At 59.4% G+C, this 41,045-nt stretch carries 41 protein-coding genes and 1 tRNA gene; 16 read left to right on the top strand and 26 right to left on the bottom strand.

Features of this window, described 5'->3' with window-relative positions; all coding sequences use genetic code 11:
* The 8 genes from LC354_RS12615 to LC354_RS12650 form a co-directional block, all read right to left on the bottom strand.
* A partial coding sequence (locus LC354_RS12615; RefSeq protein WP_223421634.1) for a transposase occupies positions 1–410 on the bottom strand: 410 nt, incomplete at its 3' end.
* An 899-nt stretch (positions 411–1,309) separates the two neighbouring features.
* Complete coding sequence (locus LC354_RS12620) at positions 1,310–2,389, bottom strand: LacI family DNA-binding transcriptional regulator (protein ID WP_223424316.1); 1,080 nt, start codon at positions 2,387–2,389, stop codon at positions 1,310–1,312.
* A gap of 57 nt (positions 2,390–2,446) precedes the next feature.
* Positions 2,447–3,934: a glucosylglycerol-phosphate synthase gene (gene ggpS, locus LC354_RS12625; RefSeq protein WP_223424318.1), complete on the bottom strand. Its 1,488-nt coding sequence runs from the start codon at positions 3,932–3,934 to the stop codon at positions 2,447–2,449.
* An 11-nt stretch (positions 3,935–3,945) separates the two neighbouring features.
* Positions 3,946–4,722: an HAD-IIB family hydrolase gene (locus tag LC354_RS12630; RefSeq protein ID WP_223424320.1), complete on the bottom strand. Its 777-nt coding sequence runs from the start codon at positions 4,720–4,722 to the stop codon at positions 3,946–3,948.
* On the bottom strand, positions 4,719–5,861 hold the full coding sequence (locus tag LC354_RS12635) for an NAD(P)H-dependent glycerol-3-phosphate dehydrogenase (protein WP_223424321.1): 1,143 nt from the start codon (positions 5,859–5,861) through the stop codon (positions 4,719–4,721). Before LC354_RS12635 ends, LC354_RS12630 begins: the two co-directional genes overlap by 4 nt.
* A gap of 617 nt (positions 5,862–6,478) precedes the next feature.
* Positions 6,479–8,287, bottom strand: a complete 1,809-nt coding sequence (locus tag LC354_RS12640) for an ABC-F family ATP-binding cassette domain-containing protein (protein ID WP_223424323.1) — start codon at positions 8,285–8,287, stop codon at positions 6,479–6,481.
* 106 nt (positions 8,288–8,393) lie between these two features.
* Entirely contained in the window at positions 8,394–9,122 is a 729-nt protein-coding gene (locus LC354_RS12645; RefSeq protein ID WP_223424325.1) for a GNAT family N-acetyltransferase, read from the bottom strand.
* A 69-nt stretch (positions 9,123–9,191) separates the two neighbouring features.
* Entirely contained in the window at positions 9,192–9,635 is a 444-nt protein-coding gene (locus tag LC354_RS12650; protein WP_223424327.1) for an outer membrane protein assembly factor BamE, read from the bottom strand.
* Positions 9,636–9,739: 104 nt separating this feature from the next.
* On the opposite strand from LC354_RS12650, the gene LC354_RS12655 reads away from it, so the two are divergent.
* The 8 genes from LC354_RS12655 (at position 9,740) to LC354_RS12690 (ending at position 15,592) form a co-directional block, all read left to right on the top strand.
* Positions 9,740–10,294 carry a YceD family protein gene (locus tag LC354_RS12655; protein ID WP_223424329.1) on the top strand — a complete coding sequence of 185 codons (555 nt, stop codon included), beginning with the start codon at positions 9,740–9,742 and terminating at the stop codon, positions 10,292–10,294.
* A 216-nt stretch (positions 10,295–10,510) separates the two neighbouring features.
* The gene (gene rpmF / locus LC354_RS12660; protein ID WP_223424331.1) at positions 10,511–10,717 is read left to right on the top strand and encodes a 50S ribosomal protein L32; all 207 of its coding nucleotides are present in this window, start codon (positions 10,511–10,513) and stop codon (positions 10,715–10,717) included.
* Between the two features lie 35 nt (positions 10,718–10,752).
* On the top strand, positions 10,753–11,844 hold the full coding sequence (gene plsX, locus LC354_RS12665) for a phosphate acyltransferase PlsX (protein ID WP_223424333.1): 1,092 nt from the start codon (positions 10,753–10,755) through the stop codon (positions 11,842–11,844).
* Complete coding sequence (locus LC354_RS12670; protein WP_223424335.1) at positions 11,841–12,812, top strand: beta-ketoacyl-ACP synthase III; 972 nt, start codon at positions 11,841–11,843, stop codon at positions 12,810–12,812. Before plsX ends, LC354_RS12670 begins: the two co-directional genes overlap by 4 nt.
* Before the next feature lie 117 nt (positions 12,813–12,929).
* Entirely contained in the window at positions 12,930–13,232 is a 303-nt protein-coding gene (gene ihfA, locus LC354_RS12675; RefSeq protein WP_223424337.1) for an integration host factor subunit alpha, read from the top strand.
* A 4-nt stretch (positions 13,233–13,236) separates the two neighbouring features.
* Positions 13,237–14,298: a MerR family transcriptional regulator gene (locus LC354_RS12680; protein ID WP_223424339.1), complete on the top strand. Its 1,062-nt coding sequence runs from the start codon at positions 13,237–13,239 to the stop codon at positions 14,296–14,298.
* Positions 14,299–14,365: 67 nt separating this feature from the next.
* A tRNA-Pro gene (locus LC354_RS12685) sits at positions 14,366–14,442 on the top strand.
* Positions 14,443–14,515: 73 nt separating this feature from the next.
* On the top strand, positions 14,516–15,592 hold the full coding sequence (locus LC354_RS12690) for a 2'-deoxycytidine 5'-triphosphate deaminase (protein ID WP_223424341.1): 1,077 nt from the start codon (positions 14,516–14,518) through the stop codon (positions 15,590–15,592).
* Between the two features lie 46 nt (positions 15,593–15,638).
* Here the strand turns inward: LC354_RS12690 and LC354_RS12695 are convergent, their stop codons facing one another.
* The 8 genes from LC354_RS12695 to LC354_RS12730 all read right to left on the bottom strand — a co-directional run bounded on the left by LC354_RS12695 (position 15,639) and on the right by LC354_RS12730 (position 23,826).
* Positions 15,639–16,865: a hypothetical protein gene (locus LC354_RS12695; RefSeq protein ID WP_223424343.1), complete on the bottom strand. Its 1,227-nt coding sequence runs from the start codon at positions 16,863–16,865 to the stop codon at positions 15,639–15,641.
* Between the two features lie 95 nt (positions 16,866–16,960).
* Positions 16,961–17,221 carry a hypothetical protein gene (locus LC354_RS12700; RefSeq protein WP_223424345.1) on the bottom strand — a complete coding sequence of 87 codons (261 nt, stop codon included), beginning with the start codon at positions 17,219–17,221 and terminating at the stop codon, positions 16,961–16,963.
* Between the two features lie 70 nt (positions 17,222–17,291).
* The gene (scpB, locus tag LC354_RS12705) at positions 17,292–17,894 is read right to left on the bottom strand and encodes an SMC-Scp complex subunit ScpB (protein ID WP_263289398.1); all 603 of its coding nucleotides are present in this window, start codon (positions 17,892–17,894) and stop codon (positions 17,292–17,294) included.
* Positions 17,895–17,928: 34 nt separating this feature from the next.
* On the bottom strand, positions 17,929–18,735 hold the full coding sequence (locus tag LC354_RS12710; RefSeq protein WP_223424350.1) for a segregation and condensation protein A: 807 nt from the start codon (positions 18,733–18,735) through the stop codon (positions 17,929–17,931).
* 21 nt (positions 18,736–18,756) lie between these two features.
* The gene (gene nagZ / locus LC354_RS12715) at positions 18,757–19,746 is read right to left on the bottom strand and encodes a beta-N-acetylhexosaminidase (protein ID WP_223424352.1); all 990 of its coding nucleotides are present in this window, start codon (positions 19,744–19,746) and stop codon (positions 18,757–18,759) included.
* Positions 19,743–20,771 carry an SPOR domain-containing protein gene (locus LC354_RS12720; RefSeq protein ID WP_223424354.1) on the bottom strand — a complete coding sequence of 343 codons (1,029 nt, stop codon included), beginning with the start codon at positions 20,769–20,771 and terminating at the stop codon, positions 19,743–19,745. Before LC354_RS12720 ends, nagZ begins: the two co-directional genes overlap by 4 nt.
* 79 nt (positions 20,772–20,850) lie before the next feature.
* Positions 20,851–22,593 carry an arginine--tRNA ligase gene (gene argS / locus LC354_RS12725; RefSeq protein ID WP_223424356.1) on the bottom strand — a complete coding sequence of 581 codons (1,743 nt, stop codon included), beginning with the start codon at positions 22,591–22,593 and terminating at the stop codon, positions 20,851–20,853.
* 93 nt (positions 22,594–22,686) lie between these two features.
* On the bottom strand, positions 22,687–23,826 hold the full coding sequence (locus tag LC354_RS12730; protein ID WP_223424358.1) for a deoxyguanosinetriphosphate triphosphohydrolase: 1,140 nt from the start codon (positions 23,824–23,826) through the stop codon (positions 22,687–22,689).
* Positions 23,827–23,913: 87 nt separating this feature from the next.
* Here LC354_RS12730 and LC354_RS12735 point away from each other — a divergent pair, with 87 nt between their 5' ends.
* The gene (locus LC354_RS12735; RefSeq protein ID WP_223424360.1) at positions 23,914–24,237 is read left to right on the top strand and encodes a HesB/IscA family protein; all 324 of its coding nucleotides are present in this window, start codon (positions 23,914–23,916) and stop codon (positions 24,235–24,237) included.
* A 16-nt stretch (positions 24,238–24,253) separates the two neighbouring features.
* Here LC354_RS12735 and LC354_RS12740 read toward each other — a convergent pair whose 3' ends face one another.
* Positions 24,254–25,306 carry a DUF6902 family protein gene (locus LC354_RS12740; protein ID WP_223424362.1) on the bottom strand — a complete coding sequence of 351 codons (1,053 nt, stop codon included), beginning with the start codon at positions 25,304–25,306 and terminating at the stop codon, positions 24,254–24,256.
* Positions 25,307–25,350: 44 nt separating this feature from the next.
* Positions 25,351–25,629, bottom strand: coding sequence for a DUF6749 family protein (locus LC354_RS12745; protein WP_223424364.1), 279 nt, complete (start codon positions 25,627–25,629; stop codon positions 25,351–25,353).
* A 350-nt stretch (positions 25,630–25,979) separates the two neighbouring features.
* Here LC354_RS12745 and xth point away from each other — a divergent pair, with 350 nt between their 5' ends.
* Positions 25,980–26,762, top strand: coding sequence for an exodeoxyribonuclease III (gene xth, locus LC354_RS12750; RefSeq protein WP_223424366.1), 783 nt, complete (start codon positions 25,980–25,982; stop codon positions 26,760–26,762).
* A 59-nt stretch (positions 26,763–26,821) separates the two neighbouring features.
* Here xth and LC354_RS12755 read toward each other — a convergent pair whose 3' ends face one another.
* The 4 genes from LC354_RS12755 to LC354_RS12770 all read right to left on the bottom strand — a co-directional run bounded on the left by LC354_RS12755 (position 26,822) and on the right by LC354_RS12770 (position 29,936).
* The gene (locus tag LC354_RS12755) at positions 26,822–27,406 is read right to left on the bottom strand and encodes an HNH endonuclease (RefSeq protein WP_223424394.1); all 585 of its coding nucleotides are present in this window, start codon (positions 27,404–27,406) and stop codon (positions 26,822–26,824) included.
* Between the two features lie 543 nt (positions 27,407–27,949).
* A complete protein-coding gene (locus LC354_RS12760) occupies positions 27,950–28,615 on the bottom strand; it encodes an alpha/beta hydrolase (RefSeq protein WP_223424368.1) in 666 nt (221 codons plus the stop codon).
* Positions 28,612–29,244 (bottom strand): DNA-3-methyladenine glycosylase family protein, encoded by a 633-nt coding sequence (locus LC354_RS12765; RefSeq protein ID WP_223424370.1) that lies wholly within the window; start codon positions 29,242–29,244, stop codon positions 28,612–28,614. The genes LC354_RS12760 and LC354_RS12765 overlap by 4 nt, the downstream gene beginning before the upstream one ends.
* Positions 29,241–29,936, bottom strand: a complete 696-nt coding sequence (locus LC354_RS12770; RefSeq protein WP_223424372.1) for a precorrin-6A/cobalt-precorrin-6A reductase — start codon at positions 29,934–29,936, stop codon at positions 29,241–29,243. Before LC354_RS12770 ends, LC354_RS12765 begins: the two co-directional genes overlap by 4 nt.
* 113 nt (positions 29,937–30,049) lie before the next feature.
* Here LC354_RS12770 and LC354_RS12775 point away from each other — a divergent pair, with 113 nt between their 5' ends.
* A complete protein-coding gene (locus LC354_RS12775; protein ID WP_223424375.1) occupies positions 30,050–31,273 on the top strand; it encodes an MFS transporter in 1,224 nt (407 codons plus the stop codon).
* Here the strand turns inward: LC354_RS12775 and LC354_RS12780 are convergent.
* The 3 genes from LC354_RS12780 to cysS all read right to left on the bottom strand — a co-directional run bounded on the left by LC354_RS12780 (position 31,270) and on the right by cysS (position 35,195).
* The gene (locus LC354_RS12780) at positions 31,270–32,028 is read right to left on the bottom strand and encodes a squalene/phytoene synthase family protein (RefSeq protein ID WP_223424378.1); all 759 of its coding nucleotides are present in this window, start codon (positions 32,026–32,028) and stop codon (positions 31,270–31,272) included. The genes LC354_RS12775 and LC354_RS12780 overlap by 4 nt on opposite strands.
* Positions 32,029–32,062: 34 nt before the next feature.
* Positions 32,063–33,673, bottom strand: coding sequence for a citramalate synthase (cimA, locus tag LC354_RS12785; RefSeq protein WP_223424380.1), 1,611 nt, complete (start codon positions 33,671–33,673; stop codon positions 32,063–32,065).
* Between the two features lie 73 nt (positions 33,674–33,746).
* Complete coding sequence (gene cysS / locus LC354_RS12790) at positions 33,747–35,195, bottom strand: cysteine--tRNA ligase (protein WP_223424382.1); 1,449 nt, start codon at positions 35,193–35,195, stop codon at positions 33,747–33,749.
* A gap of 198 nt (positions 35,196–35,393) precedes the next feature.
* Between cysS and LC354_RS12795 the strand changes: the two genes are divergently transcribed.
* From LC354_RS12795 to LC354_RS12805, 3 genes are all read left to right on the top strand, one after another.
* The gene (locus LC354_RS12795) at positions 35,394–35,750 is read left to right on the top strand and encodes an MmcQ/YjbR family DNA-binding protein (RefSeq protein ID WP_223424383.1); all 357 of its coding nucleotides are present in this window, start codon (positions 35,394–35,396) and stop codon (positions 35,748–35,750) included.
* 272 nt (positions 35,751–36,022) lie between these two features.
* The gene (locus LC354_RS12800; protein ID WP_223424385.1) at positions 36,023–37,195 is read left to right on the top strand and encodes a pyridoxal phosphate-dependent aminotransferase; all 1,173 of its coding nucleotides are present in this window, start codon (positions 36,023–36,025) and stop codon (positions 37,193–37,195) included.
* A gap of 356 nt (positions 37,196–37,551) precedes the next feature.
* Positions 37,552–39,093, top strand: a complete 1,542-nt coding sequence (locus tag LC354_RS12805; protein ID WP_223424387.1) for a trimethylamine methyltransferase family protein — start codon at positions 37,552–37,554, stop codon at positions 39,091–39,093.
* A gap of 221 nt (positions 39,094–39,314) precedes the next feature.
* Here LC354_RS12805 and LC354_RS12810 read toward each other — a convergent pair whose 3' ends face one another.
* Positions 39,315–39,563 carry an EF-hand domain-containing protein gene (locus tag LC354_RS12810; RefSeq protein WP_223424389.1) on the bottom strand — a complete coding sequence of 83 codons (249 nt, stop codon included), beginning with the start codon at positions 39,561–39,563 and terminating at the stop codon, positions 39,315–39,317.
* Between the two features lie 224 nt (positions 39,564–39,787).
* On the opposite strand from LC354_RS12810, the gene LC354_RS12815 reads away from it, so the two are divergent.
* Positions 39,788–40,249, top strand: a complete 462-nt coding sequence (locus LC354_RS12815) for an RNA polymerase sigma factor (RefSeq protein WP_223424392.1) — start codon at positions 39,788–39,790, stop codon at positions 40,247–40,249.
* Between the two features lie 386 nt (positions 40,250–40,635).
* Positions 40,636–41,045, top strand: a 410-nt coding sequence (locus tag LC354_RS12820) for a transposase (protein ID WP_223421634.1), incomplete at its 3' end; no start/stop codon positions are given.

The following is a 41,045-nucleotide window of genomic DNA, read 5'->3' on the forward strand; positions in this document are numbered from 1 at the left end:
TCAGACAGAGCCGCCCGGTTCTCTGCGGTCGCCAGTCCCTCGGTCTCGAACCGGCCCATCTGCGACGTGGATGCGGCATGCGCATCGACGGCACGGCCACCGACAACCTGGCGCATCACGGGATCGAGCGCGAGACGGTCGGCGTCATTGACGTCCCCGTATCCTGCCAACCGGCCGTAGACCGATTGCCGAAACAGCCCGTCGAGCCGGTGGATCGTGTTCTTGCCACGGCGATTATCGCACAGGGCAGCAGACGCCAGATTGGACAGACCGAGCGCGTCATCAAGCTCGCGCATCACCAGAAGGCCGCCATCCGAACTGAGCTGAGCGCCCCGGAATTCCAGCCGCACGCGAGGGTCAAAATCCACACGATCTGCCCGCTGCAAGCCCGCACCCTCTGGGTGATCCATGAAACACATCCTCCGCAGCAACCAACGCCATGATATATATAGAAAATATCACGTTCAAGACAGCGAAATCAGAGAGCTACTTGGGGAATGCGGGTGGAAAGTAAACTTTGCTGACGAATATTGTCGGCGTGGCGCCGGTCCGATTGTTCATTACGATCCAAAGTTACAAGAAATCTGGAGTTAATAAAAAAGTAAGTTGAAGTTTCGTTTTTGTTCAAATCGTCGGACGCCAAAAGCGATTCAAACACGGTCTGATAATACTTTTAAACACTATCCCTGTCCGGATGATGCACGATGTAATCACTATGTTTTTACCTTACAAATTTAGAGGATCGAACGTCGGCTTGTCGTGGTCACTTTTGAGTATCCTATGATATACCCATGTCAAAACTTGCGTTCGATCCTGCCTCGGAAGGCTCTTCTCAAAAAAACCCAAACCCGAAATTGATGTTTCCAGACCTCTCGTTGTGCTTTGAAAGTAAATGTTGCCCAAAAGAATCCGGTAGCTGTTCCATACTTTAACAGGAGTTCTTGAGCGAAGTGGGTACCCGGCAACGCCGGATCAACGCTGTCTCTGTAGCGTTTCGGATTAACTTTGTCCGCCACCGTTACTTACGGCCCGTTGAAGGCTTTCAGCTTTCATCCCCTCCCGTTCAAAGGGAGCATCAAAATGATCGGCAATCTCATCGGTCGAAAACACCCGAGGAGAACCATCAGAAACATTTCTGACTTCCAAGGCCCGCAGCGTCCGAAGCACCTCATCGGACTTGGCATGAGCGCTCTTCTTGTCCTTTGCGTTCTTTTCTGGTTCCGTCCATGTTGTCCATCCTCGGCCCATCACGCCTACGCACATTGCTAGCCAACAGAGAGGCCAGGCGTTGCGAACGGCAGCGTTTGGATCAAGACAGCATCGCCCGTCCGGAAACTGGTGCATACTCTGACGGGGCTGCGGAAGGCAGTTCCTGGGTGACCAAAGCCTGATCGAGAACAAAACCCGACTCCAACAAGCGAACGTCCGGCGCAGTATCGGGCGTGCCAATGTGTTGCGTCAGCCGTTTCGCCGCTTCGCGTCCCAGCGCAGCGGCCGGAGTGGTCAAGGTAGCGAAACGATCGACGCAGGCTGCGGGTTCAAGCCAGCATAATCCGTCATCATAGGACACATATGTCATGTCCCTGAGCGCGTTCGACTTCAGGTGCATCAAGCCTGCGGCTACGCCCACAGCTATTAGCGAACATCCCACAATTAGTGCTGTCGGAGGCGCCCTCATCTGCGACAACGTTTCGACGACTCGCATTCCGAACGGCAGCGTGCGTGTCCCATTCTGCACCCAGCCCGGCGCCCCTTCGAGCCCCGACGCGCGCATGGCGTTCGAATAGGCGGCGACTTGAGATTGCGTCATAACGCTGTCTCTCGGCCCCGTAATCAGCGCAATCCGGCGATGCCCCGCTTCAACCAATGATGCGATGGCGGCCTGCATCGCCAACCCGTGGTCATAATCCACAGCGCTCACCGGACTGTCGTGGCCACAAAAGTTCCCCTGCACAACGACAGGAAAATCGTGTGCCGCGGTTGCGCAGAAGGCACGATCTTCGTGCGTGGGCGCCGTCAGGATTGCGCCTTCGAGGTTGTTGTCCCTTGCAAGGCAGGCAATCTGTGAGTCCCCCGGCCGGAGCTTTGGTTGCCGTACAACCCAATCGAAGTTGTGCCGTTCCAAAACCTCGGCTGCACCGGACAAAAAGGCGCAGAACAAAGGGTCACGCAATCCCTGCCCATCTCCCTCGGCGGCGACAATGGCAACGCGACGCGAGCGTCCGGTCGCCAACGATCGCGCACGACGGTTTGGTTTATATTCATAGGCCTTCGCGGCCCGGAGGATCCTGTCGCGGGTCTTGACCGAGACCTCCGGGTAGCCATTGAGCGCGCGGCTGACTGTCGTTTGCGAAAGACCAAGCGTCCGCGCGAGCTCTTTGAGGTTCATCGGTTTACTCTCCGCACGGCATACCTGCGGAGGGTCAGTCCGCAGGTGGCTTGGCCGTCACTCGGCGGCAAACGTCTTGTCGCCGCCGCGGCGAAAACCGATGGGTTTCCACGTCTTGATGTCTGTTTCGACAACAGCCTGCCGCAAGGCTTCCATGCGTCGCCTCCGTTCGTCCTCGGGCATGGCAATGGCCTCTTCGACAGCGCGATCCATGGACCGGTTCGAGAATGGGTTTGCAATCACGGCATCGTCCAGCAAAACGGCCGCGCCTGCGAATTCCGACAGCACCAATACGCCGTCCCCATCCGTGCGGGACGCCACGAATTCCTTGCAGACAAGGTTCATCCCGTCCGCCAAGGGGGTGATCCATGCCACGTCAGCCGCGCGATAATAGGAAATCAATTCGGTGAACGGGATCGCGCGTGAAATGAGAGTGACAGGCTGCCATTCCAAAGTCCCGAAGCGCCCGTTGATGCGTCCTGCGATCTGCTCGATTTCGTTCTGGATTTGCTCATAGGCCGTCATGTTGCGATTGGCCGAGACCGAAACATGCATCAGGCGGATCTTCTCTTTCAGGTCCGGCCGCCGCTCAAGAATACGCTCGAAGCTCAGAAGCTGTTCGATTCCGCCCTTTGTATAATCGGTGCGCCCGACAGACAGCAGCAGTTTCGTATCCCCAAGCTCCTGGCGGATTTCTTTGGCCTTGGTACGCGTTTCTTCCGCCGCCGCCAGTTCCTCGATATAGTCGATGTTCACACCGACGGGTGCGACACTGATGTGCGTTTCACGACCTTCATGTTCCAGCATGGTGGGCTGCACGCGTTCGGTGAGTGCGGTGCCCTCTGAAATCCACTTGTCAGGCACCCTGCCCCGCCCTGTCACCTCGACATCGAACAGGCTGCAGGCCACAGATACGAAATTCGCGGCATAACGCGGGATATGAAACCCGACATCATCGCAGGCCAGCAAGCTGGAAACGATCTCTCTCCGCCAGGGCAAGACGTTGAACACGTCGGCCGCGGGAAAAGGAGTATGGTGGAAAAATGATATCTTCAGATCGGGCCGCAACTGCCGCAAGTATCCAGGAACCAGCCAGAGGTTGTAGTCATGCACCCAGACAACGCCACCCAACGCAGCTTCTTCGGCGGCCGCTTCGGCGAATTTCCAGTTGACGGTGCGGAAGTTGGCCCAGTCCACAGGGTCGTAATTGTAGCGCTCCTTGAACCCGTGCAAAATTGGCCAGAACGCCTCTTTCGACGTGATATGGTAAAACTCGCGCACCTGTTCGGCAGTGAGCGGCAACCGCGAGACCGAGTAGTTACCGTAGTCATCCTCAATCTCGATCCGCTCTTCGAATTCCGGGTTGGCCGGGTCTTCGGCCAACTTCCAAGCGACCCAAGCCCCGTGGGTGACCCCGCCAAAGAAGCTTTTCAATGATGGCACGATCCCGTTCGGGCTCTTGTTCTCACGCAGAACGGTCTTCCCGTTTTCCGTGACCTCTTCGTAAGGCTGGCGATGATAGACGATGACAAGGTCGGATGACATGGGAATACTCCTTATGCGACGGGAAACATGCGGAAATGCGTTATGGCTTCTGCGATGCCGGTCACACCCGGACCATCAGCATGATACACATGATCAATGCCACTGATCCGCTCGACCAGTGCCGCTTCGGAATTGCCGACGGCAACGGCTGGCAGACCAACGGTCAGCATGGACAGATCGTTCAGCGTGTCACCCGCCGCCAGTGTGCGGCTCTCGTCGACGCCTAAATGATCAAGAAGTCGGCGCAAGGTCGGACCTTTGCTGATCCCTTTGGGCAAGACGTCGAAAAAGCGATTGTCGGACACCAGCGCATCCAGCCCCATGTCTTCGATCAGGCTCACCGCACGGGGATCGAAAGCGTTCGGATCGAGATCGTAGCTTAGCCGGTATCGAAAACTGGTCGGCTGCAAAGCAAGGCCGGGCATATCGGCCAGCGCATCTCTGACGCGGTCGCCGGCATCACCCCACGCCTTGGAGATATGATCTTCAAGCGCAACGATGGGAGTGATCTCGTGATCGTCCGACACCGATGCGATTGTGGTGCCGACGTCGCCCACCAGGTAATCCGGCCTCGGTACATCGCCGTTTTTACAGAGATCGCGAATGAAGTCCGGATCACGTCCTGTCACAAAGATCAGGCCGACGCGCATCCGATGTGATTCGAGCCAGCGATAGAAGTCCTGACGTGCGGTTTTGTCACCGCCAAGAAAGGTACCGTCCAGATCGGTGGCGAGCACAAATTCCTTTTTGGAGATATGGGTCGTCGCGAATGTTTCACGGCGGGTCATGATATCCTTTCTGCAAGCGTTGCAATATCTTTGTCAGATGAAGGGTGATCGAAGGCGACATCCATGCCGCGCGGTTCTGCTTCGATCGGTCGTGACCAAAGAGCGGCGAACGCGACACCAATATCGACACCATCGTGCAAAATGGAGCGCACGGTCTCGCAAATCGGCATGGAGATGCGCAAACGCCGTGCGAGGTCGGTCACGGATTTCGCATTGACCTCACCTTCGACAACGACCGCACGACCTTCGAAACAGTCCGCGCGCGCAAGCCCCTGGCCCAGTTGCTGACCAAGCGCCATATTGCGGGAGGTTGTGCTGGAACAGGTCAGCGCCAGATCCCCGATTCCCGATAGCCCGGTCACCGTTTCCCGGCGACCTCCGACAGTCTCCGCCAGCACTTTCATTTCGTCGAGACCGCGCGTAATCAACGCCGCCCGCGTATTTTCGGCAAAGCCTGCGCCCGTCATCATGCCGCAAGCGATTGCGATCACGTTCTTGACCGCGCCTCCGATTTCGACCCCTACCAGATCATCCGAGACATAGGCCCGGAAACTCTCTGTCGTCAGCGAAAGCGCCAACCGGGCCGCGGGGCTCTCCTCAGGGTGCAACCGGTCTGTATAGGCGAACGGAAAGGCCACTGTCGCGGCTGTCGGGTGCCCGAGCGCGGTTTCGCGTGCGAAGGTCGGGCCGGAGACGCAGCCGATCGGGCGGTCGCCCAGTTCTTCCTTTGCCACCTGCGCCATCAGTAGGCCGGTATCTGCCTCGATTCCCTTGGCGCAAACTGCGATTGGCATGGCCTCCGGCGCATGTGCAGCGACGAGACGAGAAACGGCGCGCACGCCGCGCGAAGGAACGACGAGCAAGGCGACCTCGGCGTCTTTCAGAGCTTCGGCCATATCGTGCGAGCCCCGGAGTGTGCCGGGCAGTGCAACATCAGGCAGATGTCGCGTGTTCATCGATTGTGAGTTGATCGCATTGATCACGGCAAGGTCGCGCCCCCAGAGTGTGGTCTCGACACCGGCCCGGGCCAAAGTCGCGGCAAGTGCTGTGCCCCAGGACCCGGCACCGATAACGGCCGCCCGTTGATACCGGCGGGCGCACGCCAGATGAGGATCGCCGGAAAATTGCTCATGCTTCATTACTGGCCTCACTGCGCGTTAGCGCTTTTGATATTATACGCCGAATGCGGATCCGAATGATCTGAACGACTTTAGCGTTTTGTCTGCTGTCAGATGTGACCAAGGCGGCACCTGTCAACGCTGCGCGCGCAGAAAACTACACTTTTAGGTTATTTTCACAACTTTCGATCCATCTTCTGCACAAATTCGCATCGGTATTGCGTAATAATTAGGCAATATTGCGTCGCATTCAGAATATAAATATGTCGCATTCAGACCTTTTCTGCAACTGCATTGTGGTTGCTTTGACAGGCATATGCGCGGCTGCGCGCCCCTCTTGCGACCGTGGAAAATTCGCACGACTTTTCCTGTCATACATCGATGAAGACGAAATTTAACGCGCTCGAACACAGAATGTTCCGCAGGCACACAAATTGCTTTGGCGACGTCTCTATACGGATCGCTTTCTCGGCAACCCGTACCTTTGAAAAGGCGGAATGGTGTATTGGCGTCGCCACATGACCCCATATTTGGCAATAAGCGGTTTACCCGAAAAATGGTGCGAAGTGACGCAAGCACTTCTACTTGCGCAGACTTGTCAGCTGCTGGAGTACCAATAAAAGAAGCAGACTCCGGCCCTATGCGCTGGCCTTTTCCTCAAGCTCGAGCCATTCCAGCTCGGCCGTTTGCAAGCGCTCGTGACGTTCGACCAACGCATCGGTGGCTTTCTGAAACTTGACGGGATGGGACGTAAAAAGGTCCGGATCGCTCATAAGTTCTTCAAGCTTTGCAATCTCCGCCTCAAGGCGCGCAATCTCGGCTGGCAGGTTTTCCAACCGGTGCTTTTCTGTGAAACTCAGCGTCTGGCCTTGCTCCGTTTTCCGCTTCTCCTTTGGCGCGGAAGTTTTTGATTTCCCGGTGCTTTCCCATGATTTGTCCGTGCCGCGCTGCGACCTGTAATCGCTCCACCCGCCCGCGTAGGCCGTGGCTTTTCCGTCACCTTCCATCGCGATGGTCGTGACCGCGACACGGTCCAGAAAATCCCGGTCGTGGCTGACCAGCAGCACCGTGCCATCATACTGGCCGATCAAATCCTGAAGCAAATCCAGCGTCTCGACATCCAGATCATTCGTCGGTTCGTCCAGCACCAAAAGGTTGCTTTGGCGCGCCATGATCTTGGCCAGCAACAGACGCGCCTTTTCGCCTCCCGACAGGGATTTGACCGGGGCACGGGCTTGCGCCTCGTCAAACAGGAATTCCTTGAGATAACCAACAACATGCTTGGGATTGCCGCGTACCATCACCTGATCCGCCTTGCCGCTCACGCGCATATCCGGATCACCCGTGAGGCTGTCCCAAAGGCTGATCTCGGGATCAAGCTGGGCGCGGGCCTGATCGAAAATCGCAATCTCCAGATTGGTGCCCAAAGTCACCGTGCCGGTGTCAGGCGCCAACTTGCCAACCAATATGTTCAGAAGCGTCGTTTTGCCCACACCGTTCGGACCGACAAAGGCAACCCGGTCGCCGCGCTGTACCTTGAGCGAAAACGGCTCAAGGATCACCTTCTCGCCAAATTTTTTCGAAATATCGACCGCTTCCATGACCTTGCGGCCCGATTTCGGACCCGCCTCAAAGGCCATGGCCGCAGCACCCTGACGGGTGATCTGCGACGCACGCTCGGCACGCAAATCCTGCAAGGCCCGCACGCGTCCCTGGTTGCGCTTGCGCCGGGCCGAAATGCCCTCAACTGCCCACCGCGCCTCCGCCTTGATCTTGCGATTGAGCTTGTGGCGCTGGGTGTCTTCTTCTTCCCATGTGGTATCGCGCCAGGCTTCGAAATTGTCGAAACCCTTTTCCATCCGACGCACCATTCCCCTGTCAACCCAGAGGGTTGCACGGGTAAGTTCACGCAAAAAAGCACGGTCATGCGAGATCAGGATAAACCCGGCCCGCGTCGTTTTCAGCTCGCTTTCCAACCAGCCGATCGCTTCGATATCCAGATGGTTGGTCGGCTCATCCAAGAGCATCAGATCAGGCGCTTCGGCCATCAAACGCGCCAGTGCGGCGCGGCGACGCTCCCCGCCAGATGCGGTTTCGACCGGGCGGGCGGGATCAAACTTCAACCCCTCGCCCGCGCGCTCGACCTTGTACATTTCGGACGGCTCAAGGCCATGAACCGCAAAATCCCCCAAGGTCGCGAATCCCGATAAATCGGGATCTTGTTCCATATAGCCAACCGAAACGCCGGGCCCTGCGACGATGTCGCCACGGTCCGCGTCCACGAGGCCTGCCATGACCTTCATCAACGTTGACTTGCCCGATCCGTTGCGCCCCACGAGGGCCACACGATCCCCGGGATGCACGACCAAAGACAGATTATCAAATACCGGGTCTCCCCCGAAAGTGAGGGAAATATCGGAGAGCTGGAGAAGGGGAACACGCGCCATGAATGCCAGCTAGTCGCTCCGGACAAAGGCGTCAACCAGCCGCGTCGCTTCACCGCGCAGGTCAGTCGGCATTCCACGCATTTTCAGCGGATCCTTTATCCGGGAATCATCCGGCGACAGCACGCAGCAGTCGTTTTCGGGCCGGGGGAATCGCCCTGATCTCAACGCCGGTGAAAACGTGCAGCGTGTTCATCTGCTGATCCACGACGGCGTGGTCGCTGACCCAGCCCCCCATCATCAGATAGGTGCGCAGCAGTGGCGGCATCCGCAGCATCGCCTTTTTAACATCGGGTTTGCGCCGTAACCGGGCGGCATATTTGAAAACAGTGGGGGCTTTGACACGCGGCAACCAGCGCTTGGGGGCCAGATGGTGCGCTTTGAGGATGGCGAAGGCGTCCAGATAATCGGCCGTTTCCGTCCCGTCGAAGGACGAACAGCCAAACAAAAGCGTCACGGCGTTATCGTCGACATATGCGGCCATCGCCCCCCACGCGATACGGAGCACGTCAGGATCGTTCAGATCCGGATCAATGCAGAACCGGCCCATCTCGACCATTTTGCCTTCGTAAGCAGCAAGCGCGCCAAGCTCATAGAATTGCGCGGAATAGCTCTGCGAAATCTCGGCGCCGGTTAGCGGCATCATTCGAAAACAACAAACCAACGCGTCATCCACGATGGAATGGATCAGAACATGGGTACAGGCTTGGTCATAAGCGTCGCTATCACCGCCCTGCTCCAGACCAAAGCATCGCGCCCGGAGCTGGCGTGCCGCCTGCATGTCACACGCTGTATGCGCTTGGCGCACAGTGTAGCGCCCCTTTTGAAAACTGATCATGTCACGCCCCTCGACCACGCTGCGTGACCGCAGACTAGCACACAGAGGGCTTACGGCTCATGGAACCGATCAACTGCCAAAGCCGGCCGCCCCGATGTTGCCAATGTTCCCCATCAACTGGCGCAACAGATTGACATCGGACACACCACTGGCCGTCACGCGCCGCGTCAATGGAACCACCTGTCCATTTTCGAGCCCGAACCGCTCGATGTTTTCGACGACCCCTCTTGAGTCGAACGTGATCGCAAGGACTTGCCGATCGATCTCCTTGGTTTCGCGCATGCCGAACGTCCTGGTCCGGCTGCGAACATAGTAAAAATCGCCGTCGCCCACGAGGCTGCTTGATGAAGGCGGCCCAACCGCTTCTTCGACTGTGGCGCGGGTGTCTCTGCCCACCACAATTTCCTGCAATTCCTCTTCGGGCGGGATGTAGCCGTGATTGCGGAAAGTCGGCGCGCAACCCGCCAGAGCAAGGGCCGTCATCAGCGTGATCAGTGTGGCGCAGGTCCGCATTTGGCCCCCCTTGGATTTCATCACCTCTTGCTCATCGAGCAATGGGCTTTTATCCCGACTTACTCAAGGATGGCCCCCGGTTCAAGAAACGAAAGTAAATACCCATGTCCAAGACCCCTCCATCGCGCACGGCATTGCGGGTCGCTGATCTGGCCCAGAACGCGCCGACGCCGTTTTTTTTGCAGCCGGATGCGGATGTTTTAGCCGCAATGGCCGACACACTTGATCTCAGCGGATTGCGCAAGGTGCGCTTTGTCGGCGCGGTGCAGGCCGAAGGCGCGCAAGACTGGCTGCTGACCGGCACCCTGGGCGCTACGGTCACCCAGCCCTGCGGCGTCACATTGGCGCCCGTCACCACCCGTATCGATGTGCCCGTGCGCCGTCTGTATCTGCGCAACTACGAAGAAAGCGATGCGCCCGAGGTTGAAATGCCCGAGGATGACGAGGCGGAACGGTTGGGCCAATGGATCGATCCCGAGGCTGTGCTGATCGAAGCTCTCAGCCTTGCTTTGCCGCTTTATCCGCGTGCAGAGGGTGTTGCGCTCGACGAAACCGTTCTGACCGAACCCGGTGTGGCCCCTCTGACGGAGCAGGCCATGCGGCCTTTCGCAGGGCTCGCAGCCCTCAAGGACCAGATGAAAGACGACGACGACACCTGATTCACCCTTGCGCCGGGGACAAAGATGCGTATTTTCGCGCTTTCACGATCTTTTGGGTTGGACATGCGCCGGGGCTTTGCCTAAACGCACGTCACACCGACAAGGTTGAAAAGAAATGCCCGCTGCCCGGGCACGAAACCGCGCCCGCAGCAGGGCACTCTGAAACACGCATCCGCAAAGTTGCGGCACTGCCCGAAATCCAAAAGGCCCACCCTAATGGCTGTGCAACAGAATAAAGTGTCCAAATCGCGCCGCAACAATCGTCGCGGCCACGACAGCTTGACACCCGCCAACCCCAACGAATGCCCAAACTGTGGTGAGCTGAAACGCCCCCACCACATTTGTGCGGCCTGTGGTCACTATGACGACAACGAGATTGTTGCCATGACCGAAGAGGTTGATCTGGAAGACGACGCAGCCTGATTGGCGCTGCGGGACAGAAGGCAGGCACCGCCCCCATGACGGCCCCCAAAAACGATCCGGCCGATCAGACTGGGCAGCTTGCCTTTCCCATCATACTTTCGATTGACGCAATGGGCGGGGACAATGGCCCCGCCGCTGTTGTTGCGGGCTGTGCCATTTCCGCTCAAAAAAACCCGCGCATCGGATTTATCCTGCACGGGCCCAAGGACGAGTTGCAGCAACTGGTGGCGCGCCGCAAGTCCCTTGAGGGGCGATGCGAGATTCGTGACGCCCGTGGCGTTGTATCGATGGAAGACAAGCCCAGCCACGTTGTCCGGACCGGCAAGGACACATCGATGTGGTCGACGGTCGAGGCCGTCCGTTCGGGCGAAGCCACGGTGGCGGTGAGTTGCGGCAATACCGGCGCGCTGATGGCCGTTTCGATGATCCGGTTGCGCAAGCTTCCCGGCGTGAACCGCCCTGCCATTGCAGTGCTCTGGCCCAGTCTCAATCCGCAAGGCTTCAACGTGATGCTGGATGTGGGCGCCGATATCCGGGCCGATGCCGATGACCTGCTGCGCTTTGCCCTGATGGGCGCGTCTTACGCGCGCAACGGGATGGATGTCGCGCGCCCGCGCATCGGCTTGCTCAACGTCGGCACAGAGGAACACAAGGGCCGCGCTGAGCTCAAGGAAGCCTTTGATCTCATCGGCGCGCAAGCCGACGCCGCAGATTTCGATTTCGTAGGCTTTGTCGAAGGTGGCGACATTCCGGGGGACGTGGCGGATGTCATCGTCACCGACGGCTTCACCGGCAACGTCGCGATCAAGACGGGTGAGGGTACGGCCGGGATGATCGGCACCCTGCTGCGCGAAGCGTTTCGCTTTTCGCCGCTGTCCCGGCTTGCCTCTTTGCTGGCCTACACATCCTTGCAGCGGCTGAAACAGCGTATCGATCCGCGCCGGGTGAACGGCGGCGTCTTTCTTGGCTTGAATGGAACTGTCGTAAAGTCACATGGCGGAGCCGACGCGACAGGTGTATCTTCCGCAATCAAGCTGGCAGCGCAACTGGCGGAACTGGGCTTTAACGACAAGTTGGCGGCACGAATCGCAAGTGCCACCACGCCCGCAGAGGAGAAAAAGACATGACCTTGCGCGCCGTTGTGCGCGGTGTCGGACATTATTTGCCGACCCGCGTCGTGGAAAACTCCGAGTTCGAGGCCAAGATCGACACCACGGACGAATGGATTCGCTCGCGCTCCGGGATTGAGCGTCGTCACTTCGCATCCGGCCTCGAAACCACGTCCTCCATGGCCACGTCCGCCGCGCGTGCGGCCCTCAAGGACGCGGGTCTTGAGCCAAATGATCTCGACGCCATCGTTCTGGCAACCTCGACGGCCGATCTGACATTTCCATCCGCCGCCACCATGGTGCAGCACCAGTTGGGCATGACACGCGGCTTTGCCTTTGATGTGCAGGCGGTCTGCGCCGGGTTCATCTATGCTTTGGCCAATGCCAACGCGCTGATCGTGTCGGGTCAGGCGAAACGAATCCTGGTGATCGGCGCGGAAACCTTCAGCAAGATCATGGACTGGACGGATCGTTCGACATCCGTTCTGTTCGGCGATGGCGCAGGTGCGCTCGTGCTGGAAGCGCAAGAGGGGGAAGGCACGGCACAGGATCGCGGTATTCTGTCCACCGATCTGCATTCCGACGGGCGTCACCGCGACCTGCTGTATGTGGATGGCGGAGTCAGCACCGGTGCCAGCGGATATTTGCGGATGCAGGGCAATCAGGTGTTCCGTCACGCAGTGGCAAAACTGGCCTCGACGGCGCATACGGCCATGGACCGTGCCGGCGTCACCGCAGACGAAGTGGACTGGATCGTACCCCATCAGGCCAATATCCGTATCATTCAGGGCACGGCCAAAAAGATGAACGTCCCGATGGACCGGGTCGTGGTGACCGTGCAGGATCACGGCAACACGTCGGCGGCATCGATTCCCCTCGCTCTGTCCGTTGGGCGCGATCGGGGCCAGATCAAATTGGGCGATTTGCTCGTCACCGAAGCCATCGGTGGCGGTCTCGCCTGGGGTGCGGTCGTCCTGCGCTGGTGATACCCTCCGTCACGCCCAAAGGGGCGAACAGTTTTTCGCCTTTTCTGTCTGCTGCAAGCCATTGATATTGACTCGGAATTTGTCCCGGCCCTATGCTCCGACCAAAAGGGATGGAAAATGGCCGAAAAGACTCTGACGCGTATGGACTTGAGCGAAGCGGTGTTCCGCGAAGTTGGTCTTTCCAGAAATGAAAGCGCGCAGCTTGTGGAAAGTGTGCTCGAGCATATGTCTGATGCACTCGTAAAAGGCGAACAGGTCAAGATATCTTCCTTTGGCACATTCTCCGTTCGGGACAAATCGGCACGCATCGGCCGCAACCCCAAAACCGGCGAAGAGGTTCCGATCAACCCGCGTCGCGTGCTCACATTCCGACCGTCGCACCTGATGAAAGACCGTGTCGCCTCGGGCAACAAGTCCTGATCTGATGCCAAAATCCGCCGATGCCTTTCGCACTATCTCCGAAGTGGCCGATTGGCTTGGGGTCCAGACCCACGTCCTGCGGTTTTGGGAAAGCAAATTCACCCAGATAAAACCCGTCAAACGGGCAGGCGGTCGGCGCTACTACCGGCCTGCCGACATGCTTTTGCTGGGGGGTATCCGCAAGTTGCTGCACGAAGATGGCATGACCATCAAGGGCGTTCAAAAACTCTTGCGTGAAGAAGGCATGGCCCATGTCGCCGACATGTCAGCGCCGCTAGATGATGAAACTGCCGCGCAGATTGACGACGATATTGCCCCAGATGCCGATTTTGTCGAAGCGGAATTCGCACATACAACTGCCGAAAATACAGTAACGCCCTTCGTCCCAATGGCCAAAGCTGAGCCGGAAGAGACAGTGATTGAACCGGCTGAACCGGCCCAAGCACCCGAACTCGACCCTGAACCCGAGCCTGAACCTGCCGTCACACATTCAGCGCCGGAACCCGACCTTGCGCCTAACGCATCGCCAAAGCCACCCGAACACACTCCGGTGGCATACGCGACGCAGGAAGCAGAACCGCAAGCCGCATCGTCCCCCGAAGCAGAGCCCGGTGCGGATGCACCGATCTCCGAAGAACCCGTCTTGGCCGCCTCGAAGCCAATCGAAGAGTCCAAGCCTGCACCAGAGCCTGTATTCTCCCGAACACCGGACCCTGCCCCGCCAGTGTCATCCGCAGATCTTGCAGACGAAACCGACGAGCCTGCCGAGTTGCCTGCTTTCCTGACCGGTCGCAGGCGAGAGCCCAGCCCAGCGGACGGACAACAGGCCGACGCAACGCCGCCGATGACCCCGCCCCCGGCAGAACCGCCCAAACCCAAACCCCGCATTGTCGACGTACCGGATGAACCGGACCCCGCGACAATCTCCGTTACCCCTTCGGCCTTGGGCATGGCGGCCCGGATAACACATCTGCGCCCCGAACAACGTGGTGCGATCCGCCCGCTTCTGGCTCAACTGACCGCTTTGCGCGATCAGATGGCCAGTGCTCGCCAAGACGCCGAATAAAGAGTCCCTTCCGCGTGCCACTTCCCCCTTGCCCCCGGCTGGAAATCGGGTATGACACGGCTCACGTCGGGCTATGGCGCAGCCTGGTAGCGCGTCCGTCTGGGGGACGGAAGGTCGCAGGTTCGAGTCCTGCTAGCCCGACCAATACCACCCGCCCCAGCGCTACGGGGCATCTCACTACCGCCCCTTTGGACATGTATATTAACGAGGGGTTGATATGACCGGCGTTCTTGCAGACACCCAGTTGACCCAAATGATCGCGCGCGCCGAGATTGCGGCCGATCCAGCCGTGATACCTGAACAAATCCAACCCGCCAGCCTTGATCTGCGCCTTGGACCGATCGCCTACCGCGTCCGAGCCTCGTTTTTGGCTGGCCACGGTCGTACGGTGGCCGAGCGTCTGCTGGAATTTGAGATGCACCGCGTGGATCTCAGCGAAGGTGCCGTGCTTGAAAAGGGCTGCGTCTATGTTGTTCCGCTGATGGAACGGCTGGCGCTGCCGGACGGCATCCAGGCAGTCGCCAATGCCAAAAGCTCGACCGGGCGTCTTGACCTGCTGACCCGGACCATCACGGATGGCGGAACGGAATTCGACCGCATTCCACCGGGCTATACCGGTCCGCTTTATGCGGAAATCTGTCCACGTTCTTTCTCCGTCCTTGTGCGCCCGGGCATGCGCCTGAACCAGATCCGGTTCCGCTCCGGTCATGCGGTGCTGAGTGACAGTGAACTGACGGCCCTGCATGCGCAAACCCCGCTCGTAGACGGTGATGATGCGGTGATTGACGAAGGTCTTGGATTTTCGGTCGATCTGCGTTTGCGCAGTTCAACACTCGTTGGATTTCGCGCCAAGCCGCATACTGGCGTGATCGATCTGGACAGGATCGGCCACTACGACCCGTCGGAATTCTGGGAAGAAGTGCATAGCACTCAAGGTCACATCATTCTTGATCCCGGCGCCTTCTATATTCTGGTAAGCCGCGAGGCGGTTCATATCCCGCCGGACTATGCCGCCGAAATGGCCCCCTATCTGGCGATGGTCGGCGAATTCAGGGTTCACTACGCAGGGTTTTTCGACCCCGGCTTTGGTCATGATGCAGCAGGCGGATCAGGCTCTCGCGGCGTGCTCGAAGTGCGCTGCCACGAAGCCCCCTTTGTGTTGGAGCACGGCCAGATCGTCGGACGGTTGATCTATGAGCGGATGGCAGAGCGGCCAGGTCAGCTTTATGGGTCAGGCATTGCTTCGAACTATCAGGGCCAGGGTCTGAAACTGTCGAAACATTTTCGGGTTTGATTCTAGCAGGGTCATCGCCCGCTCCATGAGCGTTCCGAAACCTGGGTCACGGGTCCGTCGGAGGCGTCTGCGGGGACGCATTCCCGTTCTCGGCCTTTTCAATTTTGAAGATTCGTTTTCCCGCCGCCTGGATCGACGCAAAGGCATCTTCGGCCATAAATCCGGACAGGAAAGCGACAAAGGCAACCGTATAGGGGCTCAGTTCCACGTCATTTGCCGCGCCACCCCCTTGGGTCAAGGCCAGCATACCCGCCCCTGAAAACAGGAAAATTGCAATTGCGGCGGCGATCCCCTCGCCCACATTCACAAACAAGCGTGACAGGGTCAGCGTCGAGGACGTCGTGGACGAATAGTATCGCCGTGAAAAGGCGACCACAGTGCCAAGCCCGCCCGCCGCAATGGTCACGATCAGCGTGAGAAAGATCGTGGGAAAACCCACCAATCGCATCAGAACGTCCGGCATGAAAGGCATGCTGAGCGACAAGGCCGACAAACGCGCGCGCGCGGACGACCCCAGCGGCAGCGTCTCTTGCGACGCTTTGATACTGTCTTCATGACTGTTCCATCGGGTCTGATGTGCCGCAATCCTGTCCTGAATGAGCTTGCGCCGCGCCTGTGCGTCGTGGGAGGCGGCATTCGCTTCGGCCAGGGCAAGCGACAGCGCATCGAGCATCCCGATCGCGCGCGTGCGCATCGCCTCGAACCTGTCCTTGGTATCCAGGTCAACATTATCGCCCTCAAATCCCTCGGCGGCTATATTGAGCAACGCGCGGATCCGGAAATCCGGACTCAGGTTACCAACTGTGTCGGGCTGGATTTGGGCGGTGATATCCATTTGGCTCACGACGGTTTCAAACTTACTGCGCCCGCGCCCGGGCAGATCGAACTGGAACTCGACGAGGTCGGCCGTCGTCGAATCGACCTGCGCCTGCAAGGCCGCCTTGGCTTGCGCGATATTGGCAAACGACTGTGCGACCTTGGAGTCCCATGAAGATACTTCCGCCCGGAAGGCCTGCATTTCTTCAGTCAGTCGTTCCTGGCGCGCTTCGAGAATCTGTTCGCGTTTGAGGATGAAGATCAGGTTGTCGATGTCTGAGGCGTCTGCAGGCGCGACCGACGCTCCATTGGTACTGGTGCTGACCTGCCAGCCGGTCCGGTAGATATAGCTGCCAAAACCGAACGCGACCATGGTGACAAATACCCCGTAGAGCAAGATCACCGTAATGCCCAAGGAAACGGAGGATACACGGGCTCCCGAAAATTTCTCGGCCATAGCGTACTTCCCTTTGTTGAATGGGGTTTACGCTAGGTTACTCTTTTTCACGGATCAACGGTGGATTTCCTTACCAGCCGCTCAGGTCTTGCTGATCACTTCCCGTTCTTTGCGACCTGCTGTGCCTGCCGCGCGGCCCGTCGCGCTTGCCTTTGCTGACGAATTTGCGCTTTTGTCGGCCCGTTTTCGGGGGTGCCCCCGGTGTCGTCACCGTTTTCCAAAGTGACCCGCGAACCGCCCTGCGAGCGGCCCCGCGTGGAGCGCGTGGCGCGTTTGACACCCGCATCGATGCCCTTGCTGATGGTTTTACGCATGACGATGCGTAAAACCATATTCATGAGTTGGTTCGCATTCATGGGTCTGCCCCTTTTCGCCTCATGGCTTCTATATAGAGGGAAATGCGACCGATTTCAGGCCCCGTTGTGGTCAATCTTCGAAAAGCTCGGATTGGCCCTCTGCGCTTTCCTCTTCGTCTTCGCTCTCCGGCCCCGGTATAACGCCGATGGGGGGACGGTTTTCCAACAGCCCGGCGGCGCGCAATTCCTTGAGGCCCGGCAAATCGCGGGCATTTTCCAGCCCGAAATGATCGAGAAAACTTTGAGTGACCACAAATGTCACCGGCCTGCCCGGCGTCATTTTGCGCCGTCCAAAGCGGATCCATTCCAATTCCAGCAATTGATCCACCGTGCCACGACTGACACTGACGCCGCGGATCTCTTCGATCTCGGCACGGGTGACAGGCTGGTGGTAGGCTATGATCGCCAGCGTTTCGATCGCAGCACGGCTCAGCTTGCGTGTCTCGACCGTTTCCTTTTGCATCAGAAACCCCAGGTCAGCTGCCGTGCGGATCGCCCACGCATCGCCCACCTTCATGATTTGCACACCGCGCCCCTCGTACCGTTTTCGCAAATAGACCAATGCTTCTGCGGGATCGCAGCCATGGGGCATCCGTGCTTCCAGTTCGCGCACGGTGATGGGTTCGACGGTGGCAAAAAGGATCGCTTCGATCATGCGTTCCTGTTCCGCCATGGGGGGCGCTTCGAACAAGCTTTCTTCTTTATCTTCAATCTCTTCCGTCACGGCTCTCATCTCGTTTGCGCAGCTGTATCGGCGCGAATGCGTCTGACTGGCGAATATCCAAATGCCCTTCCTTGACCAATTCCAAAGAGGCGGCAAACGTGGCGGCGGTGGCCGACCGGCGGCGAACGGGATCAGTCTCCCACCCTTCCGGCAGATAGCTCAGGATGTCGGTCCAATCGCCCGCATATCCGATCAATCCGCGCATCCGGTCCAGCGCCTGTTCCATGGTAAAAACTGCATCGCGGTCCATCACGAAAGGACGGAAATCATCGCGGGTACGAATCCGCGCATACCCCTGCATCAGGTCCAGCAAGGTGGCGGAATAGGTCACTTTGCGCACCCGCGTGACCATTTCCGACTGCCCCCGTGCAAAGAAATCACGGCCCAGCTGGTCGCGGGCCATCAGGCGCGCGGCGGCATCGCGCATCGCCTGCAGCCGTTCGAGTTGAAAGGCCAGATGGGCTGCCAGTTCTTCGCCGCTGGGTCCTTCTTCGCTGGGATCGGGCGGCAGCAAGAGACGGGATTTCAGAAAGGCCAGCCAGGCCGCCATCACAAGGTAATCCGCCGCCAGTTCCAGCCGCAGCGCCTTGGCCTTTTCCACAAAGGCCAGATACTGGCGTGCCAATTGCAGCACCGATATCTTGCGCAAGTCCACCTTTTGCGTGCGGCTGAGGGTCAAAAGCAGGTCCAGCGGCCCCTCGTACCCATCGACATCGACAATCAACGCCTCGGCGGCAAGCCGGTCCGCGACGGACATCGTATCTTCCTCGAAATGGGTCTCGTCAGCCATGCACCTGCCCGATTGATTGACCTAGGCCAAAAGCGCTTCAAGTTCGGCGTTCAACTCGACAATGTCAATGTCATCAGGGGTTCGGCGCGCAGCCAAGGCAGCTTCGGCGCGCGCCTGTGCCGCATCACTCATCGGACCGGCGGCATTGGCCGTCTCGATCCGCTCAGCCAACGGCGCATTGCAATGCAGGATGACATCGCACCCGGCGCTCAACGCACGGGTAGCAATCTGTGCGGGCGTCCCGCTCAGCGCCTTCATACCCGTATCATCCGTCATGATCAGCCCGCCAAAGCCGATATCCTCGCGGATCAACTGCATCATCTCGCGTGACAGTGTCGCGGGCACTTCGTCCACTGCCTCATAGACCACATGGGCCGTCATTCCCATCGGCAGGTCGTTCAGGGCCCGAAACGGCGCGAAATCCGTTTCGCGCAGCGTATCAAGGCTGACATCCACGTGCGGCAGATCGAAATGACTGTCCAGATTGGTGCGCCCGTGACCGGGCATGTGCTTCAGGACAGGCAAGACCCCGCCATCCAGCAAGCCGTCGGCGGCCGCCCGTCCCAACAGCGCAATGTCGCCCGGCGATGTCCCATAACACCGATTGCGCAGGAATTTATGGGTCTCTTTCACGATAATATCGACCATCGGGGCGCAATTGCTGTCGATTGTCAGTGCCTTGAGTTCATGCGCGATCAGGCGATGGCGGATATACATGGCACGTTCGGCATCATCGCCCGCGGCTTGCACGAAATCCAGCGGCGGCAGCCATTCCCGCCACTCCGGACCGCGCAAGCGCTGCACACGCCCGCCCTCCTGATCGATCGTAATGGGCGCGTCCCGCCCCACCGCGTCGCGAAACGCAGAACACAGGCCATAGACCTGGTCCGGCGTGTCGATATTGCGGGCAAAGAGGATAAAGCCAAACGGATCAGCCTCTCTGAAAAACGCAACCTCGTCCTTGGTTAGCCGCAACCCATCCGCATCGAGGATGGTTGCGCCAAAACTCATCGTGTGACCACCGGAATACAGTCAGCCCCTTCGGCCACCAGTGCGGAGCAAAAGCGGCGCGCGTCGGACAAATCGGCAAACCCATGGACCCGCAGACGATAGAATGTCCGGCCGCCGCTTTGGGCCTTTTGGACGACTCTGTCCTTGCCTTCGAGATATTCACCGTAGCGGGCGAACTTGTTGTCCCATTCGGCGCGCGCGATCTCTTCGCTTTTGTACGCGCCCAACTGCACCAGACGGGTGCCGGAAGGCAAAGCGCTCGGATCGATTTCCTTGGTTTCGATTGCGGCAGGTGCACTGGCACGCACCACAACCGCTGGCGCCGTGTCGGGGCGCAATTGCGGGCGGCGCGATTGCACCGGCCCGGGGCCTGCAACAATGACGGCCGCCGATGCAGCAGGCGGTGTGAAAGACGCTTCGATCGGCGCGAGCGTTGCCTCTGCGTCATCCGCCTCAATCGTTGGCACACCCGCGGTCAGTTGGTTGACCAGATCTTCGACCGTCCCATCCTGAAACACGGCCGCCACATCCGATGTTTCCGCATCCGCACTTTTGCCAGAGGACGGCGTGTCCAGACTGCTGGCCACATCAAGTGCTGCCGGCTGTTGCACAGGTGCCACCATCTTGGCCGTCATGGGCTGGTCTTCTTCGCTCAATTCCGCAGGACGCGGGGCCAGAACGACCCGGTCCACCGGACCTGACGCCTCGCCCGCACCGGCCACTTCGTTGACGGCAAGACCCGTGTTACGCGCAAGCTGGCCCCCCGGATCTTCGGGTCGGACCCGCATGGCGCTTTCGGCGGCGCGCACGACCGGAATGCCCGATACATCACGGATCACCAGCTTGTAGCCCCACACGGCAACCCCAGCCACCAGCGCCAAAGACACCACCGCACCGGTAAAATTTGTCAAGCTTCTTAGGGGGTTACTCACAGGTTGCGAGAATTCCGCATCCGGAGTGTAGTACCCTTCGGGTGCGGAGTACCCGGCATGACCATTGTCACGGGTATAGTGCATATCTGCCATATCTGCCTCGTCGCCCGCACGGATACATGCCCGCGCAGATCATCTTGATGATTATCGCCTGTACGCCCCTTTGCGGGACCTATCGCAGCTCTTTGGCTGGTTCGACACCGAGAATACCAAGGCCCGCTGCAATTACAACGGCGCAGGCACGCGCGAGGGCAATTTTTGCCTGGCTGACCTTCGGATCGTCTTGCAGGAAGCGCAGCTCGGACAGGTCGTTGCCCCGGTTCCACAGCCCGTGAAAGGCTCCTGCAAGGTCATACAAATAGAACGCGACCCGGTGCGGCTCATTTGTCCGGGCGGCTGTTTCGATCAGGCGGGGCCACTCCGCCAGCTTGGCGGCAAGGGCCAGCTCCGCCTCGTGATCCAGCAGATTGAGATTCGCGGCGGCCAGCGTGGCATCATCCACCGCAACTCCGGCCTCGGTCGCCTTGTTCAGCACCGAGGTCACCCGCGCAAAGGCATATTGCACATAAAACACCGGGTTGTCGCGGCTTTGCTCAAGCACTTTGTCGAAATCGAAATCAAGCGGTGCATCGTTCTTGCGTGTCAGCATATGGAACCGCGTGACGCCAGGCCCCACCTGCTCCACCACGTCACGCAGGGTCACGAAGGTCCCTGCCCGCTTCGACATCTTGAACGGTTCCCCGTTCTTGAAGAGCTTGACCAGCTGCGTCAGCTTGATGTCGAGCGGGACAGTGCCCCCCGACAGCGCCGACACGGCGGCCTTCATCCGTTTGACATAGCCACCATGATCCGCGCCGAAGATGTCGATCAGCGCATCATAGCCACGCTGCACCTTGTCATAGTGATAGGCGATATCAGGCGCAAAATAAGTCCAGGACCCATCCGATTTCATGACAGGCCTGTCCACATCGTCGCCATGCTCGGTGGACCTGAACAACGTCTGCTCGCGCGGTTCCCAGTCATCGGGCTTTTTGCCCTTTGGCGGCTCCAGCACGCCCTCATAGATCAGGCCCTTGTCCCGCAGATCCGCCAGGGCCGCCTCGATCAAACCGGTGTCGTAGAGCGATTTTTCGGAGAAAAATCTATCCATTTTCACGCCAAGCGAGGCCAGATCCGCCTCGATCAGCTTCATCATGGCATCCGTTGCAAAATCACGGATATCCTCCAGCCAGACGTCTTCACTTTGACCGACATAGACGTCACCGACCTTGGCCTTCAGCGCCTCGCCCACCGCGATCAGGTAGTCACCGGGATAGGTTCCGTCCGGAAAGGCGACCTCCTGCCCGTGCGCTTCCAGATAGCGCAAATAGACGGACCGGGCGAGCACATCGACCTGCGCCCCACCATCATTGATATAGTATTCCCGCGTGACCTCGTAGCCTGCAAAATCCAACAAGGACGCCAGCGCATCCCCAAACACGGCCCCCCGCGTATGACCTACATGCAGCGGCCCTGTCGGGTTGGCAGAGACATATTCCACATTGACCGTCTTGCCCTGCCCCATGGTCGACCGACCGTAATCCGTCCCAGTTTCCAGCACCGACGCGACAACGCCCTGCCATACGACCGGCGCAAGCTTCAGGTTCAAGAAACCCGGCCCTGCAACCTCGGCTGAGACGACCCGCGCATCTTCCATCAGCCGTGCGGCCAGTACTTCGGCAATGTCGCGCGGCTTCATGCCTGCTGGCTTTGCCAGCACCATCGCCGCATTGGTCGCCATATCCCCATGCGCCGCGTCGCGTGGCGGCTCGACCGTGACATTGTCGGTGGCCAGCCCGGACGGCAGCACACCGGCTTGGGTCATGGCGGCAAGGTCACTCAGAACGAGGGCGCGAATATCAGCAAAGAGGTTCATTTCAGGAGGTCCTGTTACAGGCGTCAGGGTCGTTTACCATGCCCAAGGGCCGGGTCAACCGCCTGGACAGCTTTGGCCTGCCAGGTGCGGCGCTTACCCGCCCGCAATCAGCCGCGCATGTTCTTGCAGCGCATAGCGATCCGTCATGCCGGAGATGTAATCGCTTACGCTGCGTGCCAGCGCGGTCCGGTCGTGGAGTTCACCGGCGCGCAGCCATCCCTCGGGCAACAGATCAGGCTGGCCCAGGAAAAGGGGAAACAGGTCATTGACCACAACCGTCACCTCTTCGCGCTTTTTCATCACCGAAGGCGCGCGGTACATGTTTTGAAACAGGAAACGCCGGATATGCTGCAAATCCGCCCATAGCGCGTCCGAAAACCGGATCACCGGGCGCCCCAGATGGCGGATGTCCGCGGCAGAGACGGCGCCGCTTTGTTCCAACGCCACGCGGGAGGTCGCCACCACGTCGCTGACCATCACGCCAAACACTCGGCGCAGCGCCTCGTGGGTGCGCCGGGACGGCTCCAACCCGGGGTATTTCGCGTCCACTTCGGCATAGGCCGCGCCGACGATGGGCAAATCCACCAGATCGTCCTCGGCAAACACACCAGCGCGCAAGCCGTCATGCAGATCGTGATTGTTATAGGCGATATCGTCCGACAAGGCCGCAACTTGCGCCTCTGCGCTGGCGTGGGTGTCCAGTTCCAGATCATCCTCGGCATTATAGTCAGCCAGTGCATAAGGCAGATCCCCAACAACGGGGCCGTTATGTTTGGCGATCCCTTCCAGACATTCCCACGTCAGATTCAGCCCGTCAAAATCGGCATAATGACATTCCAGCTTGGTAACGATCTTGATCGCTTGCGCATTATGGTCAAAGCCGCCGTAGGGCGCCATCAACGCCTGCAGCGCGTCTTCGCCTGTATGACCGAACGGGGGGTGCCCCAGGTCATGGGCCAAAGCCACAGCCTCGGTCAGTTCATCATTCAGCCCCAGGGCCCCCGCGATGGTGCGGGCCACCTGCGCCACTTCGATGGAGTGTGTCAGCCGGGTTCGATAATAATCGCCCTCATGTTCCACAAAGACCTGCGTCTTGTGCTTGAGCCGTCGAAAGGCCGAGGCGTGAATAATCCTGTCCCGATCCCGTTGAAAACAGGACCGGAATGACATCTCGTCTTCAGGCCAGCGCCGTCCCCGGGCGCGGGCAGGATCGCATGCATAGGGCGCGGACATCTGCCTTATCCTTGTCGCCTGTTCCAACTGCCCATATATTGCACGAACAGCACGAATGAAACCGCTGTCCGTCGGAGTGACCTCAAGATGCAACTGCCCCCCACCGTGACCCCCCGCGCCTTCGAACGTCTGGCTGAAATTGGTGCCGCCGATCAGGGTCAGGCCCTGCGCGTCGCCGTCGAAGGCGGCGGATGTTCCGGCTTTCAGTACGAAATTGCGCTGGACGTGCCCAAGGACGACGACCTGGTTCTGGAAGGTGCCGGACAAAAGGTGGTGGTCGACACCGTTTCCCTGCCCTTTTTGTCCAACGCCGTCATTGACTTTTCCGAAGAGTTGATTGGGGCGCGTTTCGTGATCGAAAACCCGAATGCAAGCAGTTCGTGCGGCTGCGGCACGTCGTTCTCCATGTAACTACGGCGGCGCAGGCTCAGGCCCGCGCAAAGCCTTCGAAAAACGCTTCGAATTGGGGGCTGGACCGTTCTGCCGCCTCAAGGATGTCCACCGCATCGGGGCTCAGCAGATCAGTGACGGGGCGGCGCATATGCGTCCAGTCGGCGCGTCGCTCTCCGAGAGACAACAAAGCGACGGATATGGCGCGCAAGGCACTTTCACGTGCTGGAGGGCGATGAAACAGACAGCGCTGCCGCGGCACGGCCACCCCACTGTCATCTCGCCCCATCATCAGCATTGACCAGGTCGACACGAGATACTCATGGTAATCATCGACCAGCGGAGTCTTGTCGTCCACAGATACCTCAAACCCGCTCAGTCCGTGACGCACGGCATCCTCCCAAATCGGGTGAGGCACCCCGCCACCCTGACGCGTCGCCACGCAAATTTCAGCAAGCAAATCGAGATCTTGATCCAGGAACGCGACAATTCCTGCAAATTCGAGACTGCGCAAAGCCGTGTCATCCAACTGTGGATCCCGCCGCCCATATTCCGACAGATAAAACACGATATGGGTCAACTCATAGGCCGCCTTCTTGTTGGGCAGCGCAAAAGTGGCGGGGCGTCCGATGAAGGCACGCAGGCGGTCGTTCAGGCCTTCATCTGCGGCCTCGTGCCTTACGCCGCGACGCGCCAGCAAACGACGCGCCTCGGCGCGTTGAAGATCGCTCAACTCCGCATCGGGTAGGCCCGATGACGCCACCCATTCGCAGGCCCGCGCCATTGCATCACCCGGCATTCCAAGGTCTTCGAGGTCGAGACCAATGGAAAGCAGTAACCGATAATATTGCGGAAAGAAGCGCAGGCGGTCCACAAGGCTGTCGTAAAATGCCGCGTGGATTGCAAGGCCTTGTGATGGCACGGTCTGCCCGGAACACTCAAGGATATTGAGAAGTTCCGCATTTTCCTTCAGCCAGTAGACATCCTCTTGCGTCCGGCGATTCCCGGCAAAGACCGTCAGCAGATCTCCGATGCGATCCGACAAGCGTTGGCGACGGGCCGGAGCATTCAATGCAATGATGTTGGACATGCCTGTTTTCCTTTGTCTATGCACTGCGCGCCCCACCCACAGGCTCAGGAGCCCGAAGAAAACAAACCGGTGACGTCGCCCGTGATCGACTTGGCCGCGCGTGACGCAGACCCGGAGGAAAAAAGCCCCGTTGCGTCCCCGGCCCTTATGTCCGATGCGGTTGGCGCCGAGCCCGACGAAAACAACGCCGTCGCGTCCCCTGTCAGGCAGTCCGATGCGCTTGCGGTGCTCCCGGATGAAAACATGTCGACACATTCGCCGCCATGCATGGCAGCTGCCTCTGTTACATCGACACTTGGGCTATATTTGGCTTGGGCAGTCATATTCGGAAGTCCTTTTCATCTCAAAGTTGAAGCGCGTAAAGGATTGCCCGCATAGGACGATCATTCCAAGAAAAATTCTCGAAAAGCGGGAAAGGCAGTGACTTATTCACATTAAGTACGGGCCGGAAGATTCTGTTGAACTTGCATGATCGTCCGGAAAAGGTGAGACGAAAATCTTTATCTACAGCGTCGTTGGACGTCGTGTATTTCAAATGGCCCTGTCCGGTTATGCAATTTTAAAGCGAATCACTTGGTCATAATATTCTTAACGTTGTATTTCCGGTATTGCTCTTGTTGCAGCGTTCAGGATCGTTCACACCGTAAAAGCGCAGGCCGAAAAAGGACACCAAATGAAGATCGCCACCTTCAATATCAACGGGATCAAAGCACGGATCGACGCGCTGCCCCGCTGGTTGGATGCCGCAAATCCGGATGTTGTTCTGCTGCAGGAAATCAAATCCATCGATGAAAACTTTCCGGCCGAGCTTTTCGAAGATCGGGGCTACAACGTCGAAACCCACGGGCAGAAATCATTCAATGGCGTTGCGATCCTGTCGAAACTTCCGTTGGAAGACGTCACACGGGGCTTGCCCGGCGACGAGAGCGACGATCAGGCCCGCTATATCGAGGCGACGGTGATGGGCGAGGCACAGGCCATTCGGCTGTGCGGGCTGTACCTTCCCAATGGAAACCCGGTCCCAGGCCCGAAATATGATTACAAACTGGCGTGGATGGAACGCCTGCGCGCCCGCGCCCAAACCCTACTGGACGAAGAGATGCCGTTTCTGATGACAGGCGATTACAACATCATTCCCCAGGCCGAAGACGCCAAACGCCCCGACGCTTGGCGCGCGGATGCGCTGTTTCGGCCAGAATCGCGCACCGCCTACCGCCGCTTGCTTAATCTCGGGCTGACCGAAGCGTTTCGTGCGCGTACACACGGACCGGGCCACTATTCGTTCTGGGACTATCAGGCCGGGGCCTGGAACCGCGATGACGGCATTCGCATCGATCATTTTCTGCTGAGCCCTGCCTGCGCCGACATGTTGCAAGACTGTCAGATCGACAAATCCGTGCGCGGCGATGAAAAGCCATCCGACCACGTGCCGGTCTGGGTCGAACTCGCCGCGTAAGCGGTCCAAGGGGTGGCGGGCGGGCGCCTTTGCGCAAGCAAACAGACCGCTACGACACCCTAAGCCTCCAGCACCGCATCCCAGTACAAGAAATCCATCCAGCTGTCGTGCAGGTGGTTCGGCGGAAACTTTCGGCCCATGTTGCGCAATTCCTCTGCGCCCGGCTGACGTGGCGGTTTGCGCAACGCCAACCCGGTGCGGTGCAGCGGCTTGGACCCTTTGCGCAGGTTGCACGGGCTGCAAGCCGCCACGACGTTTTGCCAACTGGTCACGCCGCCGCTGGCCCGCGGCACCACGTGGTCAAAGGTCAAATCGCCTTTTGCCCCGCAGTACTGGCAGCGAAATTCGTCCCTCAGAAATAAATTAAAGCGCGTGAAGGCCACGCGCTTTTGAGGTTTCACATAGTCTTTCAGCACCACCACCGAAGGTATTCGTATCTCGGTACTCGGCGAGCGGACCACTTCATCATATTCCGCCACGATATCAACCCGATCAAGCCACGCCGCCTTCACCGCTTCCTGCCAGGGCCAAAGCGACAAAGGATAGTAGCTCAGCGGCCGATAATCCGCATTCAACACCAATGCCGGGTGTTGTTTCAGCCCTGTCGGTCTGCGTACAAATTCCGTTCTGAAATCGCCGTCCATCAAAGTGACCCCATCCTCGCCCGGTTTGCCCTTCGGCACCGAAGCGGGAACCCCGCCCCGATATGTTATTCACGACTATATCTTGTGGAAACCGTCTGACAAGAGGCCAAAGCACCACGAAATGTCGCATCCTGCTTAAGCGGATTGCCTGACAGTTTTGTGACGTCCGTGGATATCGTGCCTTTGAGCAGTACCCGTCTACAAAAGGTCAGGAATACCTCACTGGACCATACGGCAATCTAGGCGCAACACTGAGGGTATCAAGATCAGCAACAAACAAGCCGTTCGAGGCACCGGCGAAACCACAGCCACGATTATGAAAGTGACAGCACCATGACACATTTCACACGACGCAAAATGCCTTCCCTCGTAAAACCGATCCGTGACTTCGTGCGCCGCTTGGTCGATGGCCCCGACCCATCCGCGCCTTACAGCTGGGCAGGCACCACAACCTGTTCTGACACCGTGAGCGGTGCAAAATGTCAAAAGACAGACGGCTATGCCGGAATTTGCTAAACAGCGCAGCGCGTTTCGCGCACTGGCCTAAAGCCCAAGTTTATCCCGCATAAACGCGAGCGCCACGCTCAGGCCATCCGGAGCAATCCCGTGGGCTGTCCCTTTCATCACATGGGCATAGACATCCGTCCAACCCGCTTCCTGCAAGGCCTCAGCCGCTTGTGGCAGCGATTGCGGGGGCACGACATCGTCGGCGTCGCCATGCACCAACAGCACAGGCGGGCGGCTCACGACCTCGTCGGTCAACACTTCAGGGTTTAGCAAACGACCTGAAAACGCGACAACGCCGGCCATCGGGTCTTCCCGCCGCGGTGCCACCTGCAGTGCCATCATCGTGCCTTGGGAGAAACCGAACAGAACAACCTGTTCCGGCAGCACGTCTTCGTCCACCATCAGTGCGTCCAGAAACGCATTCAGGTCGTCCGCTGCCGCCGTCAAGCCGCGCTCGGCTTCTTCTTCGCTGGAGCCATCAATCCAGGGGATTGGAAACCACTGAAGTCCCGAAGGCATGCCCGGAATCGATTCAGGCGCATCGGGAGCCACGAATAGCGTGTCCGGCAGGTGTTCTCCGAGCGGTTCGGCGAGGCCCAGCAAATCCGCGCCATTGGCCCCGTACCCGTGCAGGAACACGACAATGGACCGCAACTCCCCCGATTTCGGCTCCACCCGCCCTGCATTCAATACCCGTGTCATATGATCCCCTCTCGGCCCTTTGCAACGCGGTAGTAGGTGAAGAAGAGACGCGCGGCAACCGCCCGCCACGGGCTCCAGTTTTCCGACATCTGCCGCAGCTCTTTTTCCCTGGGACGCGCCGGCAGATCATAGATCAATTTCGCGGCCTCTTGCAGCGCCAGATCACCGGGTGCAAAAACATCGCAGCGTCCCAGCGCGAACATGGCATAGATCTCGGCCGTCCAGACACCGACGCCTTTGACAGCTGTAAGCATTTTGATTACCTCACCGTCCGGCACGCGCCGCAATGCCTCATAGTCGATCCCGGCTTCGGCCAGGGCCAGCGCGTAAGCGATCTTTTGACGGCTGAGGCCTGCAGCCCGTAACCCGACTTCACCCGCGGCCAACACTGGCCCCGGCGCGATGAGCCCCGCCGCCTCCAGACGCGCCCAAATCGCATTGGCCGACGCAGTACTCACCTGCTGGCCGATGATGGCGTTGAAGACTGCGGCAAACCCATCCGGCCTGCGGCGCAGCGGCAAAGGCCCCACCAGATCAATCGCGTGCGCGAGTGCAGGATCTTGGCTTGCAAGCCAATCTGCCCCCTCCGCAATGTCGGCATCGGTTTCGATCGTGCGTATGCCCGTCATAGGGTTGCGATCCAGTTTTCAACATCTGCAAATGAAGAAAGGTGCGGCCCTTCGGGCACGTCAGGCTGCCGCAGCAGTAGCGCAGACAGTCCCAACTGTCGGGCCGCCATCAGTTTTGGAAAGCTGCCCGCTCCACCGATATTGCGCGCCAGCACCACATCAATGTGCAGGCTCTGAAAGAGGGCCACTTCGTCAGCCACCGAAAATGGTGCCGTGCCAAAGACAAACTGCCCTTGGGCCAGCGGCATGGGCAGATCATGCCGCGTCAATTGACGCAGGAATACCGGGCCGTCATGATCTGCCAGAGCGTCCAGACTTCCGCGCCCGGTAGCCGCAAAAACACGCGTCCCCGGGGGCAAAGTCGCCACGGCTTGCGTCAAGGTATCGACTTCTGTCCAATTGTCGCCGTCTGTCGGCACCCAAGGCGGGCGCCCCACACGTGCGTAAGGCAGGTCCGGCGCATGTATTTTTGCAGCCCTGCGCGTGGCTTCATCAAAGGCATGGCTGACATCTAGAATCGCGTTCGCATCCGCGAGGTCTGCAAACGTTCCCTGCGCGAACGCGGTCTTTTCCTGGTCGGTGCCCGGCGCCCAAATCACCACGCCCCGCGCTCCGGCCCGCGCCAGCCATTCAACGGCCCGCACGGTTTCACGCGCGCCCCCCAAAACTGCAATAAATGGCCCGTTCGTCATGGCGCCACACTAGCCTTCCCGCCCGGCCGCGCAACCATCTGTGCATGCGTCGTGCAATTGTCCCTCTTGTCGACACCCCGCTTTCGGGTTTACTCAGCGATATGACAGACGACATGACCCAAATCGATGACACCCGCGCCAAGCGCAATGTGGCCGTTCTGGTGGCTGCACAAGCCTTCCTAGGCTCGCAGATCACCATGATGTTCGTCGTCGCCGGACTGGCCGGGCAACAGATCACGCCTTTCGCCTGTCTCGCCACGCTGCCGATCTCGCTGATTGTTTTTGGGTCAATGACAACCGCGCCGTGGTTGTCGAACGTGATGCAGCGCTACGGGCGCAAAACCGGATTCATTCTGGGCGCATGCGGCGGCCTGATCGGGGCGGCCATCGGGGCCTATGCTTTGTCGGTCGGCAGCTTCTGGCTGTTTCTGGTCGGCAGCTACATGACAGGCATCTACATGTCGGCCCAGGGGTTCTATCGCTTCGCCGCAGCCGACACGGCCTCCGAGGCGTTCCGTCCCAAGGCCATTTCCTATGTCATGGCGGGCGGGTTGCTCTCGGCGATCATAGGGCCGCAGGTTGTCGGTTATGTGACAGGGTCCAGCGCAGACGCCACCGTGGCCCGCTATATCCCGATCTATTTCGTGGCGATGGCCTTCAACGTGGCGGGCATGCTGTTGTTCCTGCTTCTGGATATCCCCAAACCGCCGCCCCCCTCGGCCACTGACGGCCCGGGACGATCAAAGCGCGAATTGCTTGCCGATCCACGTATTCGCGTGGCGGTGATCTGTGCCGCCGTCTCCTATGCCTTGATGAATTTGGTGATGACGTCGACGCCGCTGGCCGTTGTGGGCTGCGGTTTTGGCGAACCGGACGCGGCCAATGTGGTCACGATCCATGTGTTGGCAATGTTCACGCCGTCATTCTTTACCGGCCACCTAATCACGCGCTTCGGCACGGAAAAAATCATGGGCCTTGGCTTGGCGATCCTCGGTGTGGCGGGCATTGTCGCTCTGCAAGGCGTTGATTTGATGAACTTCTACGCGGCGCTCTTCCTGTTGGGGATTGGCTGGAACTTTGGGTTTATCGGGGCGACCACGATGCTGGCGGGCGCGCATACGCCACAGGAACGCGGGCGGATGCAGGGCATGAACGACCTCATCGTCTTTGGCGGCGTCACGGTTGCCTCGCTCGCCTCCGGTGGCTTGATGAACTGCATTGGCGGCGATCCGGTCGAAGGCTGGGCAGCGGTGAACATCGCGATGGTGCCGTTTCTGGTCTTGGCGGGCGGGTCCCTGATCTGGCTGATTATGCGGCCCAAATCCGCGACAGCTTAGCGCCCGGTCAAAACCGCCCAACTCAATCGCAAAGGCGTCAGGCCAGCCAAAAGCCGACCATCGCCCACGACACTTGGGTCCCGTGTGACCTGATCCAATACCTTATCGACTCCGATGGCGGGCCACAGCGCCGGGCGTGCCGATTGGGGTATTCTTGGCCGCCTCAACCGACCTCTGGCACGGCGTGCCAGCGCAGCCACCCCGGCATGCGTTCCGTCAAGCAGGGGAATGCGCCCGGCTTCGGCCAAGGCAGGCACTGCGCGCAAGAACGCAGCACATGCCGCAGCAAAGGCCACATCACGCACGGCCGCCTCGGCCTCGATCGGTGCGCCAAGCAACTCGGCCGCCGTCCACATCAAATGCCCCGACGTTTGATCGAGATAGGCATCCATATGGGTCTGAACCTCGAATGCGTCCTTGTAGATATCCCACCGACGCGCGGCCACGGCCTCATCCAACCGCGCGGCCTGCGCCGGGCTCAACATGCCCGCCAGCGGCGTCGTGACTTCGTGTTTGCGCACCGCGCCACCTGCCCCGATTTCTTCCAGCGCATCACGCCACCATTGCAGGCGCATTTCGGCAATCATCGGCTCTTGGGTGACCCAAGGCGCGCGCGCCACTTCGACGTTGAACGCATAGAGGGGAAACAGGATATGACGCGCTGCCACAGGGGCGGCCATCACGGTACGAAACCGGTCCGGGTCGCCCTGCTCGACCACACGCGCGCATCCTGTGATGTCATCTGGCAGGCTCATGTCATTGATCCGCTCGCGGCGTGGGTCTTCGGTGTCATGCGCCCTCCCGCACCAGTTTCCACCGGATTGCGTCCAGCAAGGCTTCGAACGAGGCATCGACGATGTTGGCCGACACGCCGACGGTGGACCACCGCCGCCCATGGGCGTCTTCGCTGTCGATGATGACACGGGTCACGGCTTCGGTTCCACCTTGGGTAATGCGCACCTTGAAATCCACCAGACGAATGTCGTTCACAAAGGCCTGATAGCGGCCCAGATCCTTGGCCAGCGCTTTGGCGAGCGCATTCACCGGCCCGCGATCCGTGCCCTGTTCATCCATGGATTCCGACACCGAATGCATTTTTTGCCCGTCGACCTTGACGACCACGACCGCCTCGGAGAGTGACACCATGCGGTCTCGTTTGTTCTTGCGCCGCTCTATGGTCACCCGGTAGCGTTTGACCTCGAAATACTCCGGCAACAGGCCCAGTTCCTCACGTGCCAAAAGCTCGAAGGACGCTTGGGCCGTGTCATAGCTGTACCCTTCCGCCTCGCGCGCCTTGATCACATCCAATATGCGTGACAAGGCCGGATCCTTGGGCGCAACCTTCAGGCCCATATCCGCCAGACGGCGGCGCAGGTTGGATTGCCCGGCCTGATTCGACATTGGGATTATGCGTTCATTTCCAACCACATGCGGGTCGATATGTTCATAGGTCGTCGGATCCTTGAGGATCGCGCTGGCATGCAGGCCCGCCTTGTGCGCAAAAGCGGAGGCTCCCACGAATGCGGCCTGTTTCTGCGGCACCCGGTTCAGGATATCGTCCAGCATGCGGCTGATCCGCGTCAGTCCCTGCAAGGCGTCAAGGCTCACGCCGGTCTCGAACCGGCTGGCATAGGGCTCTTTCAGCAACAGGATCGGGATCAGCGCTGTCAGATTGGCATTGCCGCAACGTTCGCCGAGACCGTTGAGCGTGCCCTGGATCTGCCGCGCGCCTGCATCCACCGCCGCCAGCGACCCGGCCACGGCGTTTTCGGTGTCGTTATGGGTGTGGATCGCCACATGGTCTCCCGGAATGCCGGACGCGATGACAGCCGCCGTGATCCTGTGGATATCAGCGGGCAGCGTTCCCCCATTTGTGTCGCAGAGCGCCACCCAGCGTACGCCCGCGTCATAGGCCGCATGCACGGCCTTCAACGCATAATCGGGGTTCGATTTGTAGCCATCAAAGAAATGTTCCGCATCAAAAATTGCTTCGCGTCCCTGCGCCACGATGTGGGAAAAAGATTGAGCAATATTGGCGGTGTTTTCCTCCAGAGAGATCCCTAGCGCCGTTTTGACGTGAAAATCATGGGTCTTGCCCACCAAACAGACGCACGTCGTGTTCGCGTTCAGAACGGCGGCCAAAACATCGTCATTGCCGGCGCTGATACCTGCCCGCTTGGTCATGCCAAAGGCGGTGAAGGTCGCGCGGGTTTGGGGTGGCGTATCGAAGAATGCACTGTCCGTCGGATTGGCACCGGGCCATCCGCCTTCGATGTAATCGATCCCCAGCTTGTCGAGAGCCGCGGCGATCTGATGCTTTTCCTCGGCGGAGAACTGGACGCCCTGGGTTTGTTGTCCGTCGCGAAGCGTCGTGTCGAAAAGGGAGAGGCGTTCTTTCATACCCTTGCTCCTGAACCGGAATTATCCAACCGCAAAATGCCAACCGAACGAGGCGCGTGTCCGCAATCAAGGATCATGTCAGACCCTCCAGCTTTGCCGGATCAAAGTCAGGTCCGGGTGCCCATGTTGCACTGCCCCCGATATCCGTGACCTGTACGCCCGCTGAGTTTAGAAGGTCGCGCAAACGGTCAGCCTCGCCCCAGTTTTTTGCCGCGCGCGCAGCACCGCGTTCTTCGATCAGGCGGTCAATCACGGCTGGCACCCAATCCGCCATCTTGACGTCTTGCGACGGCGTGAGATCAACAAGACTCCAGTCCGCGACAAGCCCAAGCAACTCCAACGCATGTGCCAAAGGCACAAGCCCCTCGGCAGTGCGCGCCTTGGCCAACACATGCATACGCGCCAATGCGCCGGGTGTGTTCAAATCGTTGGACAGTGTTCCCAGCAGTTCGCCATCGCCGGACCATTGTCCCTCAGCCTTCAACTGTTTGACCATTTTTGGCGTATAACCATGCTTTTTGAGCACGTGCAGCCAGTCCATCAGAGTTTTGCTGCTCTCTTCGCGTTTCTTCTCCGTCCAATCCATCGGCTTGCGGTAATGCGTCGCCAACATCACAAAACGGATCACTTCGCCCGGCACGCCGTCTTCCAGCAAGTCGCGCACGGTGAAGAAGTTGCCCAAAGACTTGGACATCTTCTTGCCCTCGACCTGCAACATCTCGTTGTGCAACCACACATTGGCAAAGCCATGGCCCGCGCATTTCGACTGGGCAATCTCGTTCTCGTGGTGGGGAAACTGCAAATCGTTCCCACCGCCATGGATGTCAAACCTATCCCCCAGCAATTCATAGGCCATGGCAGAGCATTCGATATGCCAGCCCGGCCGCCCGCGTCCCCACGGACTGTCCCAGCCGGGCAAGTCATCTGACGACGGCTTCCACAGGACAAAATCCATCGGGTCTTCTTTGTAGGGTGCCACTTCAACCCGCGCGCCTGCGATCATATCATCGACGGATCGGCCCGACAGCGCCCCGTATTCCGAATATTTTCTGACCCGAAACAGCACATGACCCTCGTTTTCATAGGCGTACCCATCCTTGATCAACCCGTCGATCATCGCCACCATCTGCGCGATGTATTCCGTCGCGCGGGGCTCGTGATCGGGTCGCAAGGCCCCCAGTGCATCCATATCCGCATGATACCAGGCGATGGTCTCGTCCGTCCGCTCCGCCACCAGGTCTTCCAATGTGCCGGGCGCCCCCGCTTGCTGATGGGCCAATGCGGTCGCGTTGATCTTGTCATCCACATCCGTGAAATTGCGCACATAGGTGACATGATCGGCCCCGTAGGTATGACGCAACAACCGATAGAGCACGTCAAACACCAGAACCGGGCGCGCATTGCCCAGATGCGCCCGGTCATAAACCGTGGGCCCGCACAGATACATCCGCACATTTGCAGGGTCGATCGGAACGAACGGTTCCTTCTTGCGGGTCAATGTATTGTGCAGGGTAATCGTCATGGCCGTACTCGCGCATAGGGGTTGGCGCGGGCCTAGCAATTCTGAGATGTCATGGAAACAAAGAACCGGCCCGCTGAAGAAATCAGCAGATAATGCAGCAGCAAATGCAAATGGTCCGTATCATGGCTCAGCAGTAGCGCGCGCGATCCATGGTGGTCAACCCTTGTGTGATTGCGCGGCCCACTGCACGGTGATGCCATGACACGCGAGGACGTCGATACGTTCTGCGCCGCCTTGCCCGGTGCGCACTGGGCCAGCCACCACGACGGCGGTCTTGATGCTTGGAAAGTCGGAGGCAAAATGTTCGCCTGTATCGGCATGAAGGGCGACGGCGTCTCTGTGAAATGCCCGGATGTGGAAACCGCGCAGTTCCTGATCGAGATCGGCGCGGCACACAAAGCACCCTATTTCCATCGTTCTTGGGTTCGTGTGCCGCTCAAAGGCACAGGATCGCAGGAAATGACGGACCGAATCCATCGATCTTACGGACTCGTCCGGGCCGGCCTGACGACGAAGGTTCGGTCGACCCTCGGCGCTTGGCTGGACCAGACCTGACCCTTTGTGTTCTCAAGCACGTCAAGGCAACATTTCAGTGTCCGAACCGACAGCCCCACAGGAGCAAACGATCTAACGGTGTTGCGTTCAAACGTCGTGTTCCAGGCCGTCATCCCCTGCTTCATCTTGCCAGGTAAACTCCGGGGGAGGCGCGCAAGCGCCGGGGGCAGAGCCCCAATCCCTGTACCGGAAATCCGCTCATCGATTTGGGATGTTGACAAAACAGACGCCCTCTGACCCCTTGGCGAAACCATCTGAAGCCGGAGGCACCCATGGCCCTTTCAAAGCGCATCACGACCCTGACGGCGGGTGGCTCGGACGGTTGGGATGTGTTCATTCGCGCCCGCAAAATGATCGCCGCGGGCACACCTGTCACGGAACTGACCATTGGCGAACATGATATTCGTACGGCCGCACCAATCCTGCAGTCCATGCACCAAAGCGCTCTTGGTGGGCACACAGGGTACGCCATGGTACCGGGCACGGATACGCTGCGCGATACGGTGGCCAAACGCACCATGGAACGCACCGGCGTTCCAACCTCGCGGGACAACGTGCTGATTACACCGGGCGGACAATCCGCATTGTTCGCGGCCCATGCAGCGGCGTGCGATGCGGGTGACACGGCGCTCTATCTCGATCCCTATTACGCGACCTATCCCGGCACGTTGCGGGGGGTCGGAGCGATTCCACACGCGGTCCAGACACGGGCAGAAGACGCGTTTCAACCGCGCGCCAGCGATATCGAAGCTGCGGCACAAGGTGCCAAAAGCCTGCTGATCAACTCCCCCAACAACCCAACGGGAACGGTCTATTCGCGTGAAACCCTGCAAGGGATCGCGGAGGTTTGCCAGCGCCACGATCTGTGGCTGATTTCGGACGAAGTCTATGACAGCCAGGTTTGGGAAGGCGAACACATCAGCCCGCGTAGCTTGCCCGGTATGGCAGAGCGAACGCTGGTGGTCGGGTCCATGTCCAAAAGCCACGCCATGACAGGCTCTCGCTGCGGCTGGCTGATCGGGCCCGAGGAGGCCATCAACCACCTGATTACCTTCGCAACCCACACGACCTATGGCGTGCCCGGCTTTATTCAGGACGCAAGTGTCTTCGGCCTGGAACAGGGCACGTCGTTCGAAGACGCGGTTGGCGCACCTTTCCGGCGCAGGCGCGACATCGCGCAAAAGGTACTCGCAGAGCAAAACACTGTCGGCCTGATCCCTGCGCACGGGGCGATGTATCTGATGCTGGATGTCCGGGCGACCGGGCTCAGCGGGGACGCCTTTGCCAACGCGCTTCTGGACGCGGAACATATCGCGGTGATGCCCGGCGAAAGCTTTGGCGCGTCGGCTGCGGGGCACATTCGGGTCGCCATGACCATCGCCGATGATGATTTTGAACGCGCCCTGAGAACGCTGTGTGACTTCGCCGAACGGTATGCAACCTGACCCACGACCTGCGTAGATTTCGGCCGCGCGTCGGAGGTCGGAACATTCGGAATACAGACCGGCTCTTCAGCCTTCGTCCCTACGAATGCGTATACATCCCGCGCGGTCGGTCTGCGAAACCACAAATCTGAACATGTCGCAATTGAGACAGACAGGCCCGTTTGCGGCCTGCATCCTCTCGCTCATAAACGGAGCAACGACAGCGGAGAGGCTCTCGTGCAGGAAAGTCGCAGTAAAATCGCGCTCGTGACCCGAACCATCGGGGCAGACCGCGGTCGGGCCGCCCGCGGACGACCTTGAACGTCAGTGCGACAACAGTTGATTTCCCAGATGTTCAAACCCCGGATGCCCATGACATGAATGACCAAACCCCCCTGCGCTCTGGTGGTCGCGCCGCGCGCCGTGCGGCCCGCGCGGCCCCCCTTGCCGACCATTTGCGCCCCATACGTCCCGGTATGTCCGGCGGCACATACAACCCGCTCAGTGAACAGGATGTATTGCGAATTCACGTCGCGGCGCTCGATGCGCTGGAAAACATCGGCCTCGCCGACGCTCCCGACAGCGGCGTGGCCTACCTCACGGGTGCCGGCGCAATACAAGGCGAAGACGGTCGCATCCGGTTTCCGCGCGCGTTGGTCGAAGACACGATCGCCAAGGCGAACCGTAGCCTGACATTGCATGCGCGCAACCCGGTCCATGATCTGGAACTGTCGGGATCACGGGTCCACTACGGCACGGCGGGCGCTGCGGTACATCTGGTCGAAGCCAACGGACGCGCATACCGCGAATGCGGTGTGCAGGATTTGCACGACGCCGCTCGGATCTGCGACGTGCTCGACAATATCCATTTCGTCCAGCGCCCAATGGTATGCCGGGACATTTCAGACAATCTCGAAATGGATTACAATTCGATCTACGCCTGCGTTTCGGGCACCACCAAACATGTCGGCACCAGTTTTTCAGAACCGCAGCACGTGGCCCGGTCCATGGAATTGCTGCACATGATTGCGGGCGGGGAAGACAAATGGCGCGAACGGCCTTTTGTGAGCAACTCGAACTGCTTCGTGGTGCCGCCGATGAAATTCGCCACCGAATCCTGTTTGGTAATGGAAGAATGTATCAAATACGGCATGCCGGTCTTGCTTCTTTCGGCGGGTATGTCGGGTGCCACGGCCCCGTCTACCATCGCAGGCGCGATCGTGCAGGCAGTCGCGGAGTGTCTGGCCGGGTTGGTCTACGTCAACGCCGTCAAACCGGGCGCGCCCGCGATCTTTGGCACATGGCCCTTTGGGCTGGACCTGCGCACAGGCGCAATGACAGGCGGGTCTGGCGAGCAGGCACTGCTGACCGCCGGCTGCGCCCAGATGCACCGGTTCTATGACCTTCCGGGTGGGGCCGCCGCCGGGATTGCGGACAGTAAGCTGCCGGATATGCAGGCAGGATGGGAGCAAATGTGTTCGAACGTCATGGCCGGACTGGCCGGGCTGAACATGGTCTATGAAGCAGCTGGCATGCACGCCTCCCTGTTGGGCTTCTGCCACGAATCCCTGATCATGGGCGACGATATCATCGGTCAGGCCCTGCGCTGCGTGCGCGGCATCGAAGTGAACGACGAAACGCTGGCGCTGGATCAAATGGCGGACGTGACCATGAATGGCCCCGGCCACTATCTGGGCACGGGTCAAACCCTCAGCCGGATGCAAACCGATTGCGTGTATCCCAAGATGGGGGATCGGACTTCCCCCAAGGAGTGGGCGGAACTGGACAAACCCGATCTGGTCGCCAAGGCCACGGCCCGCAAGGAAGAAATCCTTGCCGACCGCCCTGCAGCCAGCCTCGATCCGTCCCTGGACGCAGCCATTCGGGCCAAGTTCAACATCCACCTGCCACAGCGTTAAACGAAGTCGGCGGAGGATGCCTCCGCCTTACGACGCCCATGCGTTATTGTCATTGAAAGAGGGGCAACTATCGGGCGCCGTGGCCATATCCTTCGTCGGATTGCGACACAGCGAAAATGCAAGGCCCGCTTCTGGGGGGAAACGGGCCTTACATACCCACGTTTCGGTCACTTCACTCACCAAGGATGGCAACGTCAGTTTCTGAAACGCAGTTTATCGCATCAACCGTCCGTTGCAGGCATCAATCCGGCTTCTTGCGCTGCCGCGACCTCGTCGGCATCCAGCGCACCATCAGCGTTCAGATCCATTGCCATAAAGCTGTCAGATGACATTTCAGGAAAGCTGGCCTGAACCTCGTCAATGGTCAGCACACCATCACCGTTCGCATCCAGACTGGATGCGACCTGGCTCATTGCCAGTGCTGGGATCGACATTGCCACCATAAAGGTCAAAGAGGCGATTTTGGTCATAAGTGAACTCCGTTCGTCATTGACATATGAGGGACCGTGAATGGCCGCCTCATTGTACTTGAGTACGCAAAGCCGGTTCGCATCCGCGCCCTTCTGGAACGCGCGGCAGCCTGCCGACCCCGCAGCCCCCCATGGGCAAGGCCTTGCCCAAAAAGCGGTGGTTCCCGACATAGGCGAAAACCCCCGGGCTGGTCAGATCACGCTGCGTCCCTCACTTTGGACCCATGTCCGATGTAAACCCGCTTATCCCCTTGATCCCCATGCTGACGCGGCGCGCCCGGCGTTTGTCTTCCGACCGAAACGAAGCCGAAGACCTCGTGCAGGACACGTTGCTCAAGCTGTGCCAAATGCTGCGGCGCGGACGGTCTGTTGATGATCTGGCGGCGTATGCAATGCGGGTTCTGCAAAACGAGGCACGGCGCGGCTGGCGCAGATTGGCTACGGAGGAACTGCTGGACACAGATGCGATAATACAGCCCGATGCATTGCTGCGGCTGGATTGCGCGGACACACTAGCGGCCGTCGCCGCCCTGCCCCAGCCGCAAAAGCAGTTGTTGGAGTTGGTCATCGACGGTGAAACATCACCGCGCACCATTGCTGCAAAAACCGGACTGCCGTTGGGGACAGTCATGTCCCGTCTGGCACGGGCCCGCGCAAAACTGCGCCTTACACTTGCGGACATATGAAGCGTTGTGACTGGGTCGGTGGGTGGGCGCATTTTGCGCACAGCGCAAAACAGACCCGTCCCCGAGCCAGGTTTCTCCGAACCCGTCGCGCCCGGTTGATGAGCGCTCCGGAAATCTCAGCTCGGGACCTATTCAATGTCCAAATTTACAATTGAGAGTTTTCCCAAAGCGCTTCCGGTCAGAATCGCGCGTTCGCAGCAGGTGAAATATAAGTGCCGGGAACCTGAAAGCCTCGGATAATTGCGCATCGATGGAACCAAATCACCCCCGCTGCGTTTACCAAATATATAAACCCGCATTCCCCAAGTAGATCTCTGATTTCGCTGTCTTGAACGTGATATTTTCTATATATATCATGGCGTTGGTTGCTGCGGAGGATGTGTTTCATGGATCACCCAGAGGGTGCGGGCTTGCAGCGGGCAGATCGTGTGGATTTTGACCCTCGCGTGCGGCTGGAATTCCGGGGCGCTCAGCTCAGTTCGGATGGCGGCCTTCTGGTGATGCGCGAGCTTGATGACGCGCTCGGTCTGTCCAATCTGGCGTCTGCTGCCCTGTGCGATAATCGCCGTGGCAAGAACACGATCCACCGGCTCGACGGGCTGTTTCGGCAATCGGTCTACGGCCGGTTGGCAGGATACGGGGACGTCAATGACGCCGACCGTCTCGCGCTCGATCCCGTGATGCGCCAGGTTGTCGGTGGCCGTGCCGTCGATGCGCATGCCGCATCCACGTCGCAGATGGGCCGGTTCGAGACCGAGGGACTGGCGACCGCAGAGAACCGGGCGGCTCTGTCTGA

Origin of the sequence: Tateyamaria pelophila (assembly GCF_019966495.1) — a bacterium.
GTDB lineage: Bacteria > Pseudomonadota > Alphaproteobacteria > Rhodobacterales > Rhodobacteraceae > Tateyamaria > Tateyamaria pelophila.

Coding starts and splice junctions, on each gene's coding strand:
- LC354_RS12620 (WP_223424316.1), bottom strand. CDS start 2,389: ATGAACCTCAAAGAGCTCGCGCGGACGCTTGGTCTTTCGCAAACGACA.
- ggpS (WP_223424318.1), bottom strand. CDS start 3,934: ATGTCATCCGACCTTGTCATCGTCTATCATCGCCAGCCTTACGAAGAG.
- LC354_RS12630 (WP_223424320.1), bottom strand. CDS start 4,722: ATGACCCGCCGTGAAACATTCGCGACGACCCATATCTCCAAAAAGGAA.
- LC354_RS12635 (WP_223424321.1), bottom strand. CDS start 5,861: ATGAAGCATGAGCAATTTTCCGGCGATCCTCATCTGGCGTGCGCCCGC.
- LC354_RS12640 (WP_223424323.1), bottom strand. CDS start 8,287: ATGGCGCGTGTTCCCCTTCTCCAGCTCTCCGATATTTCCCTCACTTTC.
- LC354_RS12645 (WP_223424325.1), bottom strand. CDS start 9,122: ATGATCAGTTTTCAAAAGGGGCGCTACACTGTGCGCCAAGCGCATACA.
- LC354_RS12650 (WP_223424327.1), bottom strand. CDS start 9,635: ATGCGGACCTGCGCCACACTGATCACGCTGATGACGGCCCTTGCTCTG.
- LC354_RS12655 (WP_223424329.1), top strand. CDS start 9,740: ATGTCCAAGACCCCTCCATCGCGCACGGCATTGCGGGTCGCTGATCTG.
- rpmF (WP_223424331.1), top strand. CDS start 10,511: ATGGCTGTGCAACAGAATAAAGTGTCCAAATCGCGCCGCAACAATCGT.
- plsX (WP_223424333.1), top strand. CDS start 10,753: ATGACGGCCCCCAAAAACGATCCGGCCGATCAGACTGGGCAGCTTGCC.
- LC354_RS12670 (WP_223424335.1), top strand. CDS start 11,841: ATGACCTTGCGCGCCGTTGTGCGCGGTGTCGGACATTATTTGCCGACC.
- ihfA (WP_223424337.1), top strand. CDS start 12,930: ATGGCCGAAAAGACTCTGACGCGTATGGACTTGAGCGAAGCGGTGTTC.
- LC354_RS12680 (WP_223424339.1), top strand. CDS start 13,237: ATGCCAAAATCCGCCGATGCCTTTCGCACTATCTCCGAAGTGGCCGAT.
- LC354_RS12690 (WP_223424341.1), top strand. CDS start 14,516: ATGACCGGCGTTCTTGCAGACACCCAGTTGACCCAAATGATCGCGCGC.
- LC354_RS12695 (WP_223424343.1), bottom strand. CDS start 16,865: ATGGCCGAGAAATTTTCGGGAGCCCGTGTATCCTCCGTTTCCTTGGGC.
- LC354_RS12700 (WP_223424345.1), bottom strand. CDS start 17,221: ATGAATGCGAACCAACTCATGAATATGGTTTTACGCATCGTCATGCGT.
- scpB (WP_263289398.1), bottom strand. CDS start 17,894: ATGGCGGAACAGGAACGCATGATCGAAGCGATCCTTTTTGCCACCGTC.
- LC354_RS12710 (WP_223424350.1), bottom strand. CDS start 18,735: ATGGCTGACGAGACCCATTTCGAGGAAGATACGATGTCCGTCGCGGAC.
- nagZ (WP_223424352.1), bottom strand. CDS start 19,746: ATGAGTTTTGGCGCAACCATCCTCGATGCGGATGGGTTGCGGCTAACC.
- LC354_RS12720 (WP_223424354.1), bottom strand. CDS start 20,771: ATGGCAGATATGCACTATACCCGTGACAATGGTCATGCCGGGTACTCC.
- argS (WP_223424356.1), bottom strand. CDS start 22,593: ATGAACCTCTTTGCTGATATTCGCGCCCTCGTTCTGAGTGACCTTGCC.
- LC354_RS12730 (WP_223424358.1), bottom strand. CDS start 23,826: ATGTCCGCGCCCTATGCATGCGATCCTGCCCGCGCCCGGGGACGGCGC.
- LC354_RS12735 (WP_223424360.1), top strand. CDS start 23,914: ATGCAACTGCCCCCCACCGTGACCCCCCGCGCCTTCGAACGTCTGGCT.
- LC354_RS12740 (WP_223424362.1), bottom strand. CDS start 25,306: ATGTCCAACATCATTGCATTGAATGCTCCGGCCCGTCGCCAACGCTTG.
- LC354_RS12745 (WP_223424364.1), bottom strand. CDS start 25,629: ATGACTGCCCAAGCCAAATATAGCCCAAGTGTCGATGTAACAGAGGCA.
- xth (WP_223424366.1), top strand. CDS start 25,980: ATGAAGATCGCCACCTTCAATATCAACGGGATCAAAGCACGGATCGAC.
- LC354_RS12755 (WP_223424394.1), bottom strand. CDS start 27,406: ATGGACGGCGATTTCAGAACGGAATTTGTACGCAGACCGACAGGGCTG.
- LC354_RS12760 (WP_223424368.1), bottom strand. CDS start 28,615: ATGACACGGGTATTGAATGCAGGGCGGGTGGAGCCGAAATCGGGGGAG.
- LC354_RS12765 (WP_223424370.1), bottom strand. CDS start 29,244: ATGACGGGCATACGCACGATCGAAACCGATGCCGACATTGCGGAGGGG.
- LC354_RS12770 (WP_223424372.1), bottom strand. CDS start 29,936: ATGACGAACGGGCCATTTATTGCAGTTTTGGGGGGCGCGCGTGAAACC.
- LC354_RS12775 (WP_223424375.1), top strand. CDS start 30,050: ATGACCCAAATCGATGACACCCGCGCCAAGCGCAATGTGGCCGTTCTG.
- LC354_RS12780 (WP_223424378.1), bottom strand. CDS start 32,028: ATGAGCCTGCCAGATGACATCACAGGATGCGCGCGTGTGGTCGAGCAG.
- cimA (WP_223424380.1), bottom strand. CDS start 33,673: ATGAAAGAACGCCTCTCCCTTTTCGACACGACGCTTCGCGACGGACAA.
- cysS (WP_223424382.1), bottom strand. CDS start 35,195: ATGACGATTACCCTGCACAATACATTGACCCGCAAGAAGGAACCGTTC.
- LC354_RS12795 (WP_223424383.1), top strand. CDS start 35,394: ATGACACGCGAGGACGTCGATACGTTCTGCGCCGCCTTGCCCGGTGCG.
- LC354_RS12800 (WP_223424385.1), top strand. CDS start 36,023: ATGGCCCTTTCAAAGCGCATCACGACCCTGACGGCGGGTGGCTCGGAC.
- LC354_RS12805 (WP_223424387.1), top strand. CDS start 37,552: ATGAATGACCAAACCCCCCTGCGCTCTGGTGGTCGCGCCGCGCGCCGT.
- LC354_RS12810 (WP_223424389.1), bottom strand. CDS start 39,563: ATGACCAAAATCGCCTCTTTGACCTTTATGGTGGCAATGTCGATCCCA.
- LC354_RS12815 (WP_223424392.1), top strand. CDS start 39,788: ATGTCCGATGTAAACCCGCTTATCCCCTTGATCCCCATGCTGACGCGG.